The organism is Bacillus sp. X1(2014) (genome assembly GCF_007678255.1).
Map to the genome: position 1 here is coordinate 57,672 of NZ_VEED01000005.1, position 57,671 is coordinate 115,342.

Below are 57,671 nucleotides of genomic sequence, written 5' to 3' on the forward strand. Positions count from 1 at the left end.
TTTCCTACAAGGTCAAGGCTTGGCTTCAGTGTTGCTGCACCTTCTTGCCATTTAGCCGGGCAAACTTCACCTGGATTGCTGCGAACATACTGTGCTGCCTTAATTTTATTAACAAGAGTGCTTGCATCACGGCCGATTCCGTCTGCATTAATTTCAACAGCTTGTACTACACCTTCAGGATCGATGATGAAAGTACCGCGTTGTGCTAGACCTTCTTCTTCGTCTAGGACATCAAAGTTGCGAGAAATCTTTTGTGATGGATCGCCAATCATAATATATTCGATTTTGCCAATCGTTTCTGAGTTATCGTGCCAAGCTTTATGTGTAAAATGCGTATCTGTTGAAACGGAATATACTTCTACACCTAGATCTTTCAACGTTGCATATTCATTTTGTAAGTCTTCTAGTTCGGTAGGGCAGACGAATGTAAAATCTGCTGGGTAAAAGCAAACGACACTCCATTTACCTTTAAAGTTTTCTTCGCTTACAGTGATGAAATCTCCGTTGTGGTACGCTTTTGCTGTGAATGGTTTTACTTCTTTTCCTATTAATGACATAATCATTTCCTCCTAAGTATGGATATCTATTTTATATAATTTATTAAATTAGATTAATTCTAATTCAATAGCTATTATTATATAAAACCTATTGTTTTGTCAATTGGAATGTTTCACTTTTTTTAGGTTGGTTATTTTTGAAGAATTTAACATTTTTAATACAATAATTGATTAGTAGAGTTGTTAGTTAGTCAGGGAATGCGGAAAAAAAGAAGTTAAATTCTGGCTACCCCCATAAGACATTTGGGTTCGTTCGAATCATATTGATATGAATTCACACAAAAGTACACGAGGGGAATAACATGAAAAAAATATCCAAGGGTGCCCTTGCCATGGTAATAGCAGGAGCTGTTACGTTTTCTGTTGCCAATGCTTTGTTGGCTGAGCAACCTCTTAAACGTTTGGCCAAGGAGATTGCTTTACCGATATCCGCTGACCGGGAAAAAGCGGATGTCATCAAACAAGCAGAAAAAAACATTCCGACACCAACAACGAATGTGAAAGACCATGATAATGCCGTTACCCAAGTATCTTTAAAAAATAGCAACCTGGCTGCAGCAGCCGTTCAATCAAATACGAAAAAACTAAGCTATAAAACTACAACCAGTGAGGCACCAGCACCAACACCTGTTGCAACAACTGTTCCTGAGAAAAGTGCGAAAGCACCGACAACAACGACTACACCCACAAAGCCGAGAACAAATACAACAAGTACAAACAAAAAGCCTGGAACAACAACAAAACCAGTGACAAGTACAAGGCCTGCAACAACAACAAAATCAGTAACAAGTACTAAGCCAGCTACAACAACGAAACCAGTGGTAAGCACAAAACCAACAACACCACCACCAACATCTGCGAATTCGAGTTCTAAGACAACAACTGGAACCACCAAAAAAACCACAGCCACAACAAAAACCAACCGTGGACAAGCAGTTTCTCAAGCCGCCAAAGAAAAGGCAGCGAGTCGTCAGGATAAAAAAGAAACCAAAGTAAACAATATGTAATTCTTTCAAAAGGGGTCACCAAAAGCTGGTGATCCTTTTTTATATAAAAAAAGGCCTTCCCCCAAATGGGAAAGACCGGTCTTTACATATTTTCCTTCACCTTCACAATAGAAGTGTCCTGCGTTACATTGCCTTTGCGCTTTAATTTCCCCCAGCCAACGGTTACACCCTTGATGGCCGAGAAGATCGATTTTACCACCACATAGGTCATCAGCTGTTTGTACAAGATTCGTTGTAGGAACAATGAACCGAGCGGCTTTGGACTTTCTTTTTCCAATCGAAATGCATAGAGAGACGTACAGAAATCCAGCAAGTAAAATAGGATAAATCCAATCGCCGCCTTTTCAGGATGAGGGTTAAAAAGGGCGATAATGAACAAAAGATCTGCAATAGGCGAAATGGTTTGATAAATATATTGGAACAGCCACATGTTTGGAAGGGCGACAAAACCTAATGAGTTATGTTTTTTATTGAATAAAGCCCCGCGATGTTTCCATAAGCATTGTAAGGTTCCATACACCCAACGGTAACGCTGTTTTGCCAGACTTTTAAGATCTTCCGGGACTTCTGTATAGGCATAGGCCTTTTCTTCGAATTCAATCGTTTTTCCCTGGCGTAACAGAGTAAGCGTGATATCCGTATCCTCTGCAAGGGTATCTTCTTGAAAGTATCCGGCTTCTTCTACCGCCGTCTTTCTCCAGGCCCCGATGGCACCAGGTACAACGGTAATGCAATTGAGTGCAGCGAAGGCTCTTCTCTCAAGGTTAAAGCCGGTCACATATTCGATATGCTGCCAGTTTGTCAGGAGGTTCCCCTTATTGCCGACTTTTACATTTCCTGAAACGGCTGCGACATTTTCATTTCTAAAATGGTTCACAAGCAATGAAATCGCATTTTCAGCGATGAGTGTATCCGCATCAAGTGCCACGACGATTTCCCCGTTCGCTTCTTTAAAGCCAAGATTCACAGCAGAAGATTTTCCTCCATTGGTCTTTTTAATTAATCTGACGAGTGGATGGTCTGCATAAGTGTCTTCCACGACAACCGCTGTATCATCCTTTGATCCATCGTCGATTATCAGGATTTCAAACGCTGGATAATCACTTGCTAAAATCGAGTCGACAGTTTTGCATATGACTTTTTCCTCGTTATAGGCAGCAATCACGACACTGACATAAGGGGTAAAGTTAGGGTCAATTTTGGTCTCTTTATAACTTTTTACCTGCTTTCTCGAAAGGAAAACAAAGACAACTAGTCGCAGGATTCCGATCACGATAGCAGAGTAGAAAAGTAAGCTTAATCCAAGGTGCCAGCCTTGGAGGACCTTGAAAACAGCCTTGTCATAGACTAAATAAGGGTTGTCCTGATTAGCTTCCGGCATAATTTGACTATCACTTTTTCCGATAAGATCTCCAACGGTGGTAAATGTGTAGCCGCGCTGTTTGAGCTCTTTAATTATCATCGGTAAGGCTTTTACCGTGTTAGAGCGGTCACCGCCGGCATCGTGCATCAAAATTACGTTACCTTCAGGCAGCTGATTCAATACCCGCTTGAGAATCTCATTGCTAGAAAGTCCTTGCCAATCATCCGAGTCAATCAATTCACCGACTGTCGTATAACCCATCTTCTGTGCTCGCCAAATCGGCTCCAGTTCACTCTTTGTGTTCGGTTCCCCATCAGCTGCATACGGCGGACGGAAGAGGGTCATTGAATGACCTGTAATTTCTTGATACAAACGCTGATTTGCATTGAGCTCCCTCTTGGTTTGATCTGGTGTGATCGATGCAATATTCGGATGGGTAAAGGTATGGTTGCCAATTTCATGGCCATCTTTAAACATCTTTTTCACCAGTTGTGGATGCTGCGTCGCGTTCTCACCGAGGATAAAAAAGGTTGCTTTTATATGGTTCTTTTTCAAGATGTCTAATATTTGTGGTGTATAAGTTGGATCCGGACCGTCATCAAAGGAAAGGACAATTTCCTTTGATGATGGTTTGCCATATCGCTCTACCACAATTGGTTTTGGCAATTTAACATACGTTTCATTTTGAATTATCCCTTGTCCATCCAGGTGAATCGTTCTGTTCCCATTTTCTGATTGAGAAGCAATTTTTAGAATCTCGCCAGCACCTGTAAAGTGAACAGGCTTAGAGCTGACCAAGGTTTTAAGGGCATTGGACGGATCGTTTATTTCCTTTGGTTTATTCAGGTAATTCCAGATGGAAGGATCTTCAGAACCGAGGCGCCAAACCGCTATTCCTTTCGAACCGTGATCAATCGCTGTCTGCATTTGATTATAAAAGGTAGCACCATCTAAAAACCAAACGGTATGGTTTTTACCATTTAATTTGTATCGTAAATAAGGGTTTCCTGTTTGTTTATTCCAATGGATTTGGAGGTTGTTGCCTATTCCTAAATTCATGATATCGTCGAACGTCATTGTTTTGGCGGGCCGATTGGAGTTTTCTTCCCAGTCGTAGCCGAAGCTTCCTAAACTCACAATCAATTTTTCGGAAGGAATATTGAGCTGGTTTAAGTTCTCCTCAACCCAGTCAGTTGGTGCCACAGGCCCAGGTTTACTCATGGCATGGTGTTGGTCATATATCATGACAATCATCCGATCCACATTTGTTGCTAGTGCAGCATAGTTAAAACTATTGTTGTTCGGCGGAACATCCAGTGTAACCATGAGACCATGTTGATGAAAGGCCTCATAAACTTTATCGATAAATCGTGTGAAATTCACTTTGTCATTTGGATTGATTTCCTCAAAGTCGATATTGATTCCGTCAAAGTCATTAGCTCTAACATAGTCCAACATCTTTTTTATAAAAAGATCTTCCGCACCGGGAGTGGTAAATAAGCGGTGAAGAACTTCGCTATCCCATTTATTATTATTAAAATTATTAACTAAAGGGAGAATCTTTATATTATGTGCTTTGGCCTGGTCAACAATCGACTTGTCCGTGTTGGTTTTAAGAGTAAGGCCATGTGTAAGCTGCATCCACCCCGGTACTAATGTAGTAATCGAATCGATATTCTTTTTAAAAGATGTGTGGCTGTTTTTGTCCCAATCGACGTAAAAACCATAAACTTCTTGTTTTTGGTGCAATTGCCCAATCTGTTTTTGATTAGCAAGGGAAGGTGTCGTTTTTTGAACCTGAGTGGCGAGCTGAGCCTCACTGAAACTTGTATTAATTGGCTCAATTCCGCTCTTTGCTGCGCTGTTATCCAGTTGCAGACCAGGAAATTCTGGGTTGGTATTCAGGCTTTCGATAAAAATCGTCGATACTAAAATAATTAAAACGGTAAAGCCTGCACCCATTCGTTTGATAATGGACCAGCGTCTTTTGGCGGGATCAAGGAAAACATGGTCTTGATTTCTCTCTCTCTTTTTCAACCCTAAATTGTAAAACCAATGGAAGAAAAAGTAGCAAACAAGACCAATCAATCCTCCTAGGACTGCAGGTGCAATGGATTGTGAAAGTTGTATTTTCGATTTTATGGTTGAAATTAACCAGGTATTTTCTAATCGACTTAAATCAAGGATGGGTAAATGATTCATTTTCGGAATGAAAATAGGAATCAACGTTCCCAGGAATAAGGCGATGATATTTAGACGTAACAAAAGTGAGAGAACCACCAATAGTGGGATTCGTAAACTATCTAAAGGTAAAAACCCTAAGAAAAAACCAAGTGTGCTTGCCACCGCTCCAGCATTTCCAGTGACAGGGGCAAATAAGGACCTAACAATCCACCTGAAAATTCGATTCACATAGATTCCTCCTATAGGTGTAGTGTTGTTTTATTTTAATAGATTGATATTTTAGATAATGTCCGCAGCTAGCGGAAGGAATTTTCGACAAAAAATGACCATCTCCAAAAACTTAGGTCGTCATATAAAGATTTTGGGGGTAGGGGGAAAAGTTCTTTCAGTTTTTAATTGGTAATTGAGGGTATTTTTTTATATTCTAGGCCGTATGTATGAAGTGATGCTAAACGAAATGGACGGCTACTAATAACGTATCGTAAGGAACTTATTACATATTTTTGAAGAATTATGACATATTTTATGAACCTTATAACAAAATTCCGGGCACTTATGACAAGTTTTACGAAACTTACGACATTATTTGGAAAATAATTGGAAATTGAAGAGTGGGTAGGTATGTTTTTTACTAAAAATGGAAATTTTAAATGTATTCATACGTAAGGAGTCAACAAAATGGTCGGGATTATTATAGCAGTCATCCTCTTTAACCTCATTGCATTAAAAGTAAAAAAAAGGTTAACCAGAAGTGAGATGCTGCAGATTTGGTTATTTACATCGTTATTCCAACTAGTGTTTGATTTATTTATCAGTTTGAAATATCACGGGTACTGGTACTTCAACAAAGGTATTGATTGGGGGTCTCTGCCTGTTTATTTATGTTTAGTCCCATCCGTTAATATTATTTTTATAAATATCTATCCTTTAAAAAGCACATTTTGGAAACAAATTTCATTCTTTTTAGCATGGAATGTTGGAATCGTTATCTATGAGATCATCACGTTATTACCAGAGCCTTGGGGATATTTCCATTACGGATGGTGGAAGTTATATCACTCGGCGATTATCAATCCCTTTCTCCTATTTACCTTATTGGGATTCTACAAATTGGTTCGTCGCTTAGAACATGAGGGTGTTGTTAAACAAATATAGTGGGAAATTGGTGAGTTTCTCCATTTCCTATAGGACGTTTGGTTTATTTTTATCCTTAAGATAATAACTAATTGACAACATTAACCAATGGGTGTAGAGTGAAGATTAAATTTATAGGAAGACCACTAGGGGAGCCATTTTTGGCTGAGACGAGATTAATCTTGGACCCTTTGAACCTGATCTAGTTCATACTAGCGTAGGAAAGTGGAGTCTGTGTATGGATAAATACAATTATTCTGCCGCTCCATTTTTGGGGCGGTTTTTTCGTGTTTGAATAGTTAGCCGCTCCTTGTAGTGTCTTCCCATAAAACCAATAAGGGGGAGAAATAAATGAGTTTTTCAGCAGAATTAAGAAGAGAAGCCGATCCTATTTTCGAGGCGATTTTTGAGCATCCTTTTGTCCAAGGAATAGCCAATGGGGAATTAAAAAAGGAACAATTGATTCATTATGTTAAACAGGACTTTGAATATTTGAATTCCTTTGTTCGAATCTATGGTATAGCAGTTTCCAAATGTGAGAATCGGGATGATATGGATATGTTTAATCAGCAAATTTCATTTATTTTAAATAGTGAAATCCATCCACATAATAACTTTTGTCAAGTAGCAGGTGTTCCCTACGAGTTATTACAAGGATATCCGTTAGCACCCTCTGCCCTTCATTACACACGTCATATGCTTACCGTTGCACACGAAGGAACACTAGGGGAGATTTTAGCTGTGTTACTGCCTTGTCCGTGGACGTACTGGGAAATTGGAAAAAGGTTATTATCTGAGGTGAATCCCGATCGCTCTCATCCTTTTTATGATTGGATCAGTTTTTATGGAAATCGGACTGATTCGATTACAACAAAGTTTTGTGCCCGTCTTGATGAGTGGGCAAAGACAGCAACGGAGAGAGAAAAGGAAAAGATGAAGGAGCATTTCTTACTCAGTTGTCAGCTTGAATATATGTTTTGGGATATGGCTTATAGACTCGAAGAATGGCCTGTGAAAATGGAGGTAGTGAAATAATGACTTGGAAGATGAAAGAAGTCGTACTTGCTGTAATTCTAGCGGTGGCCTGTGGAGTTATCTATTTAGGATGGTCGACGCTTTGGATTCCAATTTCCGCTCTTGTCGGGCCGGTGGGCGCAGGTTTTATGTTTGGCATTTGGGTGATTGCTAGTCCAATAGTCGCTTATATTATCAGAAAACCGGGAGCGGCGTTTATTGCGGAGGTTGCAGCGGCCGCAGTCGAGCTCTTAACAGGAAGTCATTTTGGTCTGTCTGCCCTTTTAGTCGGTGTCTTTCAGGGGATTGGGTCAGAAATTGCTTTCGCCCTTTTCGGATATAAACGCTACAACCTTTTTACTTTAATGCTATCTGGTGCTTTTGCAGCGATTGGCAGTATGATTTATAACTTAATCGCCAACGGTTTTGGATTTTACACGACGGAAGTGTTTTTCGTTACCCTTGGAATTCATGTCATCAGCGGAATGATTCTCGGTGGTATGTTAGCGAAGGTCATTGTGGACGCACTCGCAAAAACAGGTGTGTTAGAACAATATGAATTAATGAAGGAAAAAAGAAAAAGGGAAAATGTTAATGTTTCTGGGATGTAAAGATCTTTCGATTCGTTTTTATAATCGCTCTGAAAAAATTATCAGTAATATTACCTTGTCAATCAATCAAGGAGAGAAGGTATTAATACTTGGACCTAGTGGGAGTGGGAAATCTACATTGATTTCCACTCTTGCAGGAATCATCCCAGAGCATTTGGAGGCAGAGGTAAGTGGTGAGGTATTCAAAAGGAAATCTGCTGGAGTGATGTTTCAAGATCCTGATTCCCAATTTTGTATGCTTCATGTCGACGAAGAAATTGCCTTTAGTCTTGAAAATCGATCGATTCCACGAAATGAAATGGACCAAATGATCTCTGACTTGATGGATAAAGTAGGGCTAATAATAGATAAAAAAACACCGATTGAAACGCTGTCAGGCGGGATGAAACAACGATTGGCATTAGCATGTTTACTTGCATTAGAACCAGAAGTCCTCTACTTTGATGAACCAACCGCTCAGCTCGACCCTAAAGGGCGGCATGAGATCTTTGGTTTATTGAGACATTTAGCCGAAAAAACCAACCATACGATGGTATTTGTCGAACATGTCTTAGACGGCTGCATCGAATGGATGGATCGAGTCATTATCCTTGATGAGCGTGGACGTATTATTGGGGATGGGAAACCAATAGAGATACTGCTGAATTTCCATAAACAAATGAAAGAAGCGGGGATTTGGCGCCCGAAGTTGTTTCCTTACAAATGGGAGGAGGTTGTTCAAAATCCTTCGCACCCTCTATCTATTAAACTTATTAATAGGATAAAAACGAAACCGCGATTACAAGGCGATGTTTTACTCCGCACCGAACATGTTGAAATTGGCTATGGGAAGAAGACCGTCGTGAGAGATATTGATATAAAAATCCATCAAGGGGAATGGGTTTCTATCGTCGGAGAAAATGGGAGTGGGAAAAGTACCTTTTTAAAAAGTCTGATCCGTTTGGAGCCAATTCAAAAAGGTAAAATTCACTTTCAAGGTATTGAACTAAAAAAATGGTCAGAACGAGAGCTGTATGAAAAAGTGGGCTTTGTTTTTCAAAACCCAGAACATCAATTCATTGCCGATACAGTATTTGATGAAGTTGCTTTTGGGGGCCGGCAGCGGAATTGGCCTGAAGAGCTGGTCCATACAAAAACCATGCAATTGTTAGAGGAGTTTGGCTTGGAATCGTATCAAGATGCGCATCCATTTACCCTCAGTTTGGGACAGAAGCGGAGGTTAAGTGTGGCGACAATGTTATTGTTTGATCAAGCTTTACTATTGCTTGATGAACCAACATTTGGTCAGGATGAAAAAACAGCGAAGGAACTGATTCAACGTTTAAAGGAAAGGCAGGAGCAGGGGACAACGATTGTCATGATAACCCATGATATGGATGTTGTGGATCATTATTCTGATCAAGTCATTCACTTTAACAAGGGAAGAGTATCCTATCAAGGGACCCCCTATGGTTTATTTTCAGAGCCAAGTCTTTTACGTGAAAGTGCATTAATTCCGCCACTCCATTACCAGTGGATGCATGCGCAGAAGGAGGGTGTTTTGGTATGAAGGCGAACAATTCCTTCCTCGCTACTCTCAATCCTGCCGCTAAGCTGCTTGCTCATTTGATTGTTATGTTTCTTTTAATGGCTGTCTCTGATCCAAAGGTGACTTTATTGATATGGTTACTTGCTGTTTTTATCGGTATTTTTTTAGGCGGATGGAGTCTAACTTATCTTTTGAAAAGGCTTCTGCCTTATGTAGGATTTTTTATTCTTATATGTTGGATGATGGCAGCTTTCGGAGAAGGAGAAGAAACACTTTGGAAATGGGCTTGGTTCCATATTACGGTGGAGAGTTTAAATCATGGGTTAACCATCGCCTTACGGATGTTAGCGTTTGTCTCGTATGGATTGTTATTTACCTCTACCACAGACATCACTTTGTTTATTATGAGTTTAATTCATCAATGTAAACTGTCACCCAAATGGGCATATGGGCTTTTAGCGGGGTTCCGCTTTATTCCGCTGTTCCAATCGGAACTAACCCAAATGAAAACGGCTCATAAGGTCAGAGGTTACAAGCAAAAAAATAGTTGGAAAGCGTTTATGAGGTACGCTTTGCCACTGTTTACGCAAGGGATAAGAAAATCAGAACGAATAGCAATTGCCATGGAGGCGCGTGGTTTTACGGGTACAAGAGATAGAACCTATTACCAAACAACCAAACTAGCAGCGAAAGACTTCGGCTATTTACTTTCGTTACTTATCGTTGCTTGGGGGATAATGACTTTTATTGAATAAGTAAAAGGGGAGAAGTGGTCGTGCACTTCTCCTTTTTGGCTTTCCTAGAGGTCTGCTTGATCAACGTTTAGTTCAATGAGATTCCCATCTGGGTCTGCACAGAAGATCTGGGCAAAACCACTCATGCCCTTAGGTTTCTCTAATAATTCAACATCCTTACTTTTCAACCAATTCAACGTAGCATTATAATCCTTCACTCGTAGGGCAAAATGACCTTCACGGCTGCTCAAGCGTTTATCCTGACGAATCGTTTGGGAAGTTGGGAGAACGATGAGATGGAGCTGTTGTCCTTCGATTTCGTACCAGGCACCAGGAAAATCAAAATTTGGACGTTGGATTTCTTTTAAACATAGGATATTGCTATAAAAATGCTTGGATTTTTCTAAATTGGTCACCGTTAGGCTCACATGGTGGAGGCATTCATATTGAATCACGGCGGTCAGCTCCTTCATAAATTTATTTCCATCATACCACAGAGGAGTCGGACGGATTTATATAAAAAACCAGGCATATTGCCTGGCTTAGATTTCTAATTCACGATACTTGCAGCGACCTCTTTGTGCTGTTCATTCCCCGAGCTTTCGAACTCCTTGATCATCGCAATAAATGGTTCGATGAATTGAGGGTCAAATTGTTTGCCTGAACAGTGGCGTAACTCGGCGATTGCTTCTTGAAAGGTTTTTGTTTTTTGATAGGGACGTTCTGTCGTCATTGCATCAAAGGAATCGATCACGCAGAGAATTCGCGCCAGCTTCGGGATTGATTTTCCCGCTAGCCCATATGGATAGCCATTTCCATCATATCGTTCATGATGAAGTTCAACGAGTGGAATCAGATCTTCTAATTTCTTATTTGTTGAAATGATATCTTTTCCATAGGTTACGTGTTTTTTCATGAATTCCCATTCATGAGGGTCGAGACTCCCTTTTTTATTTAAAATATCACGCGGGATTTCAATTTTTCCAATGTCATGGACAAGCGCCCCGAGAATTAACGTTTTGCGTTCATGGACACTTAGATTAAGCATTCGTGAGAAATCAACCGCATATTGGTAGACACGCTTGCTATGGCGATAGGTGTAAACATCCTTGGAAAGGAAGATTTTTAATTGGAATTCTGCTTCCTCCAGCTCTTTTTCAAGAGAAAGAGATCGTTGTACGGTGTATTCCGAATGCCCATTGTAAATCTGGACAAGGTTTTTTCCTTGGTTTTTGGCTGCATACATCGCTTGGTCGGCTTTATTAAGAAGTTCAGAAATACTATAGGTTTCTTTTTCACATTCAGCAATCCCCGATGAAAAGGATAAGCAGCCGTAGGGGAGACCTTCCACCCCTTTATAGTGGGTGTCATTTACTTTCTTCCGCAATTCATTCATGAATGAATAAGCAGTCTTTCGATCGGTATTTGGCATGATAATCGAAAACTCTTCGCCTCCATAGCGGGCAACGATATAGCTTGCCGCGTCAGAACTGGCCTTCAAAAGAGTACCAAATTCTTGGAGCAGATGATCTCCTTGAATATGCCCGTACAGATCGTTGTACTTTTTAAAATCATCAATATCTAAGATGACGACACATAATGGATAATCACTTTCTTTTGCGGCAGTTACTTCTTTTTCTAAAATCTCTTTAAAGTACCCATGGTTGTTTAGGCCGGTCAGTGTATCTTTGTTGGCTTTATCAAGCGTTTCCTGAAACAATCGGAAATGTTCATTAAATGCGACGGACAGCAGGATAGAAATGCACACAAACATAACCAAACCCAAAATTGCACTTTCCTGAATAAGGACTCCTAAGACAAGTGAAAGCAACAATGTGCTGAGGTAGCTGACTAGAAAGGTTTTATCCTTTACGATTCCACTCATTAAATTGATTGAACTTTCCGTTTGTTGGAGGAGGAAATATAAACTGATCAAAATTGTGTTTAGAATAAAATAAGAACTCAGTGAGAGAATATATGGCAATAAGTTACCTGTATTTATGTCACCTGTATTTCCATTGGTAAAAACAAAAAGATAATAGGAAAAAATTATCATTATACTATAAATTGAAAAATTGAATAGATGCTTCCACCAGACAATCTTTCGTTTATAAATAGCATAGATGACTGAATTAATTAAAAGAACAACTAAGGTGAAATTTAAACCGTATAAGTAAATACTTGCTAGATAAATTGCAGAGTCCATCGAGATAGAATTTCCATCGGGTGGAATGGGGATGGTGTAATGATTTAAGAGTAATATCGCTCCCACTAAAGTGAGAGATATAAGTAATTTTGATGTATCAAGGAAATCAAAGGGTTTTAGGAGCAAAAATCCCATACTTCCAAGTAACGAAACGATTAATAAATAGAGATTCGCAGGTTGTTTGATCTTTTCCATTTTAATCACTCATATCTAAATAAATTAGAATGGAGAAGTATGAATTTTTTTACTCCTCCATTCCTCCTATTATATTAGTTTCATACCAGATGTTAAAGCGATAATCATTGAAGCAAGAATGATTGTATTAACGATAACACCTGTTAATTTAATACCCTCAGGCTTTTGTTGTTTCATTTGGTCTCACCTCCTTTAATAAAGAGAGGTGCATCATGCTTCTTTTTGGCAACTGGATGACTTAGCATTAAGTATTGAATAAAGAGGAAAGCACCGATATTCATAACCACATCACCGATACTGATAATCTGGGTTCTTGGATATGGATCAGTGATTGGAATAATATCGCCTAAAAAACCTAGTTTTGTAGATTCTGTAAGAGATGTATGCTTTGCGTATAATTGCTCTTTAAGGACATCGAGGTAACCAGGATCTAATATAGATGCTGCAACTAATGAAACTGGCATTCGTCCGCCGTTCATCATCATGACTAGAAAATTGAGAAATACTCCAAATAAAATAAGGATAAAACCTGGATTTTTACGGTTCATAAATAAAAATAATAGTCCGAGTACATAAACTACTATATAGATAGATCCACTGATCTGTCCAAGGAATTTGCTATCGTTTTGGAACATAAACACGGCTAATTCAACAACTAATAGTAGAGGAAATATCCATCCCCACTTCAGCTTTAATTTCGCAAGTGCTCGTAAATTTCCTTTTCGAAGAAAGCCTACTATAAATGAAATGATGATGCCGTCAAATACCATAGTTGTTACCCACCTATGCTAGAGTATATGAAAATGTTCAAAAATTCAACGAAGGAAAAATATTCCCACAATAATATAATCAAAGAAAATATTAAAATACAAGTAGTTATAATGCTGATTTTATGAATAATTTGTGTATTTATGAAGGGATTTGGAGAAAAAGGGGCGAATTTCAACCAAGCCCATCTAATTATGAGGAAATATAGGATATTTCCTGCGAAATATTTTCGCGTATTTCGACTATTTCCCCACTACTTTTAGCACGAGAAATCCTTAGACTATATGGTAGTTTGTCGAATGTCCATTGTTTAGTGGCCACATTTCCTAAAGGGATTACTGTTGCCAGTAAGCCATTTAAATAAAAAAGGCATCCTAATCGAAATTCATAGGATACCTTTTAAATATATTACTTTAACCCATAAGCCTTAATTACTTCCTGACTAATGCGGTTTCCTGCATCATCCCAGGCGCTCGCACGGAGGGAGACATAGCTTCCAGGTGTTTTAGGATGGGGAATGTCTGCTGTCCAGCTATCAGCTTCACGAACCAACTCTACCTTTTTCCACGATTGGCCCTCATTAAAAGAGACTTCTAGAGTAGCACCGTCTACTTTGCCATTTTCTGGTGCTCCAGGGATTTGAGCTGCACTTAAGCCCAGCTGAATGGTGTGTCCGGCCTTCGAATTCCCGTTCATATCAGTATCAATCTTAAAATCTAGCGAAAGCAGAGGTAAATCTGTCTTCCATTCTTCTTGCTTCTTGGACCAGAAAGTCCACTCGGTATGGGTACGAACGGAAGTATTCCAGCGTTCCGGATCGCGGGAAACATCACTCACTAATCGGTACTGAGTATTTTCAGTCGGGTGCTGTTTAAAGGAGTATAGCGCCTGTCCTTTTGCTTCCTTCACAAGCGTATCACCCTGATAAAACTTAAGGGTTTGTGGTCCTGGGTATTCTGTGTCTGCTCCCGTGTGCCCTAATCCTGAATCAGCAAACGCAGGAATATTGAACGTAAAGCTGTTATCTGTACGATATGGTACCCAGAAACCAGCGCCCAAGCGTGGACGAACAACAGGTGCAAACCATTCTTCATCCAAATTCTGACCCGGCTTATATTTTGCTACTGGCTGACGTACTTCCCACTCTGCATCAAGCACGCTTGCTTGATGGTACCAAGATGTGCCTTCTTGGGCCGAGACCCATTCTGTTCGTACCGATGGCAGGGATAAAGTCTGGGAAAAACCTACGCCATTTGGGCGGTATGCAGGAATATCCCAGCGGAACTCCCCGCCTGATGCTTCGCGGTCTGATTTATACTGGGTATTAATTTTTACAAGATCCTTAGGTTTAGGTGCATAGGTTACATCTTCTGGAATGGCATGATCGTGGTTGTCGATCAAATCATACACGTAATCACTATCAGGATTTCCGTTAACGTTTAGTTTCGCATTTCCAGAACGAGCAGCCTTAATCAACTCTGCCCCGTCTGTTCCGCTAATGGCTGCTACCGCAATTGGAACTTCCGTATACTCTTCGGTCCCAGACCATTCACTTAATTCTGTTGGTCCATCGTTTACGGTAATTAACAATTTCGCTCCAGCTGCAGTCGCGGCTGTTGCACGCTTCGCACCTGATACTTCATCACTGCGTTCAACAATTACTGCTTTATCCTTCACATCCAGACCCGTGTAATCTTCTGGTGCACCTTTGCCAGCATAAACGGCATCCAGCACATCATGTCCTTTAAAGAGTGTGCTTCCCGCCTGAGGGATATCATCCAATACTTGGCCGCGGAAGTTTATCGTCAATAATGGCTCTGTCAGGCGCCAGCGTGTGTTCATTGTGAACTCTCCATCTTTTACTGCTTTAGTTGGAACAGCGTACATTTTATCGATCCAAACAGGCAGGAGGTAAAGGTCATTGACTGGGTTCCCATTAATCGTACGGAAGTATTCCATTTTTCGGAAAGTTGGTTCATTTTCATTTGGCACTTTCGCTGTGATTTCATTTGCTTTCCGGGCATCAAGCTCAACGGTTTTTGGTCCATCTAGCTTAATTTCAGGGTCACCGACAAGTGCAACTCCGGCGTGATCTGTGTCTGCATCAACATCCATTAAGGACATCACGGAATAGGTGTCAGGCACCAGTCGTAATTCCTTTGTTCCGTCGACAGCTATAAACTGCGGATCTCCATTCGGACCTAGGATATTGATGTAAGCTAGGGCAGGGGAACCGTCACGGTCGATAGCTTTGATGGTTAGTGGATACTTTTCCTCTTCTTTGATCATACCTAAGGCAGTATGGGCAACGGTCTTACCTTCGAAATTGGCAGAGATCTGTCCTTGATAGCGAGCACCAAGAGCGCCAAACTGCGGGTCAAGGGTAACCTTTACATTCGTATTCCCATGAGCTGGAACGGTTACTTTGTCTGTTGAAAGCTTTAGCAATCCAGCAGGGGCATCTGAACCATCACCATCCGTAAAGTTTGCGGACAAATCCAGGGTTACTGCCTTATCGCTATCGTTCGTATACGTAATGGTCTTCTCAACAGGGACATCCCCTTCATGCGGCCAATCAAAGAAGCCAAAATCCAAGGATCCTGTTGCACGAACTGTACCCAATGTGGCTGCTGCCACGTCTAGGCGTCCAGTTCCACCCTCAAATGGTTTAATATCGTCGAGTTTCTTTGTTGTACTCATTAGAGCATCTTTCAATTCAGCCCCAGTCCAATCAGGATGACGCTGGGAGAGAATCGCTGCTGCTCCGGCTACATGTGGTGTGGCCATTGACGTACCGTCCATCGTCAAATAACTGCCGCTGCCTTGTGCAGCATATTGGGAGCGAGCCGCTTTAATCCCTACTCCAGGTGCTGTAAGATCAGGCTTTAATCCCGAACTGCCAAACCGTGGTCCCTTAGAGGAGAACCAAGCAAGATTATCAGATTTATCAACTGCACCAACTGTAAGGGCAGAATCTGCCGCTCCTGGTGAGCCAATGCCTTCAGCCCCAGTGTTCCCGGCAGCAATAACAAAAAGGGAACCTGTTTCTGCACTCAGATTATTCACTGCTTGAGCCATCGGATCAGTGCCATCACTTGACTCACTGCTTCCCAAACTCATGCTGACAATTTTGGCTTTGTGTGCAGCCCATTCCATTCCATCGATAATCCAAGAATCCTGACCGAAGCCTTGATTACTAAGCACTTTTCCTACTAGGAGGCTGGCGCCTGGTGCTACCCCTTTGTTGAGACCTTCGGATGCTGCTCCTGTGCCAAGTACAGTAGAGGCTACATGGGTACCGTGTGCATGGTGGTCGAGCACATCTTCACCAGGAACGAAACTTACGGCTTCTTCCAACTGAGCTGCTACATCGGGATGCTCTGAATCGATACCGGTATCAAGGACAGCTACTTTAACGCCTTTTCCATCGTACCCCGCATTCCAGGCAGTAGGTGCTCCAACTTGTGGAACACTTTGTGCGAGTGTGGCTTCAACTTTCCCATCGAGCCAGATCTTCTCAATTCCTGGGGCCAAGACAGCTTTTTCGGTCTTAGATGGCTGAGCATTTTTCGTAATGTCTTGCCAAAACTTTTTGGCTTCCTTTTTATCTGCCGAAAGTGCTGCCCCGTGAATGCTCTCAAGTTCATGCGTTTTCTTAGAACCTTTCGGAGCAGGTTTGGAGGCAGATGACTTCGTTTTCGATGGTGCATATTGGACGATGACAGGCAATGTGTTTTGGCTGGCATCATCATAACCGTCTGAAATAAGGGATGTGACATTAAATAAATCTTTATCTAAAAAGCCGGAAGCTAAATAGGGCATCGCTTGATCTGGGATTACATAGGTATCCTTGGCAATGGTCAGGATTCTCGCTCCACTTTGTGCAGGATCAGCCGGTGCCACACTGATGACACTTTTTCCATCTGCCAGTTCTGTCACCGTGACAACATCGCCGGTAATCAGCGTAATCACATGTTTGTCCTTATTTGCTAACACATTCAAGGCCTGTACATCCGCAGTTGTTGTAGGTAAGAGACTCTTGGGCGAGTCATCAGCAAACGCCTGAATCGTTGGAATGGCTATTAGTGCCGTGGTCATCATCGCCGCAAAATATTTCTTAAACGTTGGCTTCCTCATTTTTCACATTCTCCTCTTCTGATAATTTTTTTGTTTACTAGAATTGACGCCCCTCCTTAAAGAAATGGTCTATCTAGTTAAAAAGTATAGAGTGATTTTACTAGACTGTTTATCGGGAAAATTCCTATTTTTATGGGGGGATGGAAGCGGGACTTTCGATGCTATTTTTAAAAGAAAGGGGTTTAAATCCTAGCAAATTTAATCCAACAACTTGGGACAATTTGATCGACCCGACAAAAAAAGACAATTGCGGCGGGCAATTGTCGTGTCAATCTATCGTACATTCGTATTTTTTAATTCAACGGGTGAGCCAATATGGAACAGTTGATTCTTCAGGTGCTGGTTGGCAATATGAAGATAATGATTGGCCGAAGCGTAATCCTGTTTTTCTTCATAGTAAGCAGCAATGAGCTGGAGATATTTACTCCCGCGATCTGTGGACAGATGATTTTCAATAATGGACAGTCCCTGGTTGATTAAATAGGTAATCAGAGCTTTTTGGGAACCAGCTGCCTCCAAATAAAGGATTTTTAACTCAATATAACGTGGGGATTTTTGATCTTGAATCGACTCTAATGCTCCCTTTAAAATTTCCTTCGCTTTTTCGTTTTGACCATCCGCGATCAATGCCTCTGCCAGAGAGGAAATTGTAATATAGTAAGAAGCTGAGTTTTTCTCTTTGTAATGAAGCGCTTGAAAGTAGTAGTCTAGTGATTCTTCAATTTTTCCTTGTCGGTAATGCAAAAAACCAAGATTATGTAAGGAAAGCTCTTTTGTTTCTTTATCCGGCAGGATGTCCGTATCATTCAAAATTTGCTCTAGTATTTCTTTGCCTTTTTCAAATTCACCAATATTGATGAAATTCACGGCTAGAATCATTTTTACATAAACAATCCGCAAAAAGTTGTTGGTATTTTGAAAAACTCGCAAGGCTTTATAGGCGTAATGGATTGATAACGAATAGTGGCATAAATGTCCGTGCAAGGCGGCCCGAAAATAATAGTATTCCGTAATCTTGGTTTCATATTGCTCAGCCTGCTCTTCGACACGGGAAAGATAGAGGAAAGTTTGCGGAAATTGTTCCACTTTTCCATAATAAATGCCCTGAAGAAGATTCCATACATACTCTTCAAAGGGAGAAAATTTTGATACATAGCGATGAATGCCTGTCGAGGACTTTTCAAAGGTTGAAAAGTCATTTAATAGCAAAAAATAGCGCAGCTTATATAATTCGTATAAATAGATCATGTCCGTACATTGGATATATTCTTTTTCTTGCAGTAATTCTTTATATAGAATGGTTGCTTTCTCTTGGTGGTGCCTTTCCATCGTCTCGTAAAATATATCTAGCTTTTGCCGCAATTTCTGGCTTTTTTTGCTCTCATCTTCTAGTGAAATCTGCAACCGGTCACATAACATTTGCAGTGTTTTCGGATTGGCTTCTTTTACATTGTTTTCAATTTTACTTAAGTGTGTCACCGAGCAAATGCCATGGCAGAGCTGTTCCTGGGTCTTATTCTGCTTCCTGCGGTGATAATAAATCACTTTTCCAATTGACATAAAACGAACCCACTCTCCTATCATTGAAGTCTTGCTCTCTATTATTATATTTATCCTTGTACCAATTGAAATAGGCTAAGAGATGCGAAAATACCGTTGGAATCATCGAGTGACGGTAGTTTAGGTGACCATTAAGGGGGAAAAAGGGGAATCGCAGCGAATATATAAAGGTATTGAAAGAGGTGAAACCATGCTAAAGAAAACCATAAAACACCAAGTAGAGCTAACCTATGATTTTGAAGATGACCTTAACGGATATATCATTATTGACTCCTCCATTGGGCCAAGGGATGAAATTTGTATACTTGCGGTGAATAAAGTTCCTGAATATATAGATGGGATGTTCCCGCCAGTACAAACAGCGGATCGACATGAATATAAAGCTATCATCCTCAGCAAAGGGCACAAAAAAGAAGTAATCCTGAAGAATCAAAAATGGAATTATCATTATATTCAACCCATGGAAAATGATCACATAGTATTGGTTTGTGCGCGTTCGCATTTATATGAAAATGGGGAATTTGATCGAAATGCTAGAGTTTTTGATATGAGTGGAAACCAAGTAAATGCCTTCCTGCTTGGAGATGGGATTCAAAATTTTTATGTCACAAAAGGGAATAACATCTGGACTTCTTATTTCGATGAAGGTATTTTCGGAAACAATGGCTGGAACCAACCGGTTGGAAGCTATGGACTTAGGGCATGGGATTTTAACGGGAACGAACTGTATAAGTATCCAAATATGGACCCTCACTTCATTAGTGACTGTTATGCGCTTAATGTGATGTCTGATGAGGAAGTGTGGTTTTATTACTATACTGATTTTGAGTTAGCAAGATATTACAAAGGCAGTATGGATTATTTTAAACCAAATATAGAGGGTTCAGATGGCTTTATCGTGTATGAAGATTACGTTCTGTTTAGGGGAGGGTATAGCAAACATGATAAGTATGTCCTTGCAAAGATGCTTCCTGGCAACAGATTAACAAGAAAGTGCATATTAACCCTGATGGATGAAAAGAAAAAAGCCATTAAAGCAGATTCGATTAGCTGCAGAGGGTCACTTCTTTTACTTATGTCAGATAAAAAGGCTTATTTAGCAGATTTGAAAAAAATTGTAAGTGCATTCTAAAAGATGCCTATTTGAACTGTTCTTAAAGCACGCAAATAGTAAAAAATGAAAATAAAGCCGTTCTCACTTTAAATGAGAAAGGCTTTATTTTCATTCTAAATAATTATTTTAAACCCTTTCGAGCATCTTCATATTTCTCTTCATGCATATGGTCTACATAATCATCTGAAATCTCACCTAAATGAATCATGTCTTCCCCATCTACAATAGCTTCCATCGATTCAAAATACTCTCTAGGGATGTTAAAATCGATGAGTAGTTCCCCTGAAGAACTATAGACACTGCCAGATAAAGTACCTGGAGGTTCTTTCATTTTTAATAAATCCTTTAAAGTTACAGCCTTCCCGTCGGCTTTAAAGTTCACTTTAACTTCATACAGTGCAATGGTTTGTTCTAATAATCGAACCATCTCATCAAGGTCTTCATCGCTTAGTTGGGAAGGATCTTCAACAGTCATTAAATTTTCCCACAGTGTATCGTTTGTTGCCATTTGGTCTAGTTGGTCTTTATTTTTTTCTTCTACTTCCGCTAAATAGTTGAAAAATCTCTCTGCTTCTGCTTCTGTTATGCCCGTATCCGATAATGCTTTTTCTACTTCCGCCATACTTTTATCGGCATTAATATAAAATTCAACTGTTGAATCCAAATCGTTGATAAACTTATATTCATTTACAGAGTCTCCAAAATGGTCCATTAAGTCATTTAGTTCTTTTTCAGTTAGACCATATTTGGTTAGTAAATCCTGATAATTTTTCGAGTTAATAGGCGGACCTAGGAGTTCTTTTAGGCCAGCCATTGTATATTCCTCTAAAGGAATTTCGTAGTAATCAATATACTCCAGAAATTCTTGTTTCGTCCATCCTATTTTAGCTATATATTGGTTTATCTCATTTTCAGACGGAGCTGCTTGTGCAGAGGGAACACTGAACAAAAATGAAAATGTAAGCAAGCCTATTAGCATAGCTTTTAGATTGACCATTAGTACCCTCCTTTTATTTGGTGCATTAATAATTTCCCCTTTTTGAACCATATTAGAAATGCAAATAATTTCTAAATAATCGTCGCAAAGATATTCCATTCATTTTTCTAAAATACTGGGTATCACCTGATTTCTTTGAACAATAATAAAATTGAAGTTAATTAAGCGATTCATAGTAAACCAAATTGACATTCCATACCGGTTTTTGTATAGTAGGTGGCGAAGATGATGATTGGAGTGAATCGTTTGATTTCGAACTCTGAATTACAACATTTAGACCTTATCGACCTACTAAGTGAACGCCATAGTTTGGTCCGGAAAATTGCGGAGAAAGCATGGAACGACCAAAGTGATATTTATATTTCCAATTCTGAATGGTATATCATGGCTAGGATTTATAAAAAACAGCCGAGCATTTCGTATGTGACAAAAAATGTAGAAATTTCACGTCAGGCGATCCATAAGTTTATTCAAAAGCTATCTGAAAAAGGATTAGTTGAAATCAATAATGTTGAAAATAACAAAAAAGAGAAGTGTATTAAGTTAACCGCTTTAGGCGAAGAATGCTATGAAAAAAATTCAGCCCTTAAAGCTCAGCTTGAAAATAAAATTGCAGAAAAAATAGGTATGGAGCAAGTAACTATGCTGAAAGACCTATTAAAATTAGATTGGGAAATTTAAAAGCTAACAGAAGCAAAAAACCCCCGCTTTGTTCAAATTAATGAACGAAGTGGGGGTTTTTCTTATTGGTGATTTTGTTTCACTCCCCAATATATGACTGTCAACTAAGTTGATAATATCACGGGTGAAATTATTTGTCAACTAGATTGACATTATGAAAATATTTCTGATATAGTTAGCGGACTGGTAGTAACAGGGGGGGTACTACGGATAGGTACCAAGCGCTTATCACCAATTGATTTCAGCAAGTAGGTACGAAGCAAAGGGGTAAACGAAATTTTAAATTAAAGGAGTTTTTTATAAGTGAGTCTACAAATGAATACAGCTCAGAGTATCCATACAGATGCAATGGTGAGCAAACAAATCAAAACAGGCCCGATCATGGCAGCTCTTTTTGTGGCAGGATTTGTCGGACTATTTAGTGAAACAGCCTTAAATATTGCCTTAGGAGACTTAAGTCAAATATTTAGTGTGAATGCAACGACAATCGGCTGGTTAGCGACAGGATATTTCTTAACATTAGGTATTTTAGTACCGGTAACCGGTATTTTGATGCAAAAATTTACCACCCGTCAAATGTTTATGACGTCTATCTCACTATCTCTGATCGGGACCATTTTAGCCGCAGTTGCACCTGTATTTAGTCTGTTATTGGCGGCACGTGTGATCCAGGCAGCGGGGTTAGCGATTGCTCTACCGTTAACGCAAAATGTTATTTTCACCATCTTCCCTCCCAATAAACGAGGCGGTGCAATGGGAGTTATGGGCTTAGTTATGTTAGCTGGTCCAGCCTTAGGTCCAACCATTGCCGGACTTATTTTAGATACATTATCATGGCATTGGATTTTCTGGGTTACCTTACCGTTTTTATTGTTCTCACTTATGTTCGGGATCTTCTATTTACCAAATGTTAATGAGGTTCGTAAGGTTTCAATTGATGGCGTGTCGGTTGTTCTTTCGACGATTGGATTCGGTGGGGTTGTCTATGGATTCAGTGTTTCTGGTGATGCCGGTTGGACGAGTACAACTGTCCTTGGATCAATCATCATTGGATTTGCTGCACTGATTATTTTTGCAATCCGTCAGACAAAAATGGAGACGCCGATGCTAAATCTAATAGCATTCAAGTACCCTCTATTCGTTCTAGGTGTCTTTATGACATTCATTACGTTCTTTAATATGTTGTCCATGCTCGTTATCTTACCGATGTATATGCAAATGGCACTGCTCATTGCTGCTTTTACAACGGGCCTTATCCTGCTGCCGGGCAGCTTGCTTAATTGTATATTAGCTCCAACGATTGGCCGCTTATTTGATAAATATGGTCCGAAAGCAGTCATTACACCTGGGACTATTTTAGTCGCGATTGGTTATGTATTTTATTCACAATTTGGGTCAGATACGGCTTTATGGATGATTGTGGTCACGCATATTGTCATGATGTTAGGAATCGGAGCAGTGCTTGCTTCTGTACAAACGAACACGCTAAATTCGCTTCCGAAACAATACTATCCAGATGGAATTGCACTTACTCAAACCCTTCAACAAGTTGCTGGAGCTATCGGCATTGCGGTATTGGTATCAATTTATTCAGCCAAAGAGAGTAGTTACGCGGCGAGTAATGCTCATGAATTGCCACAGGCAGCGGCAGCGGGATCTTCCGTGGTGTTTACCATTAGTTTAGTGCTAGCAGTGATTAATGTTGTATTGTCATTATTCATCAAAAAGCCCAATTAAGCTGCCATTATTGGCAGCTTTTATTATGGAGTTAACTGGCAGGTTACTTGGGTAAGCAAAATATTCTCGAAATGTGCAGCAGGCTAATATTTTTTTTATGTTAAGTAAATGTAAAGTTTTGTTCTTGTCCAATTCGAAGTTTATTGTTCTGACATACGATGTACTATCTCTTAAGTAGGGTGGTGATATACTAGATCAGATAGATGTGGTGTTAATTTTACTTATCGTGGTGCTTTCCATCCTATTAATTATTTTCGATATATTCTTTCGTTAAATACTAGTAATAAAAAAAACGGAGGCCGAACTTCCTTAATTGTTCGAAACTATAGGTTCACAAGGAGGAAAAAGTAGAAACATGGAAATTGAAGTGACGGTCATTATGCCTTCATATAACCGCTATCCCCTTAATCTGCTTAGTCTTTATGCGTTGGAGAAACAATGCTTTGATTTATCCAAAATGGAAGTGATATTGATTGATGATGCCTCTACCGACCAGACCCCCACAATTAAGGAATACTGTCCACCCTACCATTTTCAATATATTCGTAATCGTACTAATGTTGGAGTTGCTGCTTCAAGAAATATAGGACTTAGGCATGCGAGAGGAGAAATTATTATCATTTTGGATGCAGAAACCATCGTTTCCCCTAACTATGTTCCCCTTAACCGCGAGCATCATCTAACTCACGACAAATCCGTTGTTATTGCGGGAAGCAAGCGGGGGCGTATTTATACTTTTTTATCCCCGGATTTTACTGATAATCAAATCAACGCGATTTATAAGTGGAGTGAGAAAAATTCTCTCTTCAACCAACGCCTTAAAGAGGTGATATCGCAAGAACAGACACTTAGTAGCTTAACGAATCATATCAGGCTTTTAGAAGAACCCCAACAAGTAGTTAAGCGAGAGGATATTGACGATATAAACAATTTATGCTCGATTGTAAAATACAAAAGTTATGCTCATCATCTATTAAAATACCTAAGGGAACATTCTTATTACAGCCCATTGCGTTGGATGGCCTGCTTAGGTTTTCTATCTATTAAAAGAAGTTTTATGGAGCAAGTCGGCGGCTATGAGGAGAATTTCAAAGGATGGGGACCCGAGGATGCTGAGTTTGCCTATAGATTATATAAAGCAAATGCTAATTTTATTATCGAAGATGATTTAGAAACGTATCATCAAGAACATCCGCCGTCGAAAACGAAGGAGGAGGATATGAACTTAAATCGTCTGTTGTTTCAACAAAAGCATCCGGTCCTTGATGTATCCATTAGAGCTCTACACTCTATTCATCCGACGGATTATGGACTCATGGAAAAGATTATATTAGAACATCAATCCCTTACTGAAAGTTTTCCTTATGAGTTTCATGAATTTAACCAAGCAATCATAACATTACTTCTCCAAATTCGTATAAATATTGCAGAAAACCGTCCCCCTGTTGATCTAGTTCAAAAAACTAGGCTCGGCGACGACTTGATTGCAATGGAACGTATCCTGATCGAGAGAGAGCAAATACAATCCTATGGTAAATACAATCACCTTGTATGGTTGTTCGATAAACTGAGGACGATCTAAAAGGAAAGGATTGTAGAGAGCTATCCTTCCTTATTGAATTAATGAGTGCGAGAGTTAAAGATCCGGCTGCCATTCTTGACGGCTTTTTCTTACTGAAGAGTAATTTATGTAAATAGTTTAAAAACAGGATAATAAAAAAAAGACTGTAATGTGCAGCCTTTTTATTAAGAACATTCATCACAGCAATAAACATTATGACCGTTTAAATCCTTTTCTCTATAAATGAAATAAGGTTCATCTTGGTCAATTGGAAGTCCGCAGTGTACACAAAAAATGTGGTCTTCACAAGGTTGATTGCATTGTTGGTCCAACCTATCACCTCCTAAATAGATATTGATTTTAGTTTGATTAATAAAAATTAAGAGCAGCACTTCAAACTAAGGGTTGTCCTAAACTTCCACGTGTTAGAGTTTGATTTTAGTAATATTTTAATATTATTTTATGCAAAAAAAAGAGAAAGGAATTTACAAATTTACTAGTTTTTTATTTTTTTATTACCGGTGTGCGGATGGCGAGGTCTCCTTTTTCTGCCTTCTCGAACCGCCCCCGTGGCTTCTCTTTAAAAGGAACTTTGTCTATTCCCAGGATTGGGAATGACAAAGTTCCTTTTTTGCATAAAAGTCAAAATATTCATATAACCGGTAAAATTAGTCTTATAGTATGGGCAAGATAATTTGATAATCTTTAACTTGTAAAGGCTTTCAATAATTAATCCTTAAAAAAGGAGTTGATCAGTTTTAGCTCAGACAAATGAATTAGCTATAAGTGCAGCACTGTTACAAAGTAAATGAATAAAAAAGTGGGGGTAAATGATGAAAAAGAATCTCGCCTTAATATTAATGTTCATTCTTATTCTTAGTAGCGTAATGGTGGGGTGCAGTTCTGATAAAACAGCATCCAAGGAAACGAAGGATGGAAAAACAATCCTGAAAGTAACAGTATGGAACTATGATACGACACCTGAATTTAAAGCGTTATTTGAAGCCTATGAAAAAGCAAATCCAAATGTAAAAATCGAACCAGTTGATATTGAAGCAGCACAATATGATCAAAAATTAACAACGATGTTAGCTGGTAATGATGATTCAGATATCTTAACAATGAAAAACCTGATTGGCTACTCTAACTATGCTTACCGTGGTCAATTAAAAGACCTAACTGACTATGCAAAAGGTTTAGATGGAGAGAAATATCTTGGAACATTAGATTATATGAAAGATGATCAAGGGAAAATTTTTGCCTTACCATATCGGAACGACTTTTGGGTACTTTATTACAACAAAAAGCTATTTGACCAAGCGGGCGTAAAATATCCTGAAAACTTAACATGGGATGAGTATAGAGAAACTGCGAAGAAATTAACTTCTGGTTCAGCCGATGCGAAAGTATATGGTGCATATAACCACGTATGGAGATCCATTACCAATGCTACTGCAGCAGCCCAAGAAGTAGGAAAACCTGATGCAATGATTAAAGGTGACTATAGTTTCCTTGCCAATATGTATAAAGTTTTCAAAGGGATGCAGGATGATAAGAGTGTACTAGATTATGGAACAGCTAAATCAACAAACACAACTTATGCTTCACAATTTGAAACAGAAAAAGCGGCAATGCTTCCAATGGGTACGTGGTATATGGCTGGTGTTCTTAATTCTAAAAATGCTGGTAAAACAAATGTAGATTGGGCGATTGCTCCGCTGCCACAAACAGCAAAAGGTGAAGTTAAATCATGGGGCTCTCCAACAGCATTCGCAGTAAATAAGAATGCTGCGCATAGTAAGGAAGCTGAAAAATTTGTTAAATGGGCTTCGGGTGAAGAAGGTGCCAAAGTTGTTGCTGGGGTTGGCGTCGTACCTGCGTATCGTACAGAGGAGATTAATAATATTTACTTTAATCTTGCCGGAATGCCAAATGATGAACTTTCTAAGAAAGCATTTAGCCCTGATTTTGTAAATATTGAAATGCCAATGAACAAAAACTCTGCTGCCATTGACCAAGTATTAAATGAAGAACATGACTTAATCATGATTGGTGAAAACAGCATTGACAAAGGAATCAAAGAAATGGGTGAACGTGTTAAATCTGAGGTTTTGAAGTAGTAGATTAAACATGGATGGGACATAAGCAAATAGGTTTATGGCAGACTATTAAATCTTAGCTTTTGTCCCATTTTTAAATGCCTTTACTGAAAGGAGAGAACCGCCAAATAAAACGGGTGGGACAATATGAGTAATCCAAATACAAACGTGGTAGTTAATGCTCCTAAAATGAAAATTGTATCCGAAAAGAAACGGAAAAGAATAAATACATTAGTTGCTTGGTCCTTTATTACCCCCAATTTTCTTGGATTCTTTATTTTTACATTAATCCCTGTCATTGCTTCCTTTGTGATCGCTTTTATGAAATGGGATGCATTTTCAGCCCCTGAGTTTATAGGAATAGAAAATTTTAAAACGATGATTCATGACAAAACCTTTTGGATTTCCCTTTGGAATACGGTTTACTATACCATCGGTACGGTTCCACTGACGTTAATCTGTTCATTACTTTTAGCGATCCTTCTCAATAAAAAAATCCGCGGAATTGGCACATTTCGTGCAGCCATCTTTTTCCCATATGTTACCTCCTTAGTAGCCATTGCGGTTGTATGGAATATGTTATTTCACCCAGATATGGGACTAATCAATGAATTTTTACGATGGATTGGGATTGATCATCCTCCAGGCTGGACTTCTTCGTCAAAATGGGCGATGCCAGCGATTATTATCGTAAGTGTTTGGCGTGGAATGGGATATTACATGGTTCTCTATTTAGCAGGATTGCAGAGTATACCGAAAGAATTATACGAAGCCGCGAAAATAGATGGTGCAAATTCTTGGCATGAATTTAGACATGTAACCTTACCAATGCTTGCTCCGACCACGTTCTTAGTATTAATTATGTTAACCATTTCTAGTTTTAAAGTATTCGATTTGATCCAAGTCATGACAATGGGTGGTCCAGGCCGTGCTACCAATGTATTGGTTTACCTCATTTATAATGAAGCATTTGTTAATTATGATTTTGGATATGCTTCTGCTATCTCGTTGGTATTATTCATTATTGTCTTAGGAATCACCATTGTTCAATTCCGAATTCAAGAAAAGAAAACGGACTATTAGGGAGGGAATACATTGGATGCCACAGCAAAAAGCCCTGTAGACGCCACAGCAAAAAGCCCTGGAATGTCTCAAAGTACCAAGAAAAAAATAGGAAATACAATTACTTATATCTTTTTACTTCTTTTGTCTCTATTGGTGTTAATTCCTTTTTTCTGGATGATTTCATCCTCATTAAAACAAGATAATCAGGTATTCAGTATCCCAATCCAATGGATACCTACTAAGCCGCAATGGAATAACTTTGTGGAAATCTGGCATCAAATCCCGCTCTTAACATTCTTTAAAAATACCATCTTTTTAAGTGTGGTCGTTACCTTTATACAAGTACTGACTAGTAGTTTTGCAGCCTATGGTTTTTCGAAGATGAGATTTAAAGGGAGAAATGCACTTTTCTTAGCGTATATTGGGACGATTGCAGTACCATGGCAAGCTTATATGATTCCACAGTTTATCATGATGCGAGAAGTGCACTTAACCGATACATTATGGTCACTAGTTCTATTACAAGCATTTAGTGCATTTGGTGTCTTCTTGATGAGACAGTTCTATATGAGTATTCCCGAAGAATTAAGCGAAGCTGCCCGTGTCGACGGCTTGAACGAATATGGCATTTACTTCAAAATCATCTTGCCACTATCTAAACCAGCTCTTACTACCTTAATCGTTTTAACCTTCGTTAATACTTGGAACGATTATATGGGGCCATTTATTTACTTAAATTCAACAGAAGTCAAAACGATTCAGTTAGGTTTACGGATGTTTGTCACTTTGTATGATGCACAATATGCACTGATTATGGCTGCATCGTTAGTATCAATTATTCCAATTACGATCATCTTCATCTTTGCTCAAAGATATATTATTGAAGGAATTGCAACGACTGGTATGAAAGGCTGATCTTAATGTTTCGAATGAACCTGTCACATTTCCAATATGCTGCCGTTTTTAATTATGGTTATTGGTTTTTGATGTTTAATTTGTATTTTGCCATAGCGAATATACCCTTTATTCTGGCTCTGTCTACATTACAATTTGTTCCATCAAATATGATCTATTACTTTATTACGCTGATACCAATGGGACCTGCGTTAGCCGCATTAATCGCATCTCTTAATAAATTAGTGGTAGAAAAAGATATTAGTGTGACAAAAGATTATTGGCATTTCTATAAGGGGAAGTTCTCAGAGTCGATGCGTTTATGGGCGATCACCTTGGCACTGCTATTCATTTTAGCAATGGATATAGCGGTGTTTATGGATAAATCAGTATTTGCTCTCATTTCCCCATTATTTATCATCCTATCCATCCTTTTGTTAAATATGGTGATTTGTGGCCTAGTCCTTATAACGCAAACGAAACATACATTAAAAACGCTTTTCATCTTATCATTCTATTATTCTATTAAAAAGTTTTTTATTACCTCTTTAAATACGATCTTGGCTAGCTTTTTTATCTTCATTTTATTAATAAAACCTGTTTTTGCCTTTATGTTATTACCAAGTGTCATTTTTTTCTTGATTGTGCGTAATAGTTCACTGATTTTTCGAAATGAAGGGAACACAAGTGGGAAATTTGCTAAAGGAAGTGCCGCAAATTGATAACTGTTGAGGAGTATTTCTTTAACTATAGTGTGAATAAAAATTATACGAAACCATTCCAAAATCAAGTAGAACAACATATTGGTCAATTGACTAGTAGTGGCCCTCTCCTATTACCTAAGTTAGAAGGTTATCTGGCCTATTTAGAAAATGGAAATCGAAAACTGTTAGAGGATGTATATTTTAAACGTAGAAGAGATGCCGCCTCTCTAGCCCTTTATTTGCAATGGGGACAGAGTGAAGAGAAATTTCAGCTGTTTGAGGAGATTCTCTTCACTATCTGCCAGGAATATAGCTGGGCATTACCGGCTCATATTCCTATGAGTGAGGATAAAACGAGATATATAGATGCCTATCAGACGGTTGATTTATTTGCATCGGAAACAGCTCATTTCCTAGCAGAATGTACGGTTCTTTTTAAAGAAAAATTACACGCGGCCTTACTTGATATGATCAAAACAGAAATTGCCAAGAGGGTGTTAATTCCTTTTGCCAGTAAGGAATGGAAGTTTGAGAAACTAACCAATAATTGGAGTGCCGTTTGTGCCGGTTCGATTGGAATGGCAGCCTTGATCCTGGAGGAGGATCAGGAGAGACGCGGCCACATTTTACAAAGAGTGGAAGAAGCAATGGAATGTTTTCTACAAGGGTATGGAGATGATGGCGCCTGTGTGGAAGGAATGGGCTATTGGGTTTATGGTGTAGGGTATTACAGCTATTTTGCGGATATGTATGAGCAGGTTGAAGGAAAAAATTTATTTACTACTCCAAAGTGGAAGAACATTGTGACGTTTCCATTAAAAGCAATGATGCCTTCTTTAAACTATCTCCCTTTCTCGGATTCACCAGAAGAAGTAACCATTCCTTCTAGCCTGAATGCTTTCTTTTATAAAAAGTTTGGTATTGTCCCTGCAAAAGAAAGTACAGTGACGAATCTCCACTTTGATCATTGTTATCGCTGGGGTCATCTAAGCAGGATTTTGTGGTGGAGCGGTGAGGAAGTAAAAGATTCCTATCAAGACTTAAATGGCGAGTTTATTCTCGATGATGCTAACTGGGTAATTGTTAAACGATCCAATCTATATTTTGCTGCAAAAGGCGGTCATAATGGTGAATCCCATAATCACAACGATTTAGGTCATTTTATTTTGGGTGATGCCAAGGGATTAATCTTCGATGATTTAGGTGCGCCGGTCTATACAGCTGATTATTTTGGGGAGAAAAGATATGAGTTTGCCCATACAAGATCGTATTATCATTCGGTCCCGTACTTAGATAAAGAGGAGCAAAGGGAAGGCTCAGACTATCAAGCGGCGATTGTAGAAATTAATCAGGAGCCGAAGCAGTTCTCAGTGCAACTCGATCTTCACGAAGCCTATCCGAATACACGGAATCGTTCATTCACGCGTTCCTTTACGATATTGCCTGATGAACGAGAATTAACCATTCTGGATGTTTTTACGGAGCCAATTCCCTATGAAACCCACTTTATAACGAGGACGAAGCCTGAAATTCAATCAGGGACTATTTCTTGGAATCATGGACAATGGGTTCTCCATTTTGATAAGGAATTATTTAAGGTTGGACTTGAAGAGTTAGACATAAAAAATCATTTTAATGAAAATCAAAAAGTCTACACGATCATTTTCATATCTCAGAATAACAATCGCCGTGAATTTGCTTTCAAGGTAACCTGGTTGGATGGTGAAATAGATGAATCATATTGAAACGATTAAGGGAACGAGCAGAAAAGAGTTAGTAGGTCTTTTAGAAAAATTGCTAGACCCATTAATCACGCATTTTGACCGTGAAGGTCCTGGCTTGAAGTTTGACACGGGCGGTACGCATTACAGTGAAACCACCCGTCAAATGGAAGCCTTATTTCGACCACTCTGGGGAATTGTTCCATTGCTTGCCGGGGGAACAGAGTATAAGGGACTCGAAAGATATATTGCTAGACTGAAAGAAGGTATCGATCCAGATCATCCACATTATTTCGGGGAAGCACATCATTATGACCAGCGTCTTGTTGAGATGGCTGTGATTGGATTAGCTTTATGCATCTGTGGAGAAAAATGGTTAAGTTACTTTAATGAAAAAGAACAAAGCCAGCTGCATGCATGGTTATATCAAATCAATGAACGGGATATTCCGCGTAATAACTGGCTCTTTTTCCGAGTTCTAGTGAACCATGGTTTTCGTCTCAATGGCTTCGCCTATGATGAGAAGCGACTAAAAGACGACTTGGAAGCGATCGATTCCTTTCACCGTTCAGAAGGATGGTATGTAGACGGATACCCTGATCAAATAGACTATTATGTTCCCTTTGCTATCCACTTCTATGGTTTGGTTTACGCAAAAACAGCGGCTGAAGATGACCCACATGCAAGAATTTTTGTAGAACGCTCCAAAGAATTTGCCCAATCGTTTGCCTGCTTCTTTGATGGAAAGGGTGCTGCCGTCCCATTTGGACGGAGTATGACCTATCGTTTTGCCCAGGTAGCATTTTTTAGTGCAGCTATTTTTGCAGAAATTGAAGTCCTGCCTTATTCAGAAATGAAATGGCTGGTTGTCGAACACTTAAAGCATTGGATGAAACAATCGATTTTTAGTCATGATGGTTTGCTAACAGTGGGCTATTACTATCGAAATCAGGTGTTTACGGAAGGATATAATGCGTTTGGCTCCCCTTATTGGGCATTGAAGACGTTTTTGTTATTGGGGTTGCCTGAAGAGCATCCATTTTGGTCAGTTTCAGAAAAGGAACCCAAACTCCCTAGCAAAAAATTAATCGCCCCAGCACGATTTTTAGTGACACGGGATCAGAATAATAGACAAGTTCAATTGTATACGGCCGGATTACATTGTGAACCACATACCCATTGTGATGCGAAATATGAAAAGTTTGTTTATTCAAGTGTGTTTGGATTTAGCGTCTCTAAAGGTCAGTTGAATTTAAGGCAGGGTGCATTTGATAATACTCTTGCGGTTAGCTTAGACCCCGAAAGATACTACAAAATGCGCTATGAAAAATCTGAATATCAAGTTACAGAGGATTATTTACTAACAAACTGGCATCCTTACGAAGGGGTAAAAATTAGAAGTATTATTGTTCCATTTACGCCTTTTCATTTCCGGATCCATAGGATTGAAACAGATCAGACGATTTATCTTGCAGATGGAGGCTTTGCGTTGGGCTTTGATATAGATGGGGTTCATATGCAGAAAAAAATGGTGATTGAATCAAATCAAATTAAAGTGACGAATGACGAGCATCAGGTTGGTTTGATTGACTTTAGCCCTCATTCAGAACTGGAATTTGTATTTGGTGAGCCGAATTCCAACATCATGAAGGATCAAACCTATATCCCAACGGCAAAGGCTAAAGTAGAAAAAGGCAAGCATCTGCTCATACATGGATTTTATGGGAGTTTTATAGATGATGCCATTCTAAAAGCCAATTGTAATATAGAAGAAAATGAAATCATCTTATCAGTTGGTCAAGAGAAGGTTACCATTCCAAAGAGTTTATTATGAAGACAATTTGCTCTAGTTTTCCGAAGGGAAAGGGTCATCATCGGCTTGATGAAGACAATTTACTCCGGTTTTCCGAGGAGAAGTGGTTATCATCGGCTTAATGAAGACAATTTACTCCGGTTTTCCAGGGGGAAATGGTCATCATCGGCTTAATGAAGACAATTTGCTCTAGTTTTCCGAAGGGAAGTGGTCATCATCGGCTTAATGAAGACCATTTACTCTGGTTTTCCAAGGGAAAATGGTCATCATCGAACCCCGGGACAATCCAACCTAAAATATAAAACACAAAGGAGAATAAAACAATGGAAACACGTTATGCCAATCATCCGCGAGAAATTAAAAGATATACGACCGAAGAATTAAGGAATGACTTCCTTGTGGAAACCATCTTTGAACCAGGAAAGGTTCATTTAACATATACCCATGTAGACCGAATGATTTTTGGCGGAGTTACTCCAGCCCAAAATGAATTAACGATTAAATTGGAAAAAGAACTAGGCGTGAATTACTTCCTTGAACGCCGTGAACTGGGAATCATTAATATCGGTGGAGCGGGTTCTGTTGTTCTTGATGGAGTTGAATATGATATGGAGCGTCGTGATGGCTTATATGTAGGTAAGGGAACAGAACAAGTATTGTTCCGCTCTAAAGATCCAAAAGATCCTGCCAAATTTTATATCAATTCTACGCCAGCCCACCATACCTACCCAACAGTAAAAATTGATATCAAAACCATTAAACCACTTGAAGCGGGAGAACCAGGGACATTAAATGAAAGAAAGATTTATCAATACGTACATCCAAATGTTTGCCAGTCATGCCAGCTTCAAATGGGATTAACGATGTTATCCCCTGGCAGTGTGTGGAATACGATGCCTTGTCATACTCATGAACGTCGTATGGAAGTATATTTGTATTTTGATATGGAACCGGATACTCGTGTATTCCACTTTATGGGGCAGCCTGACGAAACTAGACATTTAGTCTTGAAGAATGAACAAGCTGCTATTTCTCCGAGCTGGTCCATCCATACAGGTACAGCAACAAGTAACTATACCTTTATATGGGGGATGTGTGGGGAAAACATCACTTATGATGATATGGACCATATAAAGATGGAAGAATTACGATAGATTTCGGAGGGGATATCGATGGAAAATGAATTGCAGCAATTTTCATTAGATTATTTCTCGTTGTCAGGTAAGGTTGCCATCGTAACCGGCGGTAATACAGGTCTAGGACAAGGCTATGCTGTTGCTCTTGCCAAAGCAGGTGCTGACCTCTTTATTACTACTCATGGCTGTAATTGGGATGAAACGAGAGAGCTAATTAAACTAGAGGGGCGACGGGTAGAATTTTTTCAGGCAGATTTATCAAATCGTGAATCCATTAATGATATTGTATCCGCTTGCTTAAAGGCATATGGAAGAATTGATATTTTAGTAAATAACGCAGGAACAATCCGCCGCGGCCCGCTTCTTGAGTATAAACAAGAGGATTGGGATGCTGTCATGGAAATTAACTTAAACTCTACTTACTTTTTAAGCCAGGAAGCCGCGAAAGTAATGGCTGAACAAAAAAGCGGCAAGATTATTAACGTGGCTTCCATGTTATCATTCCAGGGCGGAAAATTTGTCCCGCCATATACAGCAAGTAAACATGCAGTAGCAGGTTTAACAAAAGCATTTGCCAATGAGTTGGCAGAATACGGTATTCAAATTAACGCGATTGCTCCAGGATATGTGGAAACGGCTAATACCGCACCAATCCGTGAAGACGAAAAACGTAAAGTGGAAATTACTTCGCGAATTCCTGCTGGCCGCTGGGCAACACCTGCAGATTTACAAGGCGTGGTTGTCTTTTTGGCAAGTAAAGCATCCGATTATATGAATGGTCATGTTTTAGCTGTCGATGGTGGCTGGTTAGCTAGATAATAGAAATTTAAGAATAGTAGTTTTTGTTTACTTCAAAAGGTCGATTCAGCCTTTTACAAACAATAGATTTCTAAGATTTGTAAAAGGTTTTTACGTGTCAATATCAAATTAATTTTGGAGGTTCGCAGATGAAACGAAAAAGAAAAGTTTCTTCCATTCTAGCAACGCTCATGGTTAGTTCGAATTTGATTATTCCGTCAGGCCTTTCTGCATATGCAGAAACTGGGACACCTGCAGGGGTGTCTAATAATCTTTTACAGGATGATTTTGGGGATGGTGATTTTTCCTCTAATCCTACATGGACTGTCGATTCCGGTGTCTGGCAGATTTCTGCTGACCCCGCTGATTCCACAAATAAAGTATTGAACCAGACAGATACAAGCGAGGGAATCATTAGTGCAGGGAGTTCAAAATGGATAGACTATGCTGTATCGATGCGTTTGAGGGCGCCAAGTACGGCAAACGTTTGGCCCGGGATTTTGGCACGTTTTAAGGACAAAAGTAATTATTACTATTTACAAATGCAAAAGTCTAGTTTAGTCCTAACAAAAGTGGTAAACGGGGCGAGTACGACCTTGAAAAGTGCCAATTTTACCACGAAAGAGAACACTTGGTACACTCTAAAAATGGTAGTAGTAGGAAACACGATCCAATGTTATACCGTTAATAACGGAGTCGATACACTGGTAATCAGCGCAACAGATGATTCGTTTACAAGCGGCAAAATAGCCATAAGAGATAAATGGCAGCCCGTTTATGTGGATGATATTCAGGTAACAGCGATCACAGCAGCTGGAACAACGGCACCTGCTAACTTTTCGGCTGCAGTCACATCAACTACGGCACGTTTAAGCTGGAATGCTGTCTTTGGTGCGACTGGATATAATATCTACAGAGCTAAGAGTGCTGCTGGCCCGTATGATATGGTTCAATCCAATGTGAATGGGACATCGGTTACAGATAAAGGATTAGATGCGTCAACAAACTATTTTTACAAAATAGCAGCGGTTGGCGAAAGCGGGCAATCGGCTTTGTCTGATTCTATAAAATGTACATCAACTGAAGCGATACCTAATCCAGCTGTGCTTTCATCTTCGGATATTACAGACACGGCTGTAACACTGAGTTGGAATGGCATTAATGGGGCAGCAGGATATAATCTATATCGGTCAACTACTTCTGGAAGCGGCTATTCGCTTGTGTATTCTGGTAGAGAAGCATCTTTTAATGATACAGCACTAGTTACGGGGAAAACATATTACTATGTTATGTCCTTTGTTGATGGGAATGAAGATGAGTCGGCAAAGAGTACAGAAGTAAAACTGACGACCAAGCTAGTTAAACCAGCTATTCCAACTGATATGGCAGCAGGAACGGTAACGGCTGGTTCAGCAGTTCTTAATTGGAATCAAGTACCTGGAGCTGATACATATCAAGTGTATAGGTCTGACAGCGCTAACGGTAATTACAAGCTTATAGATGCGGTTTCTGCAAATACATTCACAGATGACAACGTATTACCTGATACCACATACTACTATGAAGTCTCTGCAAAAAATGGTGCAGGAGAATCAGATAAATCTTCATCTCTCAAGGTAACAACTGAGAATCTCGAAGCTACTCCAATTACTGTTGACGGGAACAAAGCAGATCAGAATCCAGCCAACACCTTTAAGGGCTTTGGGATGGTATCAGCTAATGGAACTTCGCGTCTGCTGCTTGATTACAAAGCGGAAAATCCTAAGAAATATCAGAAAATCTTAAACGAGCTTTTTAATCCAACCACAGGTGCTGGACTCAACCATATAAAAGTGGAGTTAGGCGCAGATCTAAATACTTCTACTGAAACAACACCGGCTACCATGCGTACAGAGGATGAGAAAGCCAATGTACTTCGCGGGGCAGATTGGCATCTTGTTGCAGATGCTAAAAAGATTAATCCAAATATCACTGTCGACGCACTCCGTTGGGCAGATCCTAAATGGGTAACCGACGCATTTAAAACTAGCACAGATGCTGGATATCAGGCCCGTTATAAATGGTACAAGAATACGATTGATGCGGTATACGACACCTATGGAGTAAAGATGGACTATATCGATCCTGATAAAAATGAAACTGGTTCACCTGATACGGCTTGGGTTAAGTATTTTTCACAGCGCCTTAAGAGTGAGACTGATGAACGCTATGATTATAGCAAAATTAAGATTGTCGCCTCCGACGAGAACGCTACGATAAAAATTGCTACATTAATGAAAAACGATGAAGAATTGCGCAATGCAGTCGATGTAATCAGCATGCACTATAATGCCTATGGAACCGCTGATAGTATTCTGATGAATAAGACATATCATAAGGAAGTTTGGTACAGCGAGGGAACGGCTCCGATGACATTCTCAGAATATCGGGTGAATTCTTCGACCCCTGCAGGTGGCTTAGGTGGGACCAACGGTATCCTTGATACGGCAAACCATTTGATTAACATGTTTTATTCATCCGATACCAAAAGTGCCTATATGACCCGTTATGAGTTTCAACCGGCTGTCGGTTCATTTTACGACGGCGGACAGTATTCGTCTAAAGAACTGATTCATGCTGACAGCCCTTGGTCTGGCTATTCTTATTCCGATTCAGGAGTTCAGATGGTTCGTCATTTTATGAACTTTGCTGAGACGGGCTGGAAGTATATTCTTGGTGCAAGTTTTGGAGATGGAAGCGGTGCTAACTCCATCAGTAATACGACTAACAATTACCTGACTCTTACCGATCCTGACACGGATGATTATTCGATGATTTTCACCAATGATAGTTCAGTACCGCGTAAATACAGTGTTACGGTGGAAAATCTAGATAAAGCCGGAAGCAGCCTAAAAGTCTGGGAAACCAAAGGTCCGGATTATGGACAAGCTTACGATGCTAACTGGATGAAACATATAGATGATATTACACCTAAAGAAAATGGTGACGGAAGCTATACATTTACCTATATTGTAAAACCAAATTCTATTGTTACGTTGACAACAACTAGCGGTCAAAAAGAGTATAAACGTGATGCTGATCAAGATGAGAAAAATGATAAGGTTTTACCATTGCCTTATACAGACGATTTTGAGTATAAAGAGGAAAAATACACTCAATATAAGGATGGATCGGTAGTAAACAGTAATGAACAAGGATATCTTGCCAGCCGTGGAAATACACCACGTTACGCTACCGATATCGGCGGGGCTTTTGAAGTTAATACCAATCCAGACAATAACACGTTGATGGCGCAAATTGATCAAAGCACACATGCCAGCGGGGAATGGAATCCTAAGCCAGGTAACGATACAGTGCTTGGAGATGATCGTTGGTCCAATTACCAAGTCAGCATCGATTTTCTACTTGATACCGCAACTGAGGGCACAGGTGCTAACTATGCGGGAATCGCTGCACGAAATCTGATTACTAGTGGCGGAGAAAATCCGGGCTATATTTTCAAGGTGTTTAAGGATGGTTCCTACCAGCTGCTTAAAGGCGGAACTGTGAAATTATCAGGAACGATTAACGGTTTCGACAACTCCAAATGGCATAATGGGTCTCTCAAAGTTGTGGATAATACAATCACAGCTTACGTTGACGGCACCAAGGTTGCAGACTTTACAGATACAACAAGTCAGTATATGTCCGGTAAAATTGGGATTACTAGCGGATATTATCATACTCAGTTTGACAACCTTAAGGTAGTTCCGATTGAGGGATCTTCCGCTTATGTTAATCGAGTGGACGATTTGGATTCTCATGTTCACTATCAAGGAACATGGAGCCATAATGTCTCTACCGGCTATGGGAATTTTAACCGAACCAATTCTGTTAGTTCACCAGGCGGTATCATGAACTATACGTTTACCGGAACTGGGGTCAATCTAGTGGGGAACACTGGGACATCCAAGATTAAGGTATTGATTGATGGTCAAGCGGTAGACACAAATTATAATGTTTCTGCTGCGGGCGATCGTGCCACTTCCTATTCTATCCAAGGTTTGAAATATGGAAAGCACACCATTCAGGTAGAGACAATTAGTGGTTCCTATACAATTGATGCAATTGAGGCACTGGGTGAATTAGTAGATCATACGAAACCTATTTCTTCTGCAGGGGTTAGTTCATTGAAGGAACTAGTCAGCCGCTTTATTTCCCAAGGTGAGCTAAGTGATCCAATGATTCCACAGTTAACAAATGCTCTGCAGCAAGCACAGCATCAAATGGACATTGGCAGGCCAGATCATGCAGTAAAGCATATTCAAGACTTTGTCGACCATCTAAAGAATAAAGCATTAAGTAAATACAGCAGTGAAACAGCTAAAAAAGTATTAAATGCAGATGCAAATGATTTGATAAATAAATAGGAATAGAAGAGGCATATCCATTGTCACTTTAGAAAGCGGCTCATTTAAAGCAAACGAATGAGTCGTTTTTTTTTGCCTTTAACGTTTAAAAAGTCAAAAAAATAGATTGATTGGTCAAAAAAACGTTAAAACGGAGTGTGGTGGTTATTTTAAAATGAAAGGTAAAAGAGTGAGGCTAGGTCTCTTTTTCTCTACCGGGGGAATAAATATCATGTCAAATTTTCTGTAATACTATTATAATATTTAATATTAAGTGGAGAAATTTCGATGAATATTTTTGAAAAGGCTTTCTTTTGATGAGATAAGACTCCTGGGGGGAAAAGGATGAAGAAAAAGATATGGTCTATATTTCTATGTACCGCACTATTTTCGAGTCTAGTTACTGGTTGTTCAGGAAGTGAAAGCAAGACCTCGTCAGACACGAAAAAAGATAAAAAAATCACATTGAAATTCTATTCCTATGGGACCGAGGCAAACTACAACTGGAGAAAAACAATCAAAGCTTTTGAGAAAGAGTATCCAAACATCAACATCGATTTAGTCGTTCTTAGTGAAAAGGGGGACACGCAGGAGGCCACAAAAAAGCTGGACCTTGCTGCTGCATCGGGAGAACAAATGGATATTCTCATGTTTAGTGAATCTGCTAGTTATGCCCAGCATGTAAGCATGGGAATGACTGCACCACTAGATGAATTTATTAAAGAAGAAGGTTACAAAGTTCCGGAGGAATACAAAGTCGATACTCAGATCAATGGAAAATATTACGCGCTTCCAGGTAAATTTAATCCATGGTACGTTCTCTTAAATAAAGACCATTTGGATGCAGCCGGACTTAAGGTACCAAAGGATTGGACCTGGGATGAATTTATGGAATATGCGAAAACGCTCACAAGAGACGGCCATTACGGAACATACTTCCATGGACCGCAGGCTGGGAGTTGGATGGAGTATATGAGGCTTGCACTTGCAAGTGAGTCTGAAAATTCAGAATTTATAACTGAGAATGGAAAGTCAAATTTGGACAATCCCCTCTTTAAGAGGTCGTTGGAGATTCGATTGAAAATGGAAAAGGATGATCAATCTGCTGTTCCGTATGCTAAGGTCATCTCACAAAAGCTTCATTACCGAGACGAGTTTTTTAATCAGGATGCAAGTTCCATTCTAATAGGCAGCTGGATGAATACAGAACTTGGAGGTTCAGATCTGTACCCTTTAGATTTTAATGTTGCGGTTGCTCCATTCCCCAAAAACCAAAAAAAGGATCAGGGCGGTTATGCCCCAGTAACAACAGACTATATGGCGGTCGCGGCCAATTCAGAGCATAAAAAGGACGCCTATACGTTTATTCGATGGTATACAACGGATGGACAAATTGTCCAGGGCAAAAATATCCCTTCATGGAACAAAGTTAGTAATAGTGATTTACAAAAAATTATCGACCAAATTCTTAGCGGTACCAAAAATCCCGAAAAGGTTGATAAAGAATCTCTAGTTAATGTACTAACGAATGCAAAGTCATCAAGGTTTATTTCACCAGTGCCTTATCAAGCGGAAATGTATAAGGTAATCAGCGAAGAGTATGAAAAGTTAATCTTTGGTGAACAGAATATCAATAAGACGATCCAAGCTTCTCAAGCAAGGATACAAGAAATTATCGAAAACAATCAGTAATAAGTGGATTGGCAGAGTGGGTAATCCGTTACCCCATTTTTTGATTAAAGGACTGAGATTATGGGGAAAAAGATTCATACGATACTGTCACCTCGTTCATTTCGTTTTAAAGTCATTTTCATATCTATTATTTGTCTGCTCATCCCCGCCACTATGACGTTATTTATCTATAACTATTTAACGAAGGATACGATCAGGGAACAGGCATTGTCTAATGCCAATAGAGAGTTAACCATTGCGAATGAATATGTTCAGAAACTCTTCGAAGATATGATGTATATTACAAACTTTATCCAGGTTGACGCTGAAATGAATACACTTTTAAAAAGAAAAGCAAGAAATATTAACGAACAAACCCAAGATAAGAAGTACCAACAGTTTATGGATGATAGCAAAATCAACAAAACGATTGAAAATATTACCTTACAAGGCGGAAATTCCTACGTCACCATCCTGTTGAAAAATGGTAAGTCGTATACAAACTATTCTCAGTGGGAATATAATCCCTCAGATTTATTTTATGAGGATTGGTTTAAACAATTGAGTCAGACAAAGGGATATGAATCGGTCTGGATTGGTAGCCAGCCGACCATGTTTAAATCAGAGAAAAAAATGAACCCCTATCAAATATCAGTTGCTAGAACATTAAGGGATGAGAATTTAAAAATTTACGGCTATGTTATCGTGACAATCATGGAAAATAAAATCAGTGAAATATTTGAAAATATGAACGGTCATGAGGAAATGGCGCTCCTCGATTCTTCAAATCATATACTTTCAAACAGAGATAATACTAGAATTGGTAAACGGTTCAAGTACAGTGATCAACTGAAGGAAAATAATTACTCAAATATCTTTCGAATCTCTCAGAAGAACTATTTAATTGCGGAGCATAAAATCTCTTTCACAGGCTGGAAACTAGTCTCGGTTATTCCATATAAACAAGCAACCAATAAAGTGAATTCGATTTTTAATAAAGTTATTATCGTTCAGATCCTATTTTTCGCTATTTTTCTTGTCCTTATGGCCTATTTGTTGAGAACGATTACAAAGCCTATTTCCCGTCTGGGGAATGTCGCAGACCTTGTACAACAAGGAGATTTAAGGATCCGTTCCAAGATCCGAAGCAAGGACGAGATCGGCAGACTGTCTGAATCCTTTGATTTGATGCTAGATCGTATTAATGAAAAGATTCAAGAAATTACTGCGACAGAGAAAAGAAAACGAAAAGCAGAACTAGATATGCTCCAGGCTCAAATCAATCCCCACTTTCTATTTAATGTCCTTAATTCCATCCGGATGAAGGTATTAGTAAAAGGAGATAAAGAGAGTGCGAATATGATCAGCTCATTGTCAAAATTATTACGGATGACCATTTCAAAAGACAAGGAAACGATCACCTTTCATGAAGAAATTCAAATTGTCTTGGACTTTATTTCTATCATGAATATGAGACAAAAAGAAAAGGTAAATGTTGAATTAGCCATCCATGAAGATACGAATTCCATCATGATACCGAGATTTATCCTCCAGCCAATTATTGAAAATAGCATCATCCATGGCCTTAACCAAAGTGCCGGAACCATTAAAGTAAATACATATTGGAAGGAAAATGAGGTTACCATCGTTGTGGAAGATGATGGTCAGGGAATGAATGAAGATGCGCTAGAACATTTGAAAAGAAAGCTCATTCTATCAAATGACACAGACTACTCGATCATCAAAAATAAAAAAGGTTTCTCATCCTTAGGACTATCCAATGTGTATGAACGAATGTATATGACTTTTGGTCAGGATTTTACAATGGAAATAAAAAGTAAAATTGGCAAGGGTACTCAAGTCATATTGTCCATTCCAAAAGGGGGCATCAAATCTAATGTACAAAGTAATGCTAGTTGACGATGATTATCCAGTATTAGAATTGCTATCTCAAACAATCGAGTGGGAGCAGCTGGGTGTAAAGCTTCAAGGAACATACGAAAATGGAGCCAGTGCCTTTGAAGCCGCACTGGGTGAGATGCCTGATATTTTAATTACAGACATTGGAATGCCCAAAATGAATGGAATTGAATTAACGAAGCGCTTAAAAGAGTTAAATCCGCAATTACAAGTTGTTATCTTATCCTGTCATTCGGAATTTGAGTTTGCCAAGCAAGCACTAAAGCTCCAGGTGCAGGACTATATCGTTAAAGACATGTTTGACCCTGAGGATTTATGCGGTGTGATTAAAAAAGTAAAGGAAAGCATCGATCAGCAAAAAAAGAAATCTTTAGAACAGCTTCAGCTGCAGCACATGCTCAACAAAAATAAAGTAAATGTTAAAGAAAGATTTATCAGGCAAACGATCAATCAATCGCAAATTCTTGAACAGGAATGGCTTAAAGAGGCTAGTGCTCTAGGATTACAATTAGATAAAAGGGATTACAATGCTGCACTAGCATTCGTCCATGATTTTCATTTAGCTAAAGAGCAGTATCTCTCGGAAGATAACGTAATTTTTGCCATCAATAATGTAATGGATGATCTCATTAAAGAATCAAATTTGGATGCCGTCCATTTTTCTTTAACGGCGAACGAATTCATTTTGTTCTTTCCTAGTTCCCAACACTTCAATACCAGTTTCTTTGATGAATCCTATGAAAGTATGAAAAAAATTCAAAAGGCTATTCAAAAATATTTACATGTTCAGTTATCTTTTTTAATAGGCGGTGACTGCACAGGGCTTGCTGACATAAGGCAGGAGATTTCCATACTGCTTAGTGCAAAACATCAGAGTTTTTATATGCAGCCAGGAACGATTATAAAGAAAGATACGATTCAGGCTCCAACTGAAGACCTGTTTTCAAAATACGATGAAGCTTCATTAGACTTTAGAGAATTGTTGTTAAAGAAAGATGAAAGTATGATTATCCCTATCGTTTCCAAATGGATTAAGCACATTGAAGAAAAAACATATCCTCCTGAGTTGGTAAAGGAATGGTTATTAAAATTGTTAATCGATCTAAAGGTCAAGATGCATGCCCTGCAGTTATTCCGTCAAGATCATGCGGTTGAATGTCTGCATCAAGAGATCCTTATGAGTAATTTTTTATGTGAGTTAAAAGTATTACTCATTGATTATTTTAAATCATTTTTATATCTCTCCAATGAAGTGTACAATCAGACAAAACGCAGGGAAATATTGGATGCTATTAGCTATGTCTCTGTGAATCTAGAAAAGCGGGTCAGTTTGGAAGAAGTTGCTGGTCATCTCTTTTTAAACCAAAGTTACTTTAGCCGTTTGTTTAAGAAAGAGATGGGTGAAACATTTGTTGAATACGTTACCAAAATGAAAATTACCAGGGCGAAAGAATTACTTGAGCAAACAACTGACTCGGTAGGGAAAATTTGTGAACGTCTCGGCTATGATAATCAAAGCTATTTTATTAAACTATTTAAAAACCATGTGGGGTTCACTCCTATAGAGTATCGAGGCGGGAAAATTTCAGCGGGGTGAAAGGGTCCTTAGGCAAGTCGTCCAGTTGATCGCTGGACTTTTTTTATGTTGAAAAAATAAGTCAAAATAGTTTAAACATTTATCAAAATAGTGTTACGAATGGAATCTGCCGTTATTCTATAATTTAACTAAAATATGAATAAGAGGGGTGAAGAAGATGATCGAACAACTGCCCTGGGTAGAAGAAGCATGGGAGCAAGTTACTATAAAAATAGGCAAAACAAGTAAGAGAATAGGGGCTAATTTTCCCCACGCAAGTCAAAATGGAAAGTATATCTTTGAGGAACCGTACTGGTGGACAGCTGGATTCTGGCCAGGTCTTTTATGGCAAGTGTATCGAGATACACAGGATGAAAACCTAAAGCTAATAGCTGAGAAATGTGAAGAAAAGTTGGATAAAGTTCAAAATGATTATTACCGTCTCGATCATGATATGGGTTTTATGTGGACTTTAACGAGTGTTGCACGATATAAGCTCTTAGGTGAGGAGGATTCCAAGCGGCGTGCACTGCTGGCTGCCAATCTTCTAATGGGACGTTTCAATTCAAATGGGAATTTCATTCGAGCGTGGAACCCGTGGCATGAGGGAGAAGACAATAGCGGTGTTGCGATTATTGATTGTATGATGAATTTGCCGCTTCTTTATTGGGCCACCGAAGAAACAGGGGATCCAAGGTTCAAAAGTGTGGCGAGAAAACATGCGGATATGGTCTTGGAGAATTTTATTAGGAGTGATGGTGGAGTACATCATATCGTCCGCTTTGATCCTGAAAATGGGCAGAGGATTGAAGCGTTGGGAGGACAGGGATTCGGCCCAGATTCAGCATGGTCAAGAGGAACGGCTTGGGCGATTTATGGTCTGACATTAAGCTATCATTATACAGGTGAAGCAAAATACTTGGAAACAGCCAAAAGGGTAGCACATTTCTTTATCTCCCATCTTCCGGAGGATGCCGTTCCAGATTGGGATTTCCGCCTTCCTGCTGGAATTGATTCTCCAAGAGATTCTTCTGCGGGTGCGATCGCCGCATGCGGTCTCCTATTATTAGCAGATAAAGTGACAGCCGTGGAATCGCCTGTTTATCAAAGAACTGGGGAGAAAATCCTCGAATCGTTATACAAGAATTATGGTGATTGGGAAGGCGAGGAAGAGGGATTAATCCTCCACGCCACGAGCCATTTTCCTGAAGGGAAATATACAGACAACCCACTGATATATGGGGACTACTATTTTGTTGAAGGTCTTGCGAGATTAAAGGGATACAAGGAATTGTTCTGGTAGAATGGAAAAGGAACACCTAAGGGACGGAATTCATGGTTGTATGAAGTTTCGCACGACCAGCAGATTCGTCCCTTTTTGCCTTTCCTACCGCCATCAAACAACACTTACCTCATCTAAACTCTCCGTTTCTCCTGCATATATTTCATCCATTTCTTCAGTTTATAACTACAAATAACATACCCAGCAAGCGAGACAGCGGCTACTCCTGCGGATAGCTGCCAGATGAGGTCGTATGAGGTATAGAGCCCGGCGGCTATGCCTGTCATCCCGAAGAGGGTTAACTGGAATAATTGCTTTTTCGTATTTTCATAGATGGTGAATTGGAATTGCCTGCGTTGTTCGACTTCCTTTAACTGCTCTAATTTTTGCGGTGCATTCAGGAATTCTGTGACAGAATGAAAGATTTTAAAAATTGGCTGCGATTGGAGCCATTGCCAGACGAATAGCCATTTATTATTTCCTTGTTTGTTTAACCACTCCATAAACACAGGTTTCCCTAACTCTAGAATTTCTGCATCTGGCGCTAAATTGCGGATAATTCCTTCAATCGTGACAACCGATCTGCCTAAAAAGACAAATCTGGTTGGAATCTGAATGGGGAGCGCTTGAATCATATCATTGATTTCCATCTTAAAAGCAAGAAGATCCATTTCTTTTAATTGAGCTGGCTGGAAGGTGATGAATTCCGCTAAGATCCGTTCAATCGTTCTTGATTCCGCCTCAGGGAGCAACACGCCTAAGTGGAACAAGCAATCCACCGCCTTCGGATAATTTTTGGCGAGAAAGCTTTCAATTAAACCTTGAAAATACCCGGCATCCTTTTTGGAAAGTTCTCCGACCATTCCAAAGTCTAGTAAAATAATTTTTCCTTCCTTTGAGACCAGAACGTTGCCGGGATGGGGATCGGCATGGAAGGGACCAGGTTCCATCCATTGAGGGAGAAAGACCTTCATCAGCCGTTGAGCTAGTTCCTGGCGGCTCACGGGTAATTGGTTGATGGCGTCGTTATTGGTCAGCCGTAATCCTTCGACCCACTCCATGACTAGCACATTTGCGGTACTCAATTCGGCATACACCGACGGAATATGGACGGTATCCATCTTCTTAAAGCGCTCTTTAAAGCTCAGGATGGTGTTCAGTTCTAGGGAATAATCCAGTTCGCGTACAATCACTTGTTTTACTTCTTTAAAAAGAACTTTAAAATTCATAAAACCCTTCGGAAGAGGGACTAAGTGGTCCACAAACCACATCACAATACTTAATATCCGAAAATCCGTGTCGACAATGGAATCAATATGCGGGCGTTTAACTTTGATGGCCACTTCGGTTCCATCAAGGAGCACGCCCTTATACACTTCGCCAATCGATGCAGAAGCAATTGCCGCTTTCTCAATCGATTGGAAGTGTTGCTGATACAAGTCTCCCCATTCTTTTTCTAAAATTTCCTGAACCTCGTTCCATTCCGATGGCGGAACTTTATCGGTCATATCTTCAATTTGGCGGATAAAGGCAGGTGGCAGCAAATCGGCACGCGTGCTAAGGATTTGTCCCAGTTTGATGAGCAAGCCTTCTAAATCAAACAGAGTCTGTCGAAACCGTTCTCCGATGCTCCCCCACAGTTTTTCCCACTCTGCTTTCGGTTTTCTGCGAATCTTATACCAATAAATTTGCAGGAAAATGCCAAAGGTAAGAGAAAGGACCTTCGACATCCGCACCAGCTTATTTTTCGTCTTCATCCGAATCCCCACAATCCATTTCAGGTTTTACTATTTAAAACGAGTTTGATAGATAGAAAGTTTCAGTCTGGGAGGCCCCATCTTAAAATAAATGAAATCTACCAATAATGATTGTCCAAATAATTAAGGTTATTAGCGGCAATGAGATTAGTGTAATTAACCAGGATCGCTCAAAAACGTTATAGCCTTTTTTCTCTGCAAACCATTCACATAATAAAATGAGGAAATACAGGACAATGAACTGTATCGAGAGGGATAGTAATTTATAAATAATAAAATTTAAGAAACCCTGATTGTCCATGCATGATTATCCCCTTTCGCTTGTACATGTTTATTCATTCAAAGACGAAAGTATTAATAAATAACAGGAATGGGTGCCTGACACCATAAAACAATACCCAGTTACCACAATATACTATATTGACATAATTAACTTGAATATAGTAGTCTATTAAATATAATTTAATATTCACCTCACTTTTTTAGTGAGGTAGAGGCGCGGTATTTAACAGTCTTTAGTGGAGTTTGAGAAGCAGTGATACTAAGGAGAAGGAAATGTCGCCGAAGTTAGTAATATTCTCACTATTACTTGCTGGGTCTGCAGTGAATAATTGCAGGACTGTCTCAATAAACTCCCTAGTTTATTGAGTTGTGCTATCTCACCTGGGAAAAGAGAGGACTTAAGGGCAACTATGCATACATATTGCGACCTGAGTGATCTCAGGTCGTTTTTTGTTGTATTAAAATGCCTGAATTATGAATTAATAGGAGGAGAATACTTTATGAAAAAAGCATCATTATTTTTCGTATTGCTACTTTCAGCAATGATTTTATTAGCTGGATGTGGTTCAAGTGATAAGTCAGAGTCTGGATCAGCAGATGATAATACATTTAAGGTCGGTCTTGAAGCAGGCTATGCTCCGTTTAACTGGACGCAAAAGGATGATTCCAATGGCGGTGTGAAAATCGAAGGAACGCAAGAATATGCTGGTGGTTATGATGTTGAAATCGCCAAAAAAATTGCGGACGGCTTAGGGAAAAAATTAGTGATTGTGAAAACAGAATGGGACGGTTTAGTTCCAGCGCTAACTTCTGGCAAAATCGATGCGATTATTGCTGGGATGTCACCAACAGCAGAACGTAAAAAGACGATCGACTTCTCAGATAAATACTACAAATCAAATCTAGTTATGGTGGTTAAAAAAGGCGGCAAATATGAAGGTGCGACTTCGATTCAAGATTTCAAAGGGGCGAAAATCACCGCTCAATTGAATACTTTCCACTATTCAGTAATTGATCAAATTAAAGGTGTAACAAAAGCAACTGCGATGGATAATTTCCCGGCGATGAGGGTTGCGCTTGAATCAGGAATTATTGATGGCTACGTTTCAGAACGTCCTGAAGCGGTTAGTGCATCAGGTGCAAACGATAAGTTCGCGATGGTTGAATTTAAAGATGGATTCAAAACATCAGAAGATGATACAGCGATCGCTGTAGGTCTTGAAAAAGGCGATAAAAATATCGATAAGATCAATGAAGTGTTAAAAGGAATTTCAGAAGAATCACGTACACAAATCATGGATGAGGCTATTAAGAACCAGCCTGCAGCAAAATAATGAATTCATAAAACCGGCTGTATCCCTATGCAGTCGGTTTTATGATGATGAGACAAAGGGGGAGAAAAATGAGTATCGATTGGATCGTAAAAATCGTTTCAGAAAACTGGCCAATGTTTCTTCGAGGGGCTGGCACCACGCTCTATATTTCACTAATTGGGACGATATTGGGTGCAATCATTGGGTTATTGGCGGGGGTTATTCGAACGATACCTGAACCTGCACGTGGACCCAAAAAGGTTCTTCTAAAAGTGGTTAATGTAATTCTTTCTATTTATATCGAGTTCTTCCGCGGAACACCGATGATCGTTCAGGCGATGGTCATTTATTATGGTTCTGCTCTCGCGTTTAATATCGATATGAATGTTATGCTTGCGGCGCTCATTATTGTTTCGATTAATACAGGGGCGTATATGGCAGAGATTGTCCGGGGCGGTATCGTTTCAATTGATAAGGGGCAATTTGAGGCAGCTGAAGCGATTGGAATGAATCATTTGCAAACAATGATGAATGTCGTATTGCCACAGGTTATTCGCAACATTTTACCAGCAACGGGCAACCAATTTGTGATCAATATTAAAGATACATCGGTTCTGAATGTTATTTCGGTATCAGAACTTTATTTTTTAACAAAATCAGTGGCAGGGAACAACTTTAGATACTTCGAATCATTCTTCGTCGCTTGCGTCATGTATTTTGTGATGACCTTTATTGTAACGAGAATTCTACTTTATGTTGAAAGAAAATTAGAAGGATCAGACAATTACACGATGCTGGGTGAGGAAATAGAGCCAACGAAATAATTTGAGAAGAAGGAGGAGAGAGAATGGAAAACGTCATTGAAATTCAGAATTTAAATAAATCGTTTGGAAATCATGAAGTGTTAAAGGATATTGAGTTTTCAGTCAAAAAAGGGGAAGTTGTCAGTATCATCGGTTCCTCCGGGTCAGGTAAATCCACGCTCCTACGCTGTATCAATCTTCTAGAAAGACCAAGCGGCGGTCAAATCATTTATCATGGCGAAAATATCTTAGATGACAAGCATGATATTTTTGCCTACCGCAGGAATTTGGGGATGGTTTTCCAACATTTTAATTTGTTCAATAATCATAATGTCCTCATGAACTGTGTGGTTGGCCAAATTAAAGTCTTGAAACGCTCCAAAGCAGAAGCGGAAAAAGTAGCGATGAAATACTTAAAAGTTGTCGGAATGGATCGCTATATTAACGCCAAACCAAAACAATTATCAGGCGGGCAAAAACAAAGGGTTGCGATTGCGCGGGCACTTTCAATGGAACCGGATGTGATGTTATTCGATGAACCAACATCGGCTCTTGACCCTGAAATGGTCGGTGAAGTGTTAAAAGTCATGAAGGAACTGGCTGGAACGGGCCTAACGATGTTAATCGTTACGCATGAAATGGATTTCGCCCGGGAAGTCTCTGACCGGATTGTCTTTATGGATAAGGGTGTGATTGCCGAGGAAGGAAGCCCAGAGCAAATCTTCAGCCATCCAAAACAAGAACGGACGAGAGAGTTTTTAAAACGGACGTTAAAAGAAGCATAAGGGGCACAAAAAAGCTGAATGGAGAGAATCTCCATTCAGCTTTTATTTACTTAATTTCTAGTTCTGACTTTAATTCCTTTTGAACCCGTTGGATTTCTTCTTCTGAAACCAATCCATAATAAATGTTATCGATTCTTGTTCCTTCTTCTTCTATCTCCATTTGCTCAATGGATGTTCCAACATGCTTATAACCTTTTTGAATAGCGACCATTTGATCAAACGTAAGGTTTGTTTTTACATTTTTGCCGAGGACGGTAAATATACCGGAGAACTTGGTTAAACTGGAGAAACTAGCCCCTTCTTTAATTACCCCTTCAATAATTTGACGTTGTCTTATTTGCCTGCCAAAGTCACCTCTAGGGTCTTCTTTTCTCATTCTTGTATAGCTTAACGCTTTTTTACCGTTTAGCGTCAATTCTCCTTTTGGAAAATGGTATCCATCTTGAGTGAAATCTAAGTCATTATTGACCGTTACGCCGCCAACGGCATCGACCATTCCCGTGAAGCCTTTCATGTTAACCTCTATATAATAATCAATTGGTATATCGAGAAAGTTTTCAACGGTATCCAAAGCCATAGGGATCCCTCCAAAGGCGTAGGCGTGGTTAATTTTATCCTCCGTCCCTTTTCCAATAATTTCAGTTCGAGTATCGCGTGGAATGCTTAGCATTTTTACGGAATTATTGTTGGGATTAACGGTTAATACAATCATGGTGTCAGAGCGGCCCGAGTCTCCTTCACGCTCATCCACACCCAGCATTAATACCGAAAAAGGATCTTTTTCTTTAAGCGAAACTGGCTCCGCGCGTTTTTCAGATTTTTCTCGTTCCATCGGCTGATGCATCGCAGCAACAGCATTTTTAAAAGATTTATAGACAGTGGATCCGTAGACTCCCCCGCCAATTACTAGTAGTAGAAGGATTGTGCCGGTCACCTTTACCCATTTTCTAAGTCTTCGTTTCCTTTTTTTTAATCGCATTCATAAACCTCCAAACTATCAAAGTCAGTTATTCATATCATACGATAAAGGTGTTTGAAAGTCGTCGATTTTCCATTGCTATTGTCAAAATGTGTCGGAACTCCTATGGAATCATGTTTGAAAAAAGGGACTAAGAACGAATGAAGTCGCTGTATTCTGGTTGATTATTACTAGATTAAAAAATGAAGGATTTACAGATAGAAAATTTTTAATTCGTTCCAAGCAATATTCATTGATTAAATCCAATCAATATGATAAATCCTAATGGAGGAAATTACTAGAAAGTTGTTTTTTCAAGTAAAGATATTACCCGAGATCATTTGGAAAGGAGCATTAACCAATGCGATTAGAAGGAAAGAAAGTACTCAGCCTTGTGCACCATGATTTTGAAGATTTAGAGCTATGGTACCCGATTCTTCGACTCCAGGAAGAGGGGGCCATTGTCCATCTTGCAGGAGAAAAAGCGAATGAAAAGTATATTGGGAAGTACGGCGTACCGGCTACATCCGAATTCTCTTATGATGAAGTGCGCGGGGAAGATTATGACGCAATTTTAGTTCCAGGAGGGTGGGCTCCAGATAAAATTCGGCGCTTCCCGGAAGTCCTGTCGCTGCTGCAGCAAATGAATGCGGATGAAAAGCCGATTGGACAAATCTGCCATGCTGGCTGGGTGCTGATTTCGGCCAAAATTCTTGATGGAAAAAAAGTCACGAGTACTCCGGGGATTAAAGATGATATGGAAAATGCAGGGGCTACTTGGTATGACGAACCTGTGGTTGTTGACGGCCACCTTGTTTCCAGCCGCCGTCCGCCGGATCTTCCTGATTATCTGCGGGAATTTATCAACGTGTTAGAACAGAGATAGTAAAGTGTGGAAGCAAGATAGCGAGCGATTGTTCGCTGTCTTTTTTCGTTCAGCAAATGGAAAAGCTATTCGTGCATGAAACCTTTCCCCGAAATCATACGTATGTAATCATAAATAAACGAACGAGGGTGACCACATTACATGGAAACACGAGATGATTTATTGAATGAACTGGCGATTATTGAAAAGTGGGAAAATGACCAGAGTGATTTATGGATTTGGGATCGCATCGGCAGACTTCCATTTAAGATTCTTGATAAAATAACCCCCCAATTCATCCACAACAAAGTGGGGAATCTATTAGAAGAAATCGGCTCCTATATTCAGAATGGCGGCAGCTATTTAATTAAAGAACATAATCTCTTTGAAAAAATTGAAAAAGAAACAGGGAAACCAATAACCGAGGTATCTGATATTGAGGAGATTCCGTTAGCTGCAATGGATAAGTTAAGCCAGGAGCTGACCGGACAACGGAAGAAGTTTGCGGCCATCCAAGGAGCGAGCACAGGAATTGGCGGGATTTTTACTCTTGCGCTCGATGTTCCGGCTTTAATGGGCATCTCTTTAAAAACATTGCAGGAAATCGCCATCCTCCATGGATATGATCCGAATGAGAAAAGCGAACGTATTTTTATGATCAAATGCCTGCAGTTTTCCTCGGCAGATATTGTCGGCAAACGAGCGATTCTCAATGAACTTTCCAGCTATTATCAAAAAGGGAACGGGTCAAGTGAAATGATGTCGCAGCTCCAAGGCTGGCGAGAAGTGGTTTATACTTATAGAGACCAGTTCGGGTGGAAGAAGCTGTTTCAAATGGTACCTATTGCGGGGATGGTCTTCGGTGCATTTACCAATCGCTCGATGATTAACGACCTAGCGGAGACGGGAATTATGCTTTACCGGAAAAGAAGAATTCTTGAACGGTTGGAACAAGAATAGGAATAAAAAAAAGGGACAGCATTTTTGCTGTCCCTTTTGACTGGATCCATGGGGCCCGGCCACAACCTTAATTCAAACCTATTAGATATTAACTAGGCTTTCAGTTTTTTCCTCAAAATATTTATGCATGAGTGAATTAAGTTTGATGGAAAGATTGATGTATTCCGAGCTGCTAGGGCCATCTTGCTTATATATTTCGCTCAGTGTCGTTTTAAGATAAATGATTTCCTTTAAAAGTTCCATATTTTCCATTTGAGTTCGTTCGATTGTTTTCATCATACACCTCGTAAAATTATTTTTTACTGCCATTGGTTTGGAAGGCATGATGACTTGATTCCCATCTTTTCGTCTTCTTTCTTTAATACAATTCCAATACCATTCTGATAGTAACATAGTGGATTTTCCATGTGAACAGCGAATTTAAAAGTAAAAATATTTGAAAAAAAGTAAATGATATTGGTATATCAATGTATTTAAATAGAGATTTCTAGCTGCTTGAAAATAAACGTCTCCTATATTTCGACAAATTATTTTGTTATAACATCAAAAACAAAAATAAAAATATTCAAAAATTTTAAAAAACAGCAAAAAAAGAATCCGGCCAAGTGCCGGATCCAAACAAAATATATTAAAAGGGGGTTTTGGAAAAAAGAGAAAGGTAAATGCTGTCCTCTTCATGTAATTATATTACCCCGAAATCATGAACAAACTATGAATAAACCATTTATATTTTATTAATTATTTAGTATTTAGTATGATAGATATCAAATCAAGGGCACTAGTATAACTATGTGCAATCCCAAGGGACAATCTGAAGGAGTAATGGATGAGAAAAATAGCAGGTTTATTTCTATCTGAATTCACACTAGTAGGGCTCGCAGGTTGTGGTGAAAATTCCTTAGCTGTTAAAGAGGTTGAGCAAAGGTTCATTTGAGGTAGGTAAAAAATAATAGCTGACTTACCGAAGGCTTTGCTGCCAATGCCCATTGGGTAACCTCTAAAGATGGCAGTCTTAAAAATAACTTCTAAAGAGATAGTCGTCGGACCATCTCTTTTTATATATGAAGCTAATTCGCCACTGCCGAATAGAACCCTAGCCCAATATAACGTGAAGGCACCTAAATTATGTATAATTGCACGAAACAACTAAATTATGCACAGTACAGGACCTACTTTAAGGCGTACAAAACTTAATTAAATAGGGAAAACCTCTATAGTCAGCATCAAGTCTGAAATGAAATTTCAATAATATTATTAAAAGTGTAAAATAAAATAAAATTACAGAGGGGGACTTATTAGTGAAGTATCGACTACTCGCAACGGACTTAGATGGCACGTTATTAAACGATCAAAAAGAGATTGATATGGAAACAATCGAGGCGATTCATGAGTATCGCAAACGGGGTGGTAAGGTTGTCATTTGCAGCGGACGCTCTCCACTATCAACGCAGTGGATTGCCCGTACGATTGGACTTAGCGGTGAGCCGATCATTGCTTACAATGGAGCGATTCTGCTGGCTGAGAATGGCGAAATCAGCGAGCAATCAGTTTTTCCATATGAGCCACTGGTGAGTTTCTGGGAATTATGTGAGACGAAGGGTATCTATGCCCATTTTTACGAAGGGGATACGCTGCTTGTCCCAAAGGTTAATAAATGGAATGAGCACTGGATTGAAAATAACATCCCCACCCTTGAAAAATCAGGAGGAGAACGTCATCAGTGTCAAAGTGTTCGAGAAAAATGCCAGGTGAAGGTGGTAGACGACTTTTATCGATACCTGAAGGAGCAGGAGCCAAGCATTACAAAAATTGCCGTATTTGATGAGGGGAATAAACTCCCTGAGTTTACCCGGCGACTTAAGGAACAGGCAGTGGATATGGAAATTAGCAGTAGTTTTAATTTTATCAATTTAGAAATTACCCCAAGTGGTGTGACAAAAGCATCTGCCCTTGTAAAACTTACCGAGCAGTTAGGAATTCCACTCTCACAAACCGCAGCGATTGGTGATAATTTTAATGATGCTCTTATGCTCTCGGCTGCTGGCCTCGGAATTGCGATGGGAAATGCGCCCGGAAAGGTGAGACAATTAGCGGATCAGGTGACTGGAAATAATAATGAAGCAGGGGTAGCAAAGGCGATTCGCCGTTATTTGCTTGAATAAGACCAAGTTCTCCTCATTGTGAAAAAGTGTTTTAAAATAACATTTCAATATTTTAATAAATAACTTGAAATAATATTTTAACAGGAATATAATAAACGTACGGGTAACCGCTTTCACCTCAGAAAAGACTTACAGGAGGATAAAGATAAAATGGCAGAAAATCTAGAATTATTAACGACAGAATCGCGCAATGAACATACGATGCAGATAGATACAGCAAGTCCGCTTGAGATTTTACGAATTATGAATCAACAGGACCGATTGGTCGCTTTAGCAGTGAACGATGTGTTAACCGATGTGGAAGCGGCTGTTCAATTTGTAGTTGAGTCCTTTAAAAATGGCGGGCGCCTTTTTTATGTAGGTGCTGGGACTAGCGGGAGATTAGGGGTCCTCGATGCAGTGGAATGTCCGCCTACCTTCAGTACAGACCCCGAAATGGTCCAAGGACTTATCGCAGGGGGAGAAGGCGCTTTTTTGAAAGCAGTTGAAGGAGCTGAGGATCAGCCGGATTTCGGTGTGAACGATTTGAAGGAAATTGGGCTGACTAAAGATGATACCGTGATTGGTATTGCAGCCAGCGGCCGCACACCTTATGTAATAGGGGCACTACGATATGCACGCAGTATTGGAGCAAAAACCGTTGCACTTTCCTGCAATAAAAATGCGGCGATTAGTCAGGAAGCTGACCAAGCAATCGAAGTCATTGTTGGCCCAGAAGTGCTCACAGGCTCGACCCGCTTGAAATCAGGAACTGCTCATAAGATGATTTTGAACATGATTTCAACTTCTTCGATGATCCTTTTAGGTAAGGCCTATGAGAATTTAATGGTTGATGTTCATGTGAGTAACCAAAAATTGAAAGAACGGGCAATCGGCATCATCCGTAAGATTACCGGGGTTTCCTATGAACAGGCATTGGAAACACTAGAAGCATCCGATCTTCAAGTCAAAACGGCCATCGTCATGATTAAGACGAATACAACGAAACTTGAAGCAGAACAATTATTAATAGAAGCAAACGGGTATGTAAAAAAAGCAATTCAAAACGTGAAAGAGTGAATTTTTTTAAAAGGTGGTCTTTGGTGTGGCAGCAGGCGGATTAAAAATGATTCAAAATATGTTGGAACAGCTTCCGGCTTCCGAGCGGAAAATTGCTGAATTGATTCTTGAAAATCCTCAGGTGATTTTAAACAGTACCGTCCATGACATCGGTTTGCAGGCACAAACAAGTGGGGCGGCTGTGATTAGATTATGTAAATCATTAGGTTTAAATGGTTTTCAGGATTTAAAGGTTAGAATTGCAGGCGATTTAGTGAAACCAGTGGAACAAGGGTACCGTGACATTGAGCCCGGGGAATCGTTTTTCTCCATCGCTCAGAAAACAACGAGCAATAGTATCCAGAGCATTCGCGACTCGGAAGAAATGATTAATTACGATGAATTGGAACGTGCTGTTCACACCTTGTCGGCTGCTCAAAATGTTCATTTCTTTGGAATTGGTGCTTCAAGCATCATCGCTAAGGATGCACAGCAGAAGCTCCTTAGGGTTCATAAAAATGCAACCGCTTTTACGGATACACACCTTGTTGCAACCTTAATTGCCAATGCCAATAAGGATGATCTCGTGTTTG

At 39.5% G+C, this 57,671-nt stretch carries 42 protein-coding genes and 2 riboswitches (2 of these 44 cut by a window edge); of the genes, 31 read left to right on the plus strand and 11 right to left on the minus strand.

Features of this window, described 5'->3' with window-relative positions; translation table 11 throughout:
• Positions 1-557, minus strand: the 5' portion of a protein-coding gene (ahpC, locus tag FS608_RS11900) for an alkyl hydroperoxide reductase subunit C (protein ID WP_144550199.1). It extends 7 nt beyond the left edge of the window; 557 of the gene's 564 nt are visible here — the first part of the coding sequence; the start codon lies at positions 555-557; the stop codon falls past the left edge of the window.
• A 302-nt stretch (positions 558-859) separates the two neighbouring features.
• Here ahpC and FS608_RS11905 point away from each other — a divergent pair, with 302 nt between their 5' ends.
• Positions 860-1,564 carry a hypothetical protein gene (locus FS608_RS11905; protein WP_144550201.1) on the plus strand — a complete coding sequence of 235 codons (705 nt, stop codon included), beginning with the start codon at positions 860-862 and terminating at the stop codon, positions 1,562-1,564.
• A gap of 82 nt (positions 1,565-1,646) precedes the next feature.
• On the opposite strand, the gene FS608_RS11910 is transcribed toward FS608_RS11905, so the two are convergent.
• Positions 1,647-5,339 (minus strand): polysaccharide deacetylase family protein, encoded by a 3,693-nt coding sequence (locus tag FS608_RS11910; RefSeq protein ID WP_144550203.1) that lies wholly within the window; start codon positions 5,337-5,339, stop codon positions 1,647-1,649.
• A gap of 450 nt (positions 5,340-5,789) precedes the next feature.
• Here FS608_RS11910 and FS608_RS11915 point away from each other — a divergent pair, with 450 nt between their 5' ends.
• From FS608_RS11915 to FS608_RS11935, 5 genes are all read left to right on the plus strand, one after another.
• Complete coding sequence (locus tag FS608_RS11915; RefSeq protein ID WP_144550205.1) at positions 5,790-6,266, plus strand: hypothetical protein; 477 nt, start codon at positions 5,790-5,792, stop codon at positions 6,264-6,266.
• Between the two features lie 117 nt (positions 6,267-6,383).
• Positions 6,384-6,486, plus strand: a riboswitch (TPP riboswitch).
• 110 nt (positions 6,487-6,596) lie between these two features.
• The gene (tenA, locus tag FS608_RS11920; protein ID WP_144550208.1) at positions 6,597-7,280 is read left to right on the plus strand and encodes a thiaminase II; all 684 of its coding nucleotides are present in this window, start codon (positions 6,597-6,599) and stop codon (positions 7,278-7,280) included.
• Positions 7,280-7,870 carry an ECF transporter S component gene (locus FS608_RS11925; RefSeq protein ID WP_144550210.1) on the plus strand — a complete coding sequence of 197 codons (591 nt, stop codon included), beginning with the start codon at positions 7,280-7,282 and terminating at the stop codon, positions 7,868-7,870. The genes tenA and FS608_RS11925 overlap by 1 nt, the downstream gene beginning before the upstream one ends.
• Positions 7,848-9,419 carry an ABC transporter ATP-binding protein gene (locus FS608_RS11930; protein ID WP_144550212.1) on the plus strand — a complete coding sequence of 524 codons (1,572 nt, stop codon included), beginning with the start codon at positions 7,848-7,850 and terminating at the stop codon, positions 9,417-9,419. Before FS608_RS11925 ends, FS608_RS11930 begins: the two co-directional genes overlap by 23 nt.
• A complete protein-coding gene (locus FS608_RS11935) occupies positions 9,416-10,153 on the plus strand; it encodes an energy-coupling factor transporter transmembrane component T family protein (RefSeq protein ID WP_144550214.1) in 738 nt (245 codons plus the stop codon). The genes FS608_RS11930 and FS608_RS11935 overlap by 4 nt, the downstream gene beginning before the upstream one ends.
• Before the next feature lie 44 nt (positions 10,154-10,197).
• On the opposite strand, the gene FS608_RS11940 is transcribed toward FS608_RS11935, so the two are convergent.
• From FS608_RS11940 to FS608_RS11960, 5 genes are all read right to left on the minus strand, one after another.
• Positions 10,198-10,587 carry a VOC family protein gene (locus FS608_RS11940; protein WP_144550216.1) on the minus strand — a complete coding sequence of 130 codons (390 nt, stop codon included), beginning with the start codon at positions 10,585-10,587 and terminating at the stop codon, positions 10,198-10,200.
• A 95-nt stretch (positions 10,588-10,682) separates the two neighbouring features.
• Positions 10,683-12,533 (minus strand): bifunctional diguanylate cyclase/phosphohydrolase, encoded by a 1,851-nt coding sequence (locus FS608_RS11945; RefSeq protein WP_144550218.1) that lies wholly within the window; start codon positions 12,531-12,533, stop codon positions 10,683-10,685.
• Between the two features lie 173 nt (positions 12,534-12,706).
• Complete coding sequence (locus FS608_RS11950) at positions 12,707-13,303, minus strand: DUF5317 domain-containing protein (RefSeq protein WP_144550220.1); 597 nt, start codon at positions 13,301-13,303, stop codon at positions 12,707-12,709.
• 406 nt (positions 13,304-13,709) lie between these two features.
• Positions 13,710-17,438, minus strand: coding sequence for a S8 family serine peptidase (locus tag FS608_RS11955; protein ID WP_144550222.1), 3,729 nt, complete (start codon positions 17,436-17,438; stop codon positions 13,710-13,712).
• A 273-nt stretch (positions 17,439-17,711) separates the two neighbouring features.
• Positions 17,712-18,998 carry a helix-turn-helix domain-containing protein gene (locus FS608_RS11960; protein ID WP_186328693.1) on the minus strand — a complete coding sequence of 429 codons (1,287 nt, stop codon included), beginning with the start codon at positions 18,996-18,998 and terminating at the stop codon, positions 17,712-17,714.
• A gap of 190 nt (positions 18,999-19,188) precedes the next feature.
• Between FS608_RS11960 and FS608_RS11965 the strand changes: the two genes are divergently transcribed.
• Positions 19,189-20,130: a hypothetical protein gene (locus FS608_RS11965; RefSeq protein WP_144550226.1), complete on the plus strand. Its 942-nt coding sequence runs from the start codon at positions 19,189-19,191 to the stop codon at positions 20,128-20,130.
• Between the two features lie 103 nt (positions 20,131-20,233).
• Here FS608_RS11965 and FS608_RS11970 read toward each other — a convergent pair whose 3' ends face one another.
• Positions 20,234-21,109 carry a processed acidic surface protein gene (locus FS608_RS11970; protein WP_186328694.1) on the minus strand — a complete coding sequence of 292 codons (876 nt, stop codon included), beginning with the start codon at positions 21,107-21,109 and terminating at the stop codon, positions 20,234-20,236.
• Positions 21,110-21,337: 228 nt separating this feature from the next.
• Between FS608_RS11970 and FS608_RS11975 the strand changes: the two genes are divergently transcribed.
• From FS608_RS11975 to FS608_RS12050, 16 genes are all read left to right on the plus strand, one after another.
• The gene (locus FS608_RS11975) at positions 21,338-21,790 is read left to right on the plus strand and encodes a MarR family winged helix-turn-helix transcriptional regulator (RefSeq protein WP_144550230.1); all 453 of its coding nucleotides are present in this window, start codon (positions 21,338-21,340) and stop codon (positions 21,788-21,790) included.
• 315 nt (positions 21,791-22,105) lie between these two features.
• Positions 22,106-23,527 carry a DHA2 family efflux MFS transporter permease subunit gene (locus tag FS608_RS11980; protein ID WP_395947776.1) on the plus strand — a complete coding sequence of 474 codons (1,422 nt, stop codon included), beginning with the start codon at positions 22,106-22,108 and terminating at the stop codon, positions 23,525-23,527.
• Positions 23,528-23,882: 355 nt separating this feature from the next.
• Positions 23,883-25,109 carry a glycosyltransferase family 2 protein gene (locus FS608_RS11985; RefSeq protein WP_144550232.1) on the plus strand — a complete coding sequence of 409 codons (1,227 nt, stop codon included), beginning with the start codon at positions 23,883-23,885 and terminating at the stop codon, positions 25,107-25,109.
• Between the two features lie 812 nt (positions 25,110-25,921).
• On the plus strand, positions 25,922-27,208 hold the full coding sequence (locus FS608_RS11990) for an ABC transporter substrate-binding protein (protein ID WP_222127339.1): 1,287 nt from the start codon (positions 25,922-25,924) through the stop codon (positions 27,206-27,208).
• Positions 27,209-27,334: 126 nt separating this feature from the next.
• Entirely contained in the window at positions 27,335-28,270 is a 936-nt protein-coding gene (locus FS608_RS11995; RefSeq protein ID WP_260871656.1) for a carbohydrate ABC transporter permease, read from the plus strand.
• A gap of 12 nt (positions 28,271-28,282) precedes the next feature.
• A complete protein-coding gene (locus FS608_RS12000; RefSeq protein WP_260871657.1) occupies positions 28,283-29,167 on the plus strand; it encodes a carbohydrate ABC transporter permease in 885 nt (294 codons plus the stop codon).
• Between the two features lie 5 nt (positions 29,168-29,172).
• Complete coding sequence (locus tag FS608_RS12005) at positions 29,173-29,868, plus strand: DUF624 domain-containing protein (protein WP_144550236.1); 696 nt, start codon at positions 29,173-29,175, stop codon at positions 29,866-29,868.
• On the plus strand, positions 29,865-31,595 hold the full coding sequence (locus tag FS608_RS12010; RefSeq protein WP_186328695.1) for a heparinase II/III domain-containing protein: 1,731 nt from the start codon (positions 29,865-29,867) through the stop codon (positions 31,593-31,595). The genes FS608_RS12005 and FS608_RS12010 overlap by 4 nt, the downstream gene beginning before the upstream one ends.
• Positions 31,582-33,405 (plus strand): DUF2264 domain-containing protein, encoded by a 1,824-nt coding sequence (locus tag FS608_RS12015; protein WP_144550240.1) that lies wholly within the window; start codon positions 31,582-31,584, stop codon positions 33,403-33,405. The genes FS608_RS12010 and FS608_RS12015 overlap by 14 nt, the downstream gene beginning before the upstream one ends.
• 302 nt (positions 33,406-33,707) lie before the next feature.
• A complete protein-coding gene (gene kduI / locus FS608_RS12020) occupies positions 33,708-34,538 on the plus strand; it encodes a 5-dehydro-4-deoxy-D-glucuronate isomerase (RefSeq protein ID WP_144550242.1) in 831 nt (276 codons plus the stop codon).
• A gap of 18 nt (positions 34,539-34,556) precedes the next feature.
• Positions 34,557-35,339, plus strand: coding sequence for a 2-dehydro-3-deoxy-D-gluconate 5-dehydrogenase KduD (gene kduD, locus FS608_RS12025; RefSeq protein ID WP_144550244.1), 783 nt, complete (start codon positions 34,557-34,559; stop codon positions 35,337-35,339).
• 128 nt (positions 35,340-35,467) lie between these two features.
• Positions 35,468-39,727: an FIMAH domain-containing protein gene (locus FS608_RS12030; RefSeq protein WP_144550246.1), complete on the plus strand. Its 4,260-nt coding sequence runs from the start codon at positions 35,468-35,470 to the stop codon at positions 39,725-39,727.
• Between the two features lie 324 nt (positions 39,728-40,051).
• Positions 40,052-41,398, plus strand: coding sequence for an ABC transporter substrate-binding protein (locus tag FS608_RS12035; protein ID WP_144550248.1), 1,347 nt, complete (start codon positions 40,052-40,054; stop codon positions 41,396-41,398).
• A 60-nt stretch (positions 41,399-41,458) separates the two neighbouring features.
• Positions 41,459-43,297 carry a sensor histidine kinase gene (locus FS608_RS12040; protein ID WP_144550250.1) on the plus strand — a complete coding sequence of 613 codons (1,839 nt, stop codon included), beginning with the start codon at positions 41,459-41,461 and terminating at the stop codon, positions 43,295-43,297.
• Positions 43,275-44,894 carry a response regulator transcription factor gene (locus FS608_RS12045; protein WP_144550252.1) on the plus strand — a complete coding sequence of 540 codons (1,620 nt, stop codon included), beginning with the start codon at positions 43,275-43,277 and terminating at the stop codon, positions 44,892-44,894. The genes FS608_RS12040 and FS608_RS12045 overlap by 23 nt, the downstream gene beginning before the upstream one ends.
• Before the next feature lie 157 nt (positions 44,895-45,051).
• On the plus strand, positions 45,052-46,176 hold the full coding sequence (locus FS608_RS12050) for a glycoside hydrolase family 88 protein (protein WP_144550254.1): 1,125 nt from the start codon (positions 45,052-45,054) through the stop codon (positions 46,174-46,176).
• 113 nt (positions 46,177-46,289) lie between these two features.
• Here the strand turns inward: FS608_RS12050 and FS608_RS12055 are convergent, their stop codons facing one another.
• Positions 46,290-47,912 (minus strand): ABC1 kinase family protein, encoded by a 1,623-nt coding sequence (locus tag FS608_RS12055; RefSeq protein ID WP_144550256.1) that lies wholly within the window; start codon positions 47,910-47,912, stop codon positions 46,290-46,292.
• Positions 47,913-48,395: 483 nt separating this feature from the next.
• Positions 48,396-48,577, plus strand: a riboswitch (Lysine riboswitch).
• A 117-nt stretch (positions 48,578-48,694) separates the two neighbouring features.
• Between FS608_RS12055 and FS608_RS12060 the strand changes: the two genes are divergently transcribed.
• The 3 genes from FS608_RS12060 (at position 48,695) to FS608_RS12070 (ending at position 51,095) form a co-directional block, all read left to right on the plus strand.
• A complete protein-coding gene (locus FS608_RS12060; RefSeq protein ID WP_144550258.1) occupies positions 48,695-49,528 on the plus strand; it encodes a transporter substrate-binding domain-containing protein in 834 nt (277 codons plus the stop codon).
• Positions 49,529-49,596: 68 nt separating this feature from the next.
• On the plus strand, positions 49,597-50,331 hold the full coding sequence (locus FS608_RS12065; RefSeq protein ID WP_144550260.1) for an amino acid ABC transporter permease: 735 nt from the start codon (positions 49,597-49,599) through the stop codon (positions 50,329-50,331).
• Between the two features lie 23 nt (positions 50,332-50,354).
• On the plus strand, positions 50,355-51,095 hold the full coding sequence (locus FS608_RS12070) for an amino acid ABC transporter ATP-binding protein (RefSeq protein WP_144550262.1): 741 nt from the start codon (positions 50,355-50,357) through the stop codon (positions 51,093-51,095).
• A 46-nt stretch (positions 51,096-51,141) separates the two neighbouring features.
• On the opposite strand, the gene tagU is transcribed toward FS608_RS12070, so the two are convergent.
• Entirely contained in the window at positions 51,142-52,074 is a 933-nt protein-coding gene (gene tagU, locus FS608_RS12075; protein ID WP_144550264.1) for a polyisoprenyl-teichoic acid--peptidoglycan teichoic acid transferase TagU, read from the minus strand.
• A 340-nt stretch (positions 52,075-52,414) separates the two neighbouring features.
• Between tagU and FS608_RS12080 the strand changes: the two genes are divergently transcribed.
• Positions 52,415-52,939: a type 1 glutamine amidotransferase domain-containing protein gene (locus FS608_RS12080; RefSeq protein ID WP_144550266.1), complete on the plus strand. Its 525-nt coding sequence runs from the start codon at positions 52,415-52,417 to the stop codon at positions 52,937-52,939.
• 141 nt (positions 52,940-53,080) lie between these two features.
• Positions 53,081-53,878, plus strand: coding sequence for an EcsC family protein (locus tag FS608_RS12085; protein ID WP_144550268.1), 798 nt, complete (start codon positions 53,081-53,083; stop codon positions 53,876-53,878).
• Between the two features lie 81 nt (positions 53,879-53,959).
• On the opposite strand, the gene FS608_RS12090 is transcribed toward FS608_RS12085, so the two are convergent.
• Positions 53,960-54,271: a hypothetical protein gene (locus FS608_RS12090; protein ID WP_144550270.1), complete on the minus strand. Its 312-nt coding sequence runs from the start codon at positions 54,269-54,271 to the stop codon at positions 53,960-53,962.
• A gap of 905 nt (positions 54,272-55,176) precedes the next feature.
• Between FS608_RS12090 and FS608_RS12095 the strand changes: the two genes are divergently transcribed.
• The 3 genes from FS608_RS12095 to FS608_RS12105 form a co-directional block, all read left to right on the plus strand.
• Entirely contained in the window at positions 55,177-56,040 is an 864-nt protein-coding gene (locus FS608_RS12095) for an HAD family hydrolase (protein ID WP_186328696.1), read from the plus strand.
• Between the two features lie 150 nt (positions 56,041-56,190).
• Positions 56,191-57,099, plus strand: coding sequence for an N-acetylmuramic acid 6-phosphate etherase (gene murQ / locus FS608_RS12100; protein WP_144550274.1), 909 nt, complete (start codon positions 56,191-56,193; stop codon positions 57,097-57,099).
• A 25-nt stretch (positions 57,100-57,124) separates the two neighbouring features.
• Positions 57,125-57,671, plus strand: the 5' portion of a protein-coding gene (locus FS608_RS12105) for a MurR/RpiR family transcriptional regulator (RefSeq protein ID WP_144550276.1). The gene runs 308 nt beyond the window's last position; only the first 547 of its 855 coding nucleotides appear in the window; its start codon is at positions 57,125-57,127; its stop codon lies off the right edge, out of view.

Coding starts and splice junctions, on each gene's coding strand:
- FS608_RS11905 (WP_144550201.1), top strand. CDS start 860: ATGAAAAAAATATCCAAGGGTGCCCTTGCCATGGTAATAGCAGGAGCT.
- FS608_RS11915 (WP_144550205.1), top strand. CDS start 5,790: ATGGTCGGGATTATTATAGCAGTCATCCTCTTTAACCTCATTGCATTA.
- tenA (WP_144550208.1), top strand. CDS start 6,597: ATGAGTTTTTCAGCAGAATTAAGAAGAGAAGCCGATCCTATTTTCGAG.
- FS608_RS11925 (WP_144550210.1), top strand. CDS start 7,280: ATGACTTGGAAGATGAAAGAAGTCGTACTTGCTGTAATTCTAGCGGTG.
- FS608_RS11930 (WP_144550212.1), top strand. CDS start 7,848: ATGTTAATGTTTCTGGGATGTAAAGATCTTTCGATTCGTTTTTATAAT.
- FS608_RS11935 (WP_144550214.1), top strand. CDS start 9,416: ATGAAGGCGAACAATTCCTTCCTCGCTACTCTCAATCCTGCCGCTAAG.
- FS608_RS11945 (WP_144550218.1), bottom strand. CDS start 12,533: ATGGAAAAGATCAAACAACCTGCGAATCTCTATTTATTAATCGTTTCG.
- FS608_RS11950 (WP_144550220.1), bottom strand. CDS start 13,303: ATGGTATTTGACGGCATCATCATTTCATTTATAGTAGGCTTTCTTCGA.
- FS608_RS11955 (WP_144550222.1), bottom strand. CDS start 17,438: ATGAGGAAGCCAACGTTTAAGAAATATTTTGCGGCGATGATGACCACG.
- FS608_RS11960 (WP_186328693.1), bottom strand. CDS start 18,998: ATGTCAATTGGAAAAGTGATTTATTATCACCGCAGGAAGCAGAATAAG.
- FS608_RS11965 (WP_144550226.1), top strand. CDS start 19,189: ATGCTAAAGAAAACCATAAAACACCAAGTAGAGCTAACCTATGATTTT.
- FS608_RS11970 (WP_186328694.1), bottom strand. CDS start 21,109: ATGGTCAATCTAAAAGCTATGCTAATAGGCTTGCTTACATTTTCATTT.
- FS608_RS11975 (WP_144550230.1), top strand. CDS start 21,338: ATGATTGGAGTGAATCGTTTGATTTCGAACTCTGAATTACAACATTTA.
- FS608_RS11980 (WP_395947776.1), top strand. CDS start 22,106: ATGAATACAGCTCAGAGTATCCATACAGATGCAATGGTGAGCAAACAA.
- FS608_RS11985 (WP_144550232.1), top strand. CDS start 23,883: ATGGAAATTGAAGTGACGGTCATTATGCCTTCATATAACCGCTATCCC.
- FS608_RS11990 (WP_222127339.1), top strand. CDS start 25,922: ATGAAAAAGAATCTCGCCTTAATATTAATGTTCATTCTTATTCTTAGT.
- FS608_RS11995 (WP_260871656.1), top strand. CDS start 27,335: ATGAGTAATCCAAATACAAACGTGGTAGTTAATGCTCCTAAAATGAAA.
- FS608_RS12005 (WP_144550236.1), top strand. CDS start 29,173: ATGTTTCGAATGAACCTGTCACATTTCCAATATGCTGCCGTTTTTAAT.
- FS608_RS12015 (WP_144550240.1), top strand. CDS start 31,582: ATGAATCATATTGAAACGATTAAGGGAACGAGCAGAAAAGAGTTAGTA.
- kduI (WP_144550242.1), top strand. CDS start 33,708: ATGGAAACACGTTATGCCAATCATCCGCGAGAAATTAAAAGATATACG.
- kduD (WP_144550244.1), top strand. CDS start 34,557: ATGGAAAATGAATTGCAGCAATTTTCATTAGATTATTTCTCGTTGTCA.
- FS608_RS12030 (WP_144550246.1), top strand. CDS start 35,468: ATGAAACGAAAAAGAAAAGTTTCTTCCATTCTAGCAACGCTCATGGTT.
- FS608_RS12035 (WP_144550248.1), top strand. CDS start 40,052: ATGAAGAAAAAGATATGGTCTATATTTCTATGTACCGCACTATTTTCG.
- FS608_RS12040 (WP_144550250.1), top strand. CDS start 41,459: ATGGGGAAAAAGATTCATACGATACTGTCACCTCGTTCATTTCGTTTT.
- FS608_RS12045 (WP_144550252.1), top strand. CDS start 43,275: ATGTACAAAGTAATGCTAGTTGACGATGATTATCCAGTATTAGAATTG.
- FS608_RS12050 (WP_144550254.1), top strand. CDS start 45,052: ATGATCGAACAACTGCCCTGGGTAGAAGAAGCATGGGAGCAAGTTACT.
- FS608_RS12055 (WP_144550256.1), bottom strand. CDS start 47,912: ATGAAGACGAAAAATAAGCTGGTGCGGATGTCGAAGGTCCTTTCTCTT.
- FS608_RS12060 (WP_144550258.1), top strand. CDS start 48,695: ATGAAAAAAGCATCATTATTTTTCGTATTGCTACTTTCAGCAATGATT.
- FS608_RS12065 (WP_144550260.1), top strand. CDS start 49,597: ATGAGTATCGATTGGATCGTAAAAATCGTTTCAGAAAACTGGCCAATG.
- FS608_RS12070 (WP_144550262.1), top strand. CDS start 50,355: ATGGAAAACGTCATTGAAATTCAGAATTTAAATAAATCGTTTGGAAAT.
- tagU (WP_144550264.1), bottom strand. CDS start 52,074: ATGCGATTAAAAAAAAGGAAACGAAGACTTAGAAAATGGGTAAAGGTG.
- FS608_RS12080 (WP_144550266.1), top strand. CDS start 52,415: ATGCGATTAGAAGGAAAGAAAGTACTCAGCCTTGTGCACCATGATTTT.
- FS608_RS12085 (WP_144550268.1), top strand. CDS start 53,081: ATGGAAACACGAGATGATTTATTGAATGAACTGGCGATTATTGAAAAG.
- FS608_RS12090 (WP_144550270.1), bottom strand. CDS start 54,271: ATGTTACTATCAGAATGGTATTGGAATTGTATTAAAGAAAGAAGACGA.
- murQ (WP_144550274.1), top strand. CDS start 56,191: ATGGCAGAAAATCTAGAATTATTAACGACAGAATCGCGCAATGAACAT.